Source organism: Caulobacter sp. FW305-C-30-S16 (genome assembly GCF_058783025.1).
The window spans coordinates 1-54,719 of sequence record NZ_JBYSYH010000004.1 but is presented as its reverse complement, the minus strand read 5'-3'; the positions used below and the strand labels follow the sequence as shown (position 1 = coordinate 54,719).

57 protein-coding genes (1 of these 57 running past the window's edge) are annotated in these 54,719 nt (G+C 68.7%); 26 read left to right on the top strand and 31 right to left on the bottom strand.

What is annotated here, in order from left to right; genetic code table 11:
* The 9 genes from AC3WJT_RS14835 to der all read left to right on the top strand — a co-directional run.
* On the top strand, nucleotides 1-426 hold the 3' portion of the coding sequence (locus AC3WJT_RS14835) for an RNA polymerase sigma factor (protein WP_492343908.1). The gene continues 87 nt to the left of window position 1, outside the view; 426 of the gene's 513 nt are visible here — the last part of the coding sequence; its start codon lies beyond the left edge, outside the window; its stop codon occupies nucleotides 424-426.
* Nucleotides 423-722 carry a hypothetical protein gene (locus AC3WJT_RS14830; RefSeq protein ID WP_492343907.1) on the top strand — a complete coding sequence of 100 codons (300 nt, stop codon included), beginning with the start codon at nucleotides 423-425 and terminating at the stop codon, nucleotides 720-722. Before AC3WJT_RS14835 ends, AC3WJT_RS14830 begins: the two co-directional genes overlap by 4 nt.
* Before the next feature lie 115 nt (nucleotides 723-837).
* Nucleotides 838-1,224: a DUF6249 domain-containing protein gene (locus tag AC3WJT_RS14825; RefSeq protein ID WP_492343906.1), complete on the top strand. Its 387-nt coding sequence runs from the start codon at nucleotides 838-840 to the stop codon at nucleotides 1,222-1,224.
* A 32-nt stretch (nucleotides 1,225-1,256) separates the two neighbouring features.
* Complete coding sequence (locus tag AC3WJT_RS14820; protein WP_492343905.1) at nucleotides 1,257-1,835, top strand: RNA polymerase sigma factor; 579 nt, start codon at nucleotides 1,257-1,259, stop codon at nucleotides 1,833-1,835.
* A complete protein-coding gene (locus AC3WJT_RS14815) occupies nucleotides 1,828-2,211 on the top strand; it encodes a hypothetical protein (protein WP_492343904.1) in 384 nt (127 codons plus the stop codon). The genes AC3WJT_RS14820 and AC3WJT_RS14815 overlap by 8 nt, the downstream gene beginning before the upstream one ends.
* A gap of 16 nt (nucleotides 2,212-2,227) precedes the next feature.
* Nucleotides 2,228-3,055, top strand: coding sequence for a 3-methyl-2-oxobutanoate hydroxymethyltransferase (panB, locus tag AC3WJT_RS14810; protein WP_492344186.1), 828 nt, complete (start codon nucleotides 2,228-2,230; stop codon nucleotides 3,053-3,055).
* Nucleotides 3,056-3,144: 89 nt separating this feature from the next.
* On the top strand, nucleotides 3,145-3,906 hold the full coding sequence (locus AC3WJT_RS14805) for a tetratricopeptide repeat protein (protein ID WP_492343903.1): 762 nt from the start codon (nucleotides 3,145-3,147) through the stop codon (nucleotides 3,904-3,906).
* Nucleotides 3,903-5,273: a PQQ-like beta-propeller repeat protein gene (locus AC3WJT_RS14800; protein WP_492343902.1), complete on the top strand. Its 1,371-nt coding sequence runs from the start codon at nucleotides 3,903-3,905 to the stop codon at nucleotides 5,271-5,273. Before AC3WJT_RS14805 ends, AC3WJT_RS14800 begins: the two co-directional genes overlap by 4 nt.
* Nucleotides 5,274-5,386: 113 nt before the next feature.
* Nucleotides 5,387-7,048, top strand: coding sequence for a ribosome biogenesis GTPase Der (der, locus tag AC3WJT_RS14795; protein WP_492343901.1), 1,662 nt, complete (start codon nucleotides 5,387-5,389; stop codon nucleotides 7,046-7,048).
* A gap of 111 nt (nucleotides 7,049-7,159) precedes the next feature.
* On the opposite strand, the gene AC3WJT_RS14790 is transcribed toward der, so the two are convergent.
* From AC3WJT_RS14790 to rpsF, 10 genes are all read right to left on the bottom strand, one after another.
* On the bottom strand, nucleotides 7,160-7,912 hold the full coding sequence (locus AC3WJT_RS14790) for an SDR family NAD(P)-dependent oxidoreductase (protein WP_492343900.1): 753 nt from the start codon (nucleotides 7,910-7,912) through the stop codon (nucleotides 7,160-7,162).
* Nucleotides 7,913-7,921: 9 nt separating this feature from the next.
* Nucleotides 7,922-8,920, bottom strand: coding sequence for a bile acid:sodium symporter family protein (locus AC3WJT_RS14785; protein WP_492343899.1), 999 nt, complete (start codon nucleotides 8,918-8,920; stop codon nucleotides 7,922-7,924).
* Complete coding sequence (purF, locus tag AC3WJT_RS14780; RefSeq protein ID WP_492343898.1) at nucleotides 8,917-10,413, bottom strand: amidophosphoribosyltransferase; 1,497 nt, start codon at nucleotides 10,411-10,413, stop codon at nucleotides 8,917-8,919. Before purF ends, AC3WJT_RS14785 begins: the two co-directional genes overlap by 4 nt.
* Complete coding sequence (locus tag AC3WJT_RS14775) at nucleotides 10,410-11,027, bottom strand: CvpA family protein (RefSeq protein ID WP_492343897.1); 618 nt, start codon at nucleotides 11,025-11,027, stop codon at nucleotides 10,410-10,412. The genes purF and AC3WJT_RS14775 overlap by 4 nt, the downstream gene beginning before the upstream one ends.
* Nucleotides 11,018-12,379, bottom strand: a complete 1,362-nt coding sequence (gene radA, locus AC3WJT_RS14770) for a DNA repair protein RadA (protein ID WP_492343896.1) — start codon at nucleotides 12,377-12,379, stop codon at nucleotides 11,018-11,020. Before radA ends, AC3WJT_RS14775 begins: the two co-directional genes overlap by 10 nt.
* Before the next feature lie 87 nt (nucleotides 12,380-12,466).
* Nucleotides 12,467-13,507 (bottom strand): alanine racemase, encoded by a 1,041-nt coding sequence (gene alr, locus AC3WJT_RS14765; protein WP_492343895.1) that lies wholly within the window; start codon nucleotides 13,505-13,507, stop codon nucleotides 12,467-12,469.
* Nucleotides 13,508-13,565: 58 nt separating this feature from the next.
* The gene (locus AC3WJT_RS14760; RefSeq protein ID WP_492343894.1) at nucleotides 13,566-15,056 is read right to left on the bottom strand and encodes a replicative DNA helicase; all 1,491 of its coding nucleotides are present in this window, start codon (nucleotides 15,054-15,056) and stop codon (nucleotides 13,566-13,568) included.
* Nucleotides 15,057-15,238: 182 nt separating this feature from the next.
* Nucleotides 15,239-15,826, bottom strand: a complete 588-nt coding sequence (gene rplI / locus AC3WJT_RS14755; RefSeq protein ID WP_492343893.1) for a 50S ribosomal protein L9 — start codon at nucleotides 15,824-15,826, stop codon at nucleotides 15,239-15,241.
* A 13-nt stretch (nucleotides 15,827-15,839) separates the two neighbouring features.
* Nucleotides 15,840-16,124: a 30S ribosomal protein S18 gene (rpsR, locus tag AC3WJT_RS14750; protein WP_492343892.1), complete on the bottom strand. Its 285-nt coding sequence runs from the start codon at nucleotides 16,122-16,124 to the stop codon at nucleotides 15,840-15,842.
* Nucleotides 16,125-16,138: 14 nt separating this feature from the next.
* Nucleotides 16,139-16,534 (bottom strand): 30S ribosomal protein S6, encoded by a 396-nt coding sequence (rpsF, locus tag AC3WJT_RS14745; RefSeq protein ID WP_492343891.1) that lies wholly within the window; start codon nucleotides 16,532-16,534, stop codon nucleotides 16,139-16,141.
* A gap of 236 nt (nucleotides 16,535-16,770) precedes the next feature.
* Here rpsF and AC3WJT_RS14740 point away from each other — a divergent pair, with 236 nt between their 5' ends.
* Entirely contained in the window at nucleotides 16,771-17,301 is a 531-nt protein-coding gene (locus AC3WJT_RS14740) for a DUF2059 domain-containing protein (protein ID WP_492343890.1), read from the top strand.
* Between the two features lie 4 nt (nucleotides 17,302-17,305).
* On the opposite strand, the gene AC3WJT_RS14735 is transcribed toward AC3WJT_RS14740, so the two are convergent.
* From AC3WJT_RS14735 to AC3WJT_RS14715, 5 genes are all read right to left on the bottom strand, one after another.
* Nucleotides 17,306-17,848, bottom strand: a complete 543-nt coding sequence (locus AC3WJT_RS14735; protein WP_492343889.1) for a peroxiredoxin — start codon at nucleotides 17,846-17,848, stop codon at nucleotides 17,306-17,308.
* A gap of 52 nt (nucleotides 17,849-17,900) precedes the next feature.
* Nucleotides 17,901-18,848: a hypothetical protein gene (locus AC3WJT_RS14730; protein WP_492343888.1), complete on the bottom strand. Its 948-nt coding sequence runs from the start codon at nucleotides 18,846-18,848 to the stop codon at nucleotides 17,901-17,903.
* 128 nt (nucleotides 18,849-18,976) lie between these two features.
* Nucleotides 18,977-19,933, bottom strand: a complete 957-nt coding sequence (locus AC3WJT_RS14725) for a hypothetical protein (RefSeq protein ID WP_492343887.1) — start codon at nucleotides 19,931-19,933, stop codon at nucleotides 18,977-18,979.
* Nucleotides 19,934-19,952: 19 nt separating this feature from the next.
* A complete protein-coding gene (locus AC3WJT_RS14720) occupies nucleotides 19,953-21,026 on the bottom strand; it encodes a zinc-binding dehydrogenase (RefSeq protein ID WP_492343886.1) in 1,074 nt (357 codons plus the stop codon).
* 68 nt (nucleotides 21,027-21,094) lie between these two features.
* Complete coding sequence (locus AC3WJT_RS14715) at nucleotides 21,095-21,724, bottom strand: HAD hydrolase-like protein (protein ID WP_492343885.1); 630 nt, start codon at nucleotides 21,722-21,724, stop codon at nucleotides 21,095-21,097.
* A gap of 103 nt (nucleotides 21,725-21,827) precedes the next feature.
* On the opposite strand from AC3WJT_RS14715, the gene fabD reads away from it, so the two are divergent.
* The 7 genes from fabD to gmk all read left to right on the top strand — a co-directional run bounded on the left by fabD (nucleotide 21,828) and on the right by gmk (nucleotide 27,947).
* Nucleotides 21,828-22,772 carry an ACP S-malonyltransferase gene (gene fabD, locus AC3WJT_RS14710; protein WP_492343884.1) on the top strand — a complete coding sequence of 315 codons (945 nt, stop codon included), beginning with the start codon at nucleotides 21,828-21,830 and terminating at the stop codon, nucleotides 22,770-22,772.
* A 127-nt stretch (nucleotides 22,773-22,899) separates the two neighbouring features.
* Nucleotides 22,900-23,640, top strand: a complete 741-nt coding sequence (gene fabG, locus AC3WJT_RS14705; RefSeq protein WP_492343883.1) for a 3-oxoacyl-[acyl-carrier-protein] reductase — start codon at nucleotides 22,900-22,902, stop codon at nucleotides 23,638-23,640.
* 123 nt (nucleotides 23,641-23,763) lie between these two features.
* Nucleotides 23,764-24,003, top strand: a complete 240-nt coding sequence (locus AC3WJT_RS14700; RefSeq protein WP_488900381.1) for an acyl carrier protein — start codon at nucleotides 23,764-23,766, stop codon at nucleotides 24,001-24,003.
* A gap of 116 nt (nucleotides 24,004-24,119) precedes the next feature.
* Nucleotides 24,120-25,400, top strand: a complete 1,281-nt coding sequence (gene fabF, locus AC3WJT_RS14695) for a beta-ketoacyl-ACP synthase II (protein WP_492343882.1) — start codon at nucleotides 24,120-24,122, stop codon at nucleotides 25,398-25,400.
* Nucleotides 25,397-26,422 carry an endolytic transglycosylase MltG gene (mltG, locus tag AC3WJT_RS14690; protein WP_492343881.1) on the top strand — a complete coding sequence of 342 codons (1,026 nt, stop codon included), beginning with the start codon at nucleotides 25,397-25,399 and terminating at the stop codon, nucleotides 26,420-26,422. Before fabF ends, mltG begins: the two co-directional genes overlap by 4 nt.
* Nucleotides 26,423-27,304 carry a YicC/YloC family endoribonuclease gene (locus tag AC3WJT_RS14685; RefSeq protein WP_492343880.1) on the top strand — a complete coding sequence of 294 codons (882 nt, stop codon included), beginning with the start codon at nucleotides 26,423-26,425 and terminating at the stop codon, nucleotides 27,302-27,304. It abuts the gene before it with no gap.
* On the top strand, nucleotides 27,294-27,947 hold the full coding sequence (gene gmk / locus AC3WJT_RS14680) for a guanylate kinase (protein WP_492343879.1): 654 nt from the start codon (nucleotides 27,294-27,296) through the stop codon (nucleotides 27,945-27,947). The genes AC3WJT_RS14685 and gmk overlap by 11 nt, the downstream gene beginning before the upstream one ends.
* 2 nt (nucleotides 27,948-27,949) lie before the next feature.
* On the opposite strand, the gene rsmA is transcribed toward gmk, so the two are convergent.
* The 6 genes from rsmA to lptF all read right to left on the bottom strand — a co-directional run bounded on the left by rsmA (nucleotide 27,950) and on the right by lptF (nucleotide 35,702).
* Entirely contained in the window at nucleotides 27,950-28,762 is an 813-nt protein-coding gene (gene rsmA / locus AC3WJT_RS14675) for a 16S rRNA (adenine(1518)-N(6)/adenine(1519)-N(6))-dimethyltransferase RsmA (protein ID WP_492343878.1), read from the bottom strand.
* Nucleotides 28,759-29,760 carry a 4-hydroxythreonine-4-phosphate dehydrogenase PdxA gene (pdxA, locus tag AC3WJT_RS14670; protein ID WP_492343877.1) on the bottom strand — a complete coding sequence of 334 codons (1,002 nt, stop codon included), beginning with the start codon at nucleotides 29,758-29,760 and terminating at the stop codon, nucleotides 28,759-28,761. Before pdxA ends, rsmA begins: the two co-directional genes overlap by 4 nt.
* Nucleotides 29,757-31,073 carry a peptidylprolyl isomerase gene (locus tag AC3WJT_RS14665; RefSeq protein WP_492343876.1) on the bottom strand — a complete coding sequence of 439 codons (1,317 nt, stop codon included), beginning with the start codon at nucleotides 31,071-31,073 and terminating at the stop codon, nucleotides 29,757-29,759. The genes pdxA and AC3WJT_RS14665 overlap by 4 nt, the downstream gene beginning before the upstream one ends.
* A gap of 77 nt (nucleotides 31,074-31,150) precedes the next feature.
* On the bottom strand, nucleotides 31,151-33,415 hold the full coding sequence (locus tag AC3WJT_RS14660; protein ID WP_492343875.1) for an LPS-assembly protein LptD: 2,265 nt from the start codon (nucleotides 33,413-33,415) through the stop codon (nucleotides 31,151-31,153).
* On the bottom strand, nucleotides 33,412-34,560 hold the full coding sequence (gene lptG, locus AC3WJT_RS14655) for an LPS export ABC transporter permease LptG (protein ID WP_492343874.1): 1,149 nt from the start codon (nucleotides 34,558-34,560) through the stop codon (nucleotides 33,412-33,414). Before lptG ends, AC3WJT_RS14660 begins: the two co-directional genes overlap by 4 nt.
* On the bottom strand, nucleotides 34,557-35,702 hold the full coding sequence (gene lptF, locus AC3WJT_RS14650; protein WP_492343873.1) for an LPS export ABC transporter permease LptF: 1,146 nt from the start codon (nucleotides 35,700-35,702) through the stop codon (nucleotides 34,557-34,559). Before lptF ends, lptG begins: the two co-directional genes overlap by 4 nt.
* 164 nt (nucleotides 35,703-35,866) lie before the next feature.
* On the opposite strand from lptF, the gene AC3WJT_RS14645 reads away from it, so the two are divergent.
* The 3 genes from AC3WJT_RS14645 to AC3WJT_RS14635 are packed head-to-tail and all read left to right on the top strand — an operon-like array spanning nucleotide 35,867 to nucleotide 38,138.
* A complete protein-coding gene (locus AC3WJT_RS14645) occupies nucleotides 35,867-37,354 on the top strand; it encodes a leucyl aminopeptidase (RefSeq protein WP_492343872.1) in 1,488 nt (495 codons plus the stop codon).
* Between the two features lie 8 nt (nucleotides 37,355-37,362).
* A complete protein-coding gene (locus AC3WJT_RS14640) occupies nucleotides 37,363-37,824 on the top strand; it encodes a DNA polymerase III subunit chi (RefSeq protein ID WP_492343871.1) in 462 nt (153 codons plus the stop codon).
* Nucleotides 37,821-38,138: an I78 family peptidase inhibitor gene (locus tag AC3WJT_RS14635; RefSeq protein WP_492343870.1), complete on the top strand. Its 318-nt coding sequence runs from the start codon at nucleotides 37,821-37,823 to the stop codon at nucleotides 38,136-38,138. The genes AC3WJT_RS14640 and AC3WJT_RS14635 overlap by 4 nt, the downstream gene beginning before the upstream one ends.
* Nucleotides 38,139-38,228: 90 nt before the next feature.
* Here AC3WJT_RS14635 and AC3WJT_RS14630 read toward each other — a convergent pair whose 3' ends face one another.
* Nucleotides 38,229-40,112, bottom strand: a complete 1,884-nt coding sequence (locus tag AC3WJT_RS14630) for an ABC-F family ATP-binding cassette domain-containing protein (RefSeq protein ID WP_492343869.1) — start codon at nucleotides 40,110-40,112, stop codon at nucleotides 38,229-38,231.
* Nucleotides 40,113-40,221: 109 nt separating this feature from the next.
* Here AC3WJT_RS14630 and ndk point away from each other — a divergent pair, with 109 nt between their 5' ends.
* Together ndk and AC3WJT_RS14620 are read left to right on the top strand one after the other, a co-directional pair.
* The gene (gene ndk, locus AC3WJT_RS14625) at nucleotides 40,222-40,641 is read left to right on the top strand and encodes a nucleoside-diphosphate kinase (protein WP_492343868.1); all 420 of its coding nucleotides are present in this window, start codon (nucleotides 40,222-40,224) and stop codon (nucleotides 40,639-40,641) included.
* Nucleotides 40,642-40,718: 77 nt separating this feature from the next.
* Entirely contained in the window at nucleotides 40,719-41,375 is a 657-nt protein-coding gene (locus AC3WJT_RS14620; RefSeq protein WP_492343867.1) for a YoaK family protein, read from the top strand.
* 89 nt (nucleotides 41,376-41,464) lie between these two features.
* Here AC3WJT_RS14620 and AC3WJT_RS14615 read toward each other — a convergent pair whose 3' ends face one another.
* From AC3WJT_RS14615 to purM, 3 genes are read right to left on the bottom strand one after another with little or no spacing between them, the layout of a single operon-like run.
* Nucleotides 41,465-41,680 carry a hypothetical protein gene (locus tag AC3WJT_RS14615; RefSeq protein ID WP_492343866.1) on the bottom strand — a complete coding sequence of 72 codons (216 nt, stop codon included), beginning with the start codon at nucleotides 41,678-41,680 and terminating at the stop codon, nucleotides 41,465-41,467.
* Nucleotides 41,677-42,252, bottom strand: coding sequence for a phosphoribosylglycinamide formyltransferase (gene purN, locus AC3WJT_RS14610; protein ID WP_492343865.1), 576 nt, complete (start codon nucleotides 42,250-42,252; stop codon nucleotides 41,677-41,679). The genes AC3WJT_RS14615 and purN overlap by 4 nt, the downstream gene beginning before the upstream one ends.
* The gene (gene purM / locus AC3WJT_RS14605) at nucleotides 42,249-43,271 is read right to left on the bottom strand and encodes a phosphoribosylformylglycinamidine cyclo-ligase (protein ID WP_492343864.1); all 1,023 of its coding nucleotides are present in this window, start codon (nucleotides 43,269-43,271) and stop codon (nucleotides 42,249-42,251) included. The genes purN and purM overlap by 4 nt, the downstream gene beginning before the upstream one ends.
* 103 nt (nucleotides 43,272-43,374) lie before the next feature.
* Here purM and rnd point away from each other — a divergent pair, with 103 nt between their 5' ends.
* Entirely contained in the window at nucleotides 43,375-44,553 is a 1,179-nt protein-coding gene (gene rnd / locus AC3WJT_RS14600) for a ribonuclease D (protein ID WP_492343863.1), read from the top strand.
* 10 nt (nucleotides 44,554-44,563) lie between these two features.
* Nucleotides 44,564-45,403: an HAD family hydrolase gene (locus tag AC3WJT_RS14595; protein WP_492343862.1), complete on the top strand. Its 840-nt coding sequence runs from the start codon at nucleotides 44,564-44,566 to the stop codon at nucleotides 45,401-45,403.
* A gap of 33 nt (nucleotides 45,404-45,436) precedes the next feature.
* Here the strand turns inward: AC3WJT_RS14595 and AC3WJT_RS14590 are convergent, their stop codons facing one another.
* From AC3WJT_RS14590 to AC3WJT_RS14570, 5 genes are all read right to left on the bottom strand, one after another.
* Nucleotides 45,437-46,948, bottom strand: a complete 1,512-nt coding sequence (locus AC3WJT_RS14590) for a Ppx/GppA phosphatase family protein (protein WP_492343861.1) — start codon at nucleotides 46,946-46,948, stop codon at nucleotides 45,437-45,439.
* On the bottom strand, nucleotides 46,929-49,133 hold the full coding sequence (locus AC3WJT_RS14585; protein WP_492343860.1) for an RNA degradosome polyphosphate kinase: 2,205 nt from the start codon (nucleotides 49,131-49,133) through the stop codon (nucleotides 46,929-46,931). The genes AC3WJT_RS14590 and AC3WJT_RS14585 overlap by 20 nt, the downstream gene beginning before the upstream one ends.
* A 142-nt stretch (nucleotides 49,134-49,275) precedes the next feature.
* Nucleotides 49,276-49,467 carry a YgaP family membrane protein gene (locus tag AC3WJT_RS14580; protein ID WP_492343859.1) on the bottom strand — a complete coding sequence of 64 codons (192 nt, stop codon included), beginning with the start codon at nucleotides 49,465-49,467 and terminating at the stop codon, nucleotides 49,276-49,278.
* Nucleotides 49,468-49,542: 75 nt separating this feature from the next.
* A complete protein-coding gene (locus tag AC3WJT_RS14575; RefSeq protein WP_492343858.1) occupies nucleotides 49,543-50,157 on the bottom strand; it encodes a Crp/Fnr family transcriptional regulator in 615 nt (204 codons plus the stop codon).
* Between the two features lie 22 nt (nucleotides 50,158-50,179).
* Nucleotides 50,180-51,244 carry an NAD(P)-dependent alcohol dehydrogenase gene (locus tag AC3WJT_RS14570; RefSeq protein WP_492343857.1) on the bottom strand — a complete coding sequence of 355 codons (1,065 nt, stop codon included), beginning with the start codon at nucleotides 51,242-51,244 and terminating at the stop codon, nucleotides 50,180-50,182.
* An 83-nt stretch (nucleotides 51,245-51,327) separates the two neighbouring features.
* Here AC3WJT_RS14570 and AC3WJT_RS14565 point away from each other — a divergent pair, with 83 nt between their 5' ends.
* The gene (locus tag AC3WJT_RS14565; RefSeq protein ID WP_492343856.1) at nucleotides 51,328-51,987 is read left to right on the top strand and encodes a hypothetical protein; all 660 of its coding nucleotides are present in this window, start codon (nucleotides 51,328-51,330) and stop codon (nucleotides 51,985-51,987) included.
* Here AC3WJT_RS14565 and AC3WJT_RS14560 read toward each other — a convergent pair.
* Nucleotides 51,984-52,640 (bottom strand): P-loop NTPase family protein, encoded by a 657-nt coding sequence (locus AC3WJT_RS14560; protein WP_492343855.1) that lies wholly within the window; start codon nucleotides 52,638-52,640, stop codon nucleotides 51,984-51,986. The genes AC3WJT_RS14565 and AC3WJT_RS14560 overlap by 4 nt on opposite strands.
* Nucleotides 52,641-52,842: 202 nt before the next feature.
* Here AC3WJT_RS14560 and aspS point away from each other — a divergent pair, with 202 nt between their 5' ends.
* A complete protein-coding gene (gene aspS / locus AC3WJT_RS14555; RefSeq protein WP_492343854.1) occupies nucleotides 52,843-54,621 on the top strand; it encodes an aspartate--tRNA ligase in 1,779 nt (592 codons plus the stop codon).
* Nucleotides 54,622-54,719 lie beyond the last annotated feature (98 nt).

Below are 54,719 nucleotides of genomic sequence, written 5' to 3'. Positions count from 1 at the left end.
CGGTTCCTGCGCCGCGCAGCGGGCGCCGATGCTGACGACGTCGCGCAGGAAGCGTTCGTCACCGCCTGGGGCAATCTGGGCCGGCTGCGCGATGACGAGGGGTTTCGGCCCTGGCTCTATGGCATCGCCTGGCGAAAGGCCTTGACCCTGAACCGTTCCGCCGCCCGAAGCGCCCGCCGCGACCACGCGTGGTCCGAAGAGCGGGAGGAGCAGACCTCCGGTCTCGCCGCCGAGGACCGCATGGCGCTCGAGGCTGCGATGGCGACCCTTCCGCAGGACCAGCGGGCCGCCGTCACCCTGTGTCTTGCGGACGGCTGGTCGCACGGCGAGGCGGCGGACGCCCTGGGCCTACCGCTGGGCACGATAAAGTCGCATGTCGCGCGCGGTCGGGATAAACTGCTGAGTGTATTGGGAGACAAGCCATGACGGCCGAGCAGCGTCTGTCCGCCTTCCTCCGGGAAGGCCGGGGCCCTGAACAGGATCCGGTCTTCACGGCCGAGGTCGCGCGGAAGGTGGCCCGGCGAGAGCTGCTGGTCGGGCTCGCGAACAGCGCGGTGCTGGCGTTCGCCGCCGCCGTGGCCCTCTGGGCCTGTGCGCCGGCGCTCGGTGCCCTGATCGAACCGGTGTCGCGGATGCTGGCGCCGGTCGCAGCGGTGCTGACGCTGACGGCCGCCTTTGTGGTGATCAGCCGGAACCTCTCGGTCCTCCGCATCCGGCTTTAGTGCGCGTTACGAAGATTTCATCCGGCGACCCGCATCCGTTGGCCCTCGCCGGCGCCTCTTACTAGTCAGAAGGCGGCCCGATCAGGCGTCGTCGAATGATCAACGAGGACATCCAATGGACTTCACCATCCTGATCCCGATCAGCATGTTCGCCATGATCGGCGCCATCGTCATCGTGCCGTCGTGGCTCAAGAGCCGGGAACGCCGCGAACTTCACTCGACGCTCCGCGCCGCCATCGACAAGGGTCTGCCGCTGCCGACCGAAATCATCGACGCCATGACCAAGAACGTGAAGGTCGCCCCGACCGCGCTGAGTGATCTGCGCGCCGGCATCATCTGGCTCGCGGTCGGTCTGGGCATCGGCGCGTTCGGCTTCGTCATCGGCTTCGATGAAGCGGACGCCTTCCACCCGCTGCTCGGCATCGGCGCGATCCCGGCCATCATCGGCCTGGCCTACATCGTCCTCAGCTTCTTCAACCCGAACAAAGCCAAGCAACCCTGACCTGATCGGGATTGGAAGGGGAGCGCAAGCACATGGCCGGGGTCAGAACACCCGCCAGTCTGCACGATGTCGAGCTCGCCGCCCTTGCGGCGGCGGGCGACCGGCCGGCCTTTGGCGAACTGGTTCGCCGACACGGCTCGGCGGTCCGGGGACTGCTGCGGCGCATGGGCGCCGAGCCGTCGCTGGCCGACGATATCGCGCAGGACGCCTTCCTGGCCGCCTTCGAGCGTGTCTCGGAGTTTCGGGGCGAGGGCACCTTCTCGGCCTGGGTCCGCAAGATCGCGGCCCGGCTCTATGTGCGCCGCTGGCGCAAGGAGTCGCGCTTCGATGTGGAGGCCGAGGATCTTGAGGACAGTCACGGTGGGGAGGTTTCCGCAGCCGCCCGCATCGATCTGGACGAGGCGATGAAGTCGCTCTCGCCCGCGGAACGGATGTGCGTCTCGCTCTGTTACGGAGCGGGGGTTTCACACGCCGAAGCAGCCGAGGCCTTGAATGCGCCTCTGGGAACGGTCAAATCCCATGTCAAACGTGGTCTGGATAAGCTCAGGCTCCGACTTGCGCCGCCTGAAGGCGCAACGAGCGAGCCGGCGGGGAGTAAGGGTCATGGCTGAGCTCGATTTCGAGATGAAGCTCGACCGGATGTTCAACGAACCCCCGGTCATGCTGGATTCGGAGGCTTTCGCCCGCCTGGTGGAGATGCGTCTCGACCGGGGCTGGAACCTGCGCCAGGTCGGGATCGGGGCCGCCGGCCTCGTCGCGGGTCTGGTGGGGGTCAGCCAGCTGCTCGGCTCACGCCTGCTGTTCGACGCCGGCGAGGCGACCCAGCGCAACGCTGTCGCCTTCACCAGCAGCGTCAACGGCCTGGTGCAGACGAGCGAGAACATTTCGGCGCTGCCGTTCGGCGGCGAGGTTTTGTGGCTGGCGGCGGCGCTGGGTGTTATGGCGCTGGCGTTCGCCGTCACCCGGGCGGTGGAAGAGTTCCAGTAATCCGCAGGAGGCCTTCCTGTCCGCCCAACGTGAAGAGTCCGTCCGCCGCATCGCCGCGCCCGACATCGCCGCCCGCAAGGGCGGCGAACCGATCGTCTGCCTGACCGCCTATACGGCTCCGGTCGCGGCCATCTTCGATGATGTCTGCGACCTGCTGCTGGTCGGCGACTCGGTCGGGATGGTGGTCCACGGCCTGCCCAACACCGTCGGCGTTACGCTGGAAATGATGATCCTGCACGGCCAGGCGGTGATGCGCGGCGCCCGGCGGGCGATGGTCGTGGTCGATATGCCGTTCGGCTCCTACGAGGGCTCGAAGGAAGAGGCCTACGCCAACGCCGCCCGCGTGATGAAGGAAACCGGCGCCCAGGGAATCAAGGTCGAGAGCGGTCCGACGGTGCCCGACACCATCCACTATCTGGTCCAGCGCGGCATCCCCGTCATGGGCCATGTCGGCCTGCGGCCCCAGGCGGTTCTGGTCGACGGTGGGTTCAAGGCCAAGGGCCGCACCGAGGACGAGCGCACCCGCATCCTCGCCGAGGCGCACGCCACGGCCGACGCCGGCGCCTTCGCGGTGGTGGTCGAGGGGGTGGCCGAACCGCTGGCCCGCGACATCACCGCCGCCATCGCCCAGCCGACGATCGGCATCGGCGCCAGCGCCGGCTGCGACGGCCAGATTCTGGTCAGCGACGACATGCTGGGCCTGTTCGACTGGACGCCGAAGTTCGTCCGCCGTTACGCCGATCTGCGCGGTGAAATCGGCCGCGCGGCCGCCGCCTACGCCACCGACGTCCGCGCTCGCCGCTTCCCTGGCGAGGCCGAGACCTATTTCTCCAAAAAGTCCTGAGGGCCTCGGCGTCACGCCGCGTTGCAGCGGCGCGGCTCACCCTATAGGTTCCGCAGCCTCAATCAGCGGATTTCCCGGAGCGCCCGTTCGTGGTCGATGTTTTTGAAGAGGTCGAGGGCCAGATCCGCACCGAGCGGTACAGAGCCCTGGCGATGAAGGCCCTTCCCTGGGTGCTGGGTGTGGCCGCCGCGGCGCTGCTGGCGGCCCTCGCGTACTGGGGCTGGGACTCCTACAACCGCTCCAGGGCCGACAAGGCCTCCGAAACCTACATGGCCGCCCTTGAGGCGACCGCCGCAGGCGACCAGGCCGGCGGCTACGCCAAGCTCGGTGAAGTCGTGAACTCCGGCGCCCGTGGCTACAAGGGCCTGGCTCTGATGGCCCAGGGCGGCATGCGCATGGAAGCAGGCAAAACCGATGAGGCGGTGAAGCTGTGGGACGAGGCCGCGAAGGCCTCCACCGACCCCGTGCTCGGCGATCTGGCCCGCCTCAAATCCGCCTTGGCGCTTCTGGATACCGCTCCCTACAAGGACCTCGAGGGGAGGCTGACGCCGTTGATGGAAGAGAAGCGACCCTACCGCCTCCCGGCGCGTGAGGCCCTCGCCTTCGCCAAGGTGATGGCGGGCAAGACCGCCGAGGCCAAGGCTGACTTCACCTATCTGTCGCAGGTTCTCGGGGCCAGCGACGGCATGCGCCAGCGCGCGCAGGCCGCGCTCGCCCTGATCGACTCCGGTTCGGCCGGCGCCATTCCGGCCGCGGCCAAGGCCGCCGCCTTGCTGCCGCCGCCTCCGCCGCAAATGCCGGGGGGCCTGATGGGTCCCGGCGGCCCGCAAGCCCAGGGAATTCCGCAATGATCTCGCGTAACGTCGGCGTCGCCGTTCTTGTCGCCGGCGCCATGGCGCTTGGCGGCTGCTCCACCGTCAGCGCGGTCGGCGATGCGGCCGGCAAGCTGGTGCCGTCCTTCGGCAAGAAGGACAAACCCCAGGAAGTGGCCGGCGACGGTCGCCGCATTTCGATCATCGCCTTCGATCAGCGGATCGAGGCGGCCGAAGCGCTCAAGGGCGCTGACTTCTTCCTGCCCCCCGCGCTTCCGCAGACTGAATGGCCGCAACCGGGCGGCCTGGGCGAGCAGAACGTCGAGAACATCGAGGCGGCTCCGGCCTTCGAGATCGCCTGGCGGCGTGGCTTCGGCAAGGGCTCGGCCCGCTCGTTCCACATCACCACGGCTCCGATCGTCGCGGGCGGCCGGGTCTATGTGATGGACGCCGAGACCGATCTGGCCGCGATCGACGCCCAGACCGGCGCGATCATCTGGAAGAAGTCGGTCCGTCCGCGCGTCAAGCGTGACAAGGACGGCTTCGGCGGCGGCATCGCCTTCGCCGACGGCAAGCTCTACATTTCGTCCGGCTTCCGCATGGTCGCCCAGGTCGACGCCGCCACCGGCGAGGCCGGCTGGAAGCGGATGACCGACGCCCCGATCCACGGCGCCCCGGTCGTCACCCACGGCCGCATGTTCGTGGTCAGCACCGACAACGAACTGCTGACCTTCGACACCGCGACGGGCGCGCCCGGCTGGACCTTCCAGGCGCTGGTCGAGCCGGCGCGTATCCTGGCCTCGCCGAGCCCCGCCATCTCCGGCGACACCGTCGTTGCGGCGTTCGCGTCTGGCGAAGTCGTGGCCCTGCGCACGGCCAACGGCAACGACCTGTGGAACAACACCCTCTCCAAGGCCAGCCGCACCACGGCCCTGTCCGAGATCCGCGACGTGGCCGGCCGGCCGGTCATCCACCAGGGCGACGTCTATGCGGCCAGCCACGGCGGCATCTTCGCGGCGACCGATCTGCGCACCGGTCAGGCGCGCTGGTCGCTGCCCGTGGCGTCGATCGGCAGCCCCTGGGCCGCCGGCGACGTGGTCTATGTGATCTCCCAGGCGGGCGAAGTGATCTGCGCCTCGCGTGAGAGCGGTCAGGTCTACTGGATCAAGGACCTCAACGCCGGTCTGAAGAAGAGCAAGGACCGGGCCCTGTTCAGCGGCCCGGTGCTCGCGTCGGATCGTCTGGTCGTGCTGTCCAGCGACGGTCGCGCCATCGCCCTGAACCCCAAAACGGGTGAAGTTCTCAAGACGCTGAAGATCGGTTCCTCGCTGCTGACCGAGCCTGTGGCGGTCAACGGCATGATCTATCTGATCACCGACGACGGTGATCTGGTGGCGATCCGCTAGCAATTCGTGTTATGGGCGCGGCCCCGCAGGCCGCGCCCCTATTCCGCGTCAGGTCTGTTATCCTCTGACCGCGTTCCGTCCCGGAGCGCGGTCAATGTCGTTCAGAAGTCCGTATGCCCCTCAAACTCGCCATCGTCGGCAGGCCGAACGTCGGCAAGTCCACGCTGTTCAACCGGCTGGCGGGCAAGAAGCTCGCCATCGTCGATGACCGTCCCGGCGTCACCCGCGACCGCCGCTTCGCCAGCGGCAGCCTGGGCGACCTGGACCTGACCCTGATCGACACCGCCGGCTTCGAGGATGTCGACGACGACAGCCTGGAGGCGCGCATGCGCGCCCAGACCGAACTGGCGATCCAGGAAGCCGACGTGGTTCTGTTCCTGGTCGACGCCCGCGAGGGCATCACGCCGGGGGACGAAATCTTCGCCGGCATCCTGCGCCGCTATCAGCGGCCGGTGATCCTGGCCGCCAACAAGGCCGAAGGCCGCGCCGGCGACACCGGGATCGCCGAGGCCTGGTCGCTGGGCTTCGGCGAGCCGCTGGCCATCTCCGGCGAGCACGGCGAGGGCATGGCCGACCTCTACGCCCTGCTGGCGGGCTATGACGCCGAGATCGGCTTCCAGGAAGAGGATGACTCCTCCGACAAGCCGATCCTGATCGCCATCGTCGGCCGACCGAATGCCGGCAAGTCGACCCTGGTCAACCGCCTGATCGGCGAGGACCGCATGCTGACCGGCCCCGAAGCCGGCATCACGCGCGACGCCATCTCGGTCGAATGGGAATGGAACGACCGCAAGATCCGGCTGGTCGACACCGCCGGCCTGCGCCGCAAGGCCAAGGTGCAGGAGAAGCTGGAAAAGCTCTCCACCTCGGACTCGATCCGCGCGATCACCTTCGCCGAGGTCGTCCTGCTGGTGATGGACGCCACCCATCCGTTCGAGATCCAGGATCTGCAGATCGCCGACCTGGTCGAGCGGGAAGGGCGGGCCCTGGTCTTCGTGCTGGCCAAGTGGGACCTCGTCGAGGATCCGCAGGCGCGGCTGAAGGCCTTCCAGGAGCACGCCGAGCGCATGCTGCCGCAGGTGCGCGGCACGCCCGTCGTGGCGCTCTCGGCCGAGACCGGTCGCGGGGTCGAGCGGCTGATGCCGGCGCTGGCCAAGGTCTACGAGAACTGGTCGACCAAGGTGAAGACCCGCGACCTCAACGACTGGCTGGCCATGGCCATCCAGCGGCACCCGCCCCCCGCCGTCGGCGGCAAGCGGATCAAGCCGAAGTACATGGCCCAGACCAAGGCCCGTCCGCCGACGTTTGTGCTGTTCTCCAGCCGCGCCGAGCAGATGCCCGAGCAGTACCGCCGCTATCTCGTGAACTCGATGCGCGAGAGCTTCGACCTGCCCGGCGTGCCGATCCGCCTGACGCTGAAGAGCAACAAGAACCCTTATGCGGAAGGCGAGGCCAAGGGCGGCGCGCCGTCCTACCAGTCGGGCGGGCTGATCAAGAAGGAAAAGGCCATGGCGCTCGCCGCCGAGGCCAAGGCCGCCCGCGCCGAGGAGGTCGCCAACGCCGAGGCTGGGGTCGAAAAGCCCAAGCCGGTGAAGAAGACCGTCGTCAAGCTGACCGGGGTCAAGGCCGCCAAGGCCCGCGCCGCGGTGGCCCTGAAATTCACCAAGGCCAAGGGCGCCAAGGGCTCGCGCCCGGGCATCCAGAAGCTGCGCGGCGGCGGCTCCGTGAAGGGTCGTCCGCCGAGGCCGTCGACGCGGACCGGGAAGAAGAGCTGAGTTGAGATCCTCCCCATCGGGGGAGGTGGCCCGAAGGGCCGGAGGGGGTCACCCGAAATCTGAGCGGACCCCCTCAGTCGGCTTCGCCGACAGCTCCTCCGATGGGGAGCATCACCCGTTCGCCGGCAACCTTCCGCCCGCCGCCTTCCAGTCGCTGAACACCACAGAAGCCGTCGGCTGACCGAGGTCCGCCTGCGCCAGCTGCACGATCAGCGGCGCGATCTCGGCCGGGTCCGTGACCGTGGCCGGATCCTCGCCGGGATAGGCCTCGGCGCGCATCCTTGTCCGCATCGAATTGGGGTCGAGCAGGACGGCGCGCACGGAGGTGGACTCGAGCTCGTCGGCCCAGCAGCGCACCAGCGCCTCCATCCCCGCCTTGGTGGCCGCGTAGGCCCCCCAGAAGGCCTTGGGACGCTGCACCCTGCCGGTGGTCAGGAAGATCGCCCGACCGGCGTCAGAGGCCCTCAGCAGCGGCTCGAAGGACCGGATCAGCCGCCAGCTCGCCGTCAGGTTCACCGCGACGGCCTCGTCCCAGCGCTTCAGGTCGATATGGCCGGTCGGGGTGATGCCCCCGAGCACGGCCGCCGAATGGACCAGGATGTCCAGCCGGCCCCAGCGCTCGAAGATGTGCGCGCCCAGCGGGTCGAGCCCTTCGGGAGCCTTCAGGTCGATCGGCACGAGCGTCGCATGCTGGCCGGTCTCGGCGAAAATGGCATCGTCGAGCGCTTCCAGCGCGCCCTGGGTGCGGCCCAGCGCAATGACGTGGGCGCCGGCGCGGGCGAGGCCCAGCGCGGCCTGATAGCCGATGCCGCGGGTCGCGCCCGTGACCAGGGCGACGCGGTCCTTGAGAGGGAGGGAGTCCATGCGGGGCTTCTAGCCGCTCGTCGTCGGTTCTTGAACCCTCGCCGCATACCTTTGCGCGATCACGGCGCAGGCCATCAGCTGGATCTGGTGAAACAGCATCACCGGCAGGACGATGAAGCCGACGCTGGCGGCAGGGAAGAGAATGCTGGCCATGGGCACGCCGGTGGCCAGGCCCTTCTTGGAGCCACAGAAGACGGTCACGATCTCGTCCTCGGTCGAGAACTTCAAGGCCCGGGCCGCCATCAGCGTCGCCGCGAGAACCACCGCCAGCAGCACCACGCAGATCGCCAGAAGCACAGCAAGCTCCAGCCCGCTGACCTGCTTCCAGAGGCCACCCACGACCGCTGCGCTGAACGCGCCGTAGACCACCAGCAGGATCGAGCCGCGGTCAGTGTAGCTGACCAGTTTCGCATGCCGCGCGACCCAGCCGCCGACGAACGGCCGGGCCAGCTGACCGAACGCGAACGGCAGCAGGATCTGCACCGCGACGTCCTGCACGGCCTTCAGCGACAGGCCGCCCGTCTGGGTGTGCAGGAAGACGCCGACCAGCACAGGCGTCAGCACCACGCCGATCAGGTTCGAGGTCGAGGCCGCCACGACGGCCGCGGCGACGTTGCCGCGCGCCTGCGATGTGAAGGCGATCGAGGACTGCACGGTGGAGGGCAGCAGGCAGAGGTACAGCACCCCCGCCGCCAACTGCGCCGGGAGCAGGCTCTCGGGCAACTGCACGAACAGCAATCCCAGCAGCGGAAACAGCACGAAGGTCGAGGCCAGCACCGTCAGGTGCAGTCGCCAGTGGACCAGCCCGGCCACCACCGCCTCGCGCGGCAGACGCGCGCCATGCAGGAAGAACAGCAGCGCGATGGCCGCCTTGGTCAGCCAGCCGAACCAGACGGCCCCCTGGCCATGCACAGGCAGGACGCTGGCGATCACGACCATCAGCAGGATGGCGATGATGTAGGGGTCGGGCTTGAGGCTCTTCAGCCAGCCCGCGCCCGTCTGACTCACGCGCTCACCAGGAACGACAGCTGCCGGCCGCTGTCGTGGCCGCCCTCGGCGATCTCGCGATCCAGCAGGCGGGTCGGGTAGTCGCCGGTGAAATAGTGGTCTGTGAACTGCGGGCAGGCCGGATTGCGCGGCCCTGCCTCCAGCGCCCAGTAGAGCCCCTCGACCGACAGGAAGCCCAGGCTGTCGACTTCGAGGAAGGCAGTCATCTCGGCCAGCGACTTGCGCGCCGCCAGCAACTTGTCCCGGTCGGGCATGTCGATGCCGTAGAAATCCGGCCACATGATTGGCGGGCTGGCCGAGCGCAGGTGGACTTCAGTCGCCCCGGCCTCGCGGACCATGCGCACGATCTTGCGGCTGGTGGTGCCGCGGACGATCGAGTCGTCGATCAGGACCACGCGCTTGCCCTCGAGCACCGCGCGGTTGGGGCTGTGCTTCATGCGCACGCCGAGCTCGCGCACGCCCTGGGTCGGCTGGATGAAGGTGCGGCCGATGAAGTGGCTGCGGATGATGCCCAGTTCGTAGGGGATGCCGCTGGCCTTGGCGTAGCCGAGAGCGGCGGGAACGCCGCTGTCGGGCACCGGGACGACCACATCGGCGGTGCAGGGCGTCTCTTCCGCCAGCCGCATGCCCATGCGCTTGCGCACGTCATAGACCGAGCGGCCGTTCACGACGCTGTCGGGGCGAGCGAAGTAGACGTACTCGAAAACGCAGGGCCGCGCCTCGCCGGTCTGGAACGGCTTGAGGCTTTCCACGCCGGTTTCCGAAATGACCACCATCTCGCCGTGCTCGACGTCACGCACGAAGCGGGCGCCGATCATGTCCAGCGCGCAGGTCTCCGAGGCCAGGATCGGCTTGCCGTCGAGGTCGCCGAGCACCAGCGGCCGGATGCCGAGCGGATCGCGCACGCCGATCAGCTTCTTGTTGGTCAGGGCCACCAGGGCGTAGCCGCCCTCGATCTGGCTGATGGCGTCGATGAAGCGGTCGACGACGCGGGCCTTCCGCGAGCGGGCGATCAGGTGGAGAATCACCTCGCTGTCCGAAGTCGACTGGAAGATGGCTCCGTCAGAGACCAGCTGCTCGCGGAGGGTCAGGAAATTGGTCAGGTTGCCGTTGTGGGCCAGGGCGACGCCGCCGGCCTCGAGATCGGCGAACATCGGCTGGACGTTGCGGATGCCGCTGCCGCCTGCCGTGGCGTAGCGGGTGTGGCCGATGGCGTAGGTGCCCGGCAGGCGGTCCACCAGGTCGGCGCCGGTGAAGGCCTCGCCGACGTGGCCGAGGTGGCGTTCGGTGGTGAAACTCTGGCCGTCGAAGGCGGCGATGCCGCAGGCTTCCTGACCGCGATGCTGCAGGGCGTGCAGGCCCAGGGCCACCACGGCGGCCGCGTCGCTGACGTCAAAGACGCCGAAGACGCCGCACTCGAGCCGCAGCGTGTCGTCGTCCGGATCGCGGGCGGGAGGCTGCACCTGTCGGTCGCTGGTCCGGCTAGCGGTCATCGCGTTTTCTCCACCAGATCGTCCACGGCGTCGCGTTCGTCGGCCTCATACCCTTTTTCTCCGGGCTTGGGCGCCATAACACCGTCACGAACCGCCTTTTCCACACGCGGCGCCACGGTCTGGGCCACCGCGAAGCCGTTCGGGGCGAAGGCCTTGAGCACGCGGCCGGATGCATCGGCCAGCGGATAAAACAGCCCGTTCGTCACCCAGCGCGGCGCGGTCTCCGCGGGCGTGGCCATGTTGAACAGCAGACTGAACCCGCCCAGCAACACAAGCGCGCGGACCAGGCCAAAGCCGGTGCCGACGGCCCGGTCGAGCATGCCCATGGCCTGCGTCTCGCGAACCTGTCGCTCAAGGGTCGAGCCCAGCAGCCTGAGCGCGATGTAGGCGAGCCCGAACACGAACAGCAGGGCAATGGCGACGCCGGCCCAGTCCGGATCGATGAGCGATCTGCCGAGCGGCGCTGTGAACCGCAGGCAGACGATCGCCAGGATCACCGCCAGCAGGAAGGCAAGCACCGTCATCAGTTCCTTGGTCGCGCCGCGCGTGAAGCCGATGATCGCCGAGACCAGCAGCAGCGGTCCGGCGATAAAGTCGAACTGGGTCAGTTCCATCGCTGCTCTCCGATCCGGGTCACCGCGTCGACCAGTCGGGACACGCCCGTGACCGCCAGGCTGTCGCCGGCGCCCATCGGGGCGAGGGCGCGTCTGAAGCCCAGCTTCGCGGCCTCCTTGAGGCGGGTCTCGGCGCGACCAACAGGGCGCACCTCGCCTGACAGGCTGACCTCGCCAAACACCACGCAGTCTTGCGGCAGGGCCTCGTCGAGCGCCGAAGAGGCCAGGGCCGCCGCCGCCGCGAGGTCCGCCGCCGGCTCGGTGATCCGCAGCCCGCCGGCGACGTTCAGGTAGACGTCCTTGTTGCCGAAGGCGAGACCGCAGCGCGACTCCAGCACCGCCAGCACCATGGCCAGACGGCCCGTATCCCAGCCAACGACCGCCCGGCGGGGCGTGCCGTAGGCCGACGGCGCCACCAGCGCCTGAAACTCCACCAGCACCGGGCGCGAGCCCTCGATGCCGGCGAACACCGCCGCGCCGGCGGCGCGCTCTCCGCCCTCGTTGAGGAACAGGGCCGAGGGGTTGATCACCTGGCTGAGGCCCGCGTCGCCCATCTCGAACACGCCGATCTCGTCGGTCGCGCCGAAGCGGTTCTTGGCCCCGCGCAGGATGCGGAACGGATAGCCCCGCTCACCCTCGAAGCTGAGCACCGCATCGACCATGTGTTCCACAACGCGCGGACCGGCGATCTGGCCGTCCTTGGTCACGTGCCCCACGAGGATCACGGCCACGCCGCGCTTCTTGGCCAGCCGCACGAGTTCGGACGCGCAGTTGCGCACCTGGGTGACCGAGCCGGGGCCGGCCTCATGGGCGTCGCTCCACATGGTCTGGATCGAGTCGATCACGACCAGATCGAAGTGCTCCTTCTTCAGCCCGTCCATGATGTCGCGCAGGGCCGTCTCGGCGGCCAGCTTCACCGGGGCGTGGGCCAGGCCCATGCGGGCGGCGCGGCCGCGCACCTGTTCGACGGCCTCTTCGCCAGAGATGTAGGCGCAGGCCACGCCACGCAGGGACGCCTGGGCGACCACCTGCAGCATCAGCGTCGACTTGCCGACGCCGGGGTCGCCGCCGATCAGGATGGCGCTGCCGGGCACCACGCCGCCGCCGCAGACGCGGTCGAACTCGTCGACGCCGGTGGCGATGCGCGGCGGGGCAGGGGTGTCGCTCTGGAGGCCCTCGAACGCCAGGCCGCGCGTCTTGGTCGCCTTGCTTGCCGCCATCGAGCCCGGCGCGCGGGAGGTGACCTCTTCAACCAGGCTGTTCCAGGCGTTGCAGGCCGGGCACTGACCCGCCCACTTGGACTGCGCCGCGCCGCAGGACTGGCAGACATAGACGGCGCCGTCGCGGGCCATGCGGACTCCTGATTCGGGGGCAGGCGTCACAATAGCGACTTCCGCGCAGATCCGCGCGGGCGTTCTTCATTCGTTCGCGGATCGCTGTTACGGTCGGCCGACGAAGCGGCGCTCGGCGCGCGTCGAAAGCCGGGTCAGCAGCTCATAGGCCGTCGTCCCGGCCGCCTTCGCCGCGTCGTCGACCGGCAGGTTCGCGCCGACCAGTTCGACCATCTCGCCCGGCTTGGCCGTTTTGCAGCCGGTCAGGTCGACGGCGATCATGTCCATGGAAATCCGTCCGACCATTCGCCGAAGCGCGCCCTCGAACCAGACCAGGCCGCCCGGATGCGCCGACCATGGCACGCCGTCGGCATAGCCGGCCGCGAGGATGCCGACGGTCAGGTCGCGCTCGGCGGTGAAGGCGCGGGCGTAGCCGATCGACTCTCCGGCCGGGACCTGGCGCATCTGCAGGATGGCGGCCTCCAGGGTGACGACGGTCGAGATCCGCGCGTCGGGCCGGTCGTGCGGCCCCCCGCCGAACAGGCTGATCCCCGGCCGGACCTGATCGAAGGCGTAGTCGCGCCCGAGAAAGATGCCGCCGGAACTGGCGAGGCTGGCCGGCGCCTGCGGGAACAACGCGCGGACGGCGCGGAAGCGCTCCAGTTGCAGGGCGTTCATCGGGTCGGCCGGCTTCCCGGCGCAGGCCAGGTGGCTCATCACCAGCACGACGTCCGGCCGGCTCGTCAGCGTGGCGGCCTCGGCGGCGGAGAGGCCCAGCCGGTTCATGCCGGTATCGATGTGGATCGCCGCGGCGCCGTCCCAGGCCGCGGCCTGGTCCAGGCTGTTGATCACCGGCGTCAGCCGGGCCGCATGCAGGCGGTTCTGCGATCCCGGCGTCGGGCCGTCCAGCACGTAGATCGTCGCCGGCCGCTCGCCCAGCGCCGCGCGCAAGGTCTCGCCCTCGGTCAGCCGCGCGACGTGAAAGCTGCGCGCGCCCTCGTCCCAGAGCCGCAGAGCGGCCTCCGACGCGCCCACGCCGTAGCCGTCCGCCTTGATCGCCGGCGCCGCCTCCACGCCCGCCGTATCGCGCAGGACCGCATAGTTGCGGGCGAGCGCGTCCAGATCGAGGGTCAGGCGGGTGACGGTCATCCGCTGCGGCTAAGCGGCTGATGGTGACGGGTCAAGCGCTACGCGGGGAGGAAGGACGTCAACGCACGTCGAACCGGCCCTCGCGGGCGAGGTTGCCGAACTTGGTGGTGTCGCCGTGGAAGTGCAGCTTCACCGTGCCGATCGGACCGTGACGCTGCTTGCCGATGATCACTTCGGCGACGTTGTTGATCTTCTCGAGGTCTTCCTGCCAGGTCATGTGCTCGGGCGTACCCTCGCGCGGCTCGGCGCGGCTCAGGTAATAGGCTTCGCGATAGACGAACATGACCACGTCGGCGTCCTGCTCGATCGAGCCCGATTCCCGCAGGTCTGACAGCTGCGGCCGCTTGTCCTCGCGGTTCTCGACCTGGCGCGAGAGCTGGGAGAGGGCGATGACCGGCACGCCGAGATCCTTGGCGAGGGCCTTGAGGCCGCCGGTGATGGCCGAAACCTCCTGCACCCGGTTGCCCTCCTTGCCCCCGGCGTCGGTGGTCACCAGCTGCAGGTAGTCGACCACGATCAGGTCGAGGCCGTGCTGGCGCTTCAGGCGACGGGCGCGGGCGGTCAGCTTGGAGATCGACAGGCCGCCGGTGGCGTCGATGAACAGCGGCGCTTCCTGCACCTCGATGGCCCCGTCGCGGACGCGGCCGAACTCGCTGGCGTCGATCTCGCCCTTGCGCAGGCGGTCGGAGGAGACGCCGGACACGTCGGCGAGCAGACGCATGGCCAGCTGCTCGGCGCTCATTTCCAGCGAGAAGAAGGCCACGACCCCGCCGTTGACCGTCTTGCGCGTGCCGTCCGGCTGCGGCTCCCAGGCGTAGGCGCGGGCCACGCTGAACGCGATGTTGGTCGCCAGGGCTGTTTTGCCCATCGACGGACGGCCGGCGAGGATCAGCAGGTCCGACGGGTGCAGGCCGCCCAGTTGCTTGTCGAGGTCGGTCAGGCCGGTCGAGACGCCGGCCAGGCCGCCGTCGCGGCTGTAGGCCTCGGCGGCCATCTGGACGGCCCCGGTCAGGGCGTCGGCGAAGTTGACGAAGCCGGTCGAGGAGGTGCCGCTTTCGGCCAGGGTGTAGAGCTTCTGTTCGGCGGCCTCGATCTGGTCGCGGGCCGAAATCTCGGCGTCGTGGGCCTGGGCCTCGACGGTGATCTCGCCGCCGATGCGGATCAGGTCCCGGCGCAGCGCAAGGTCGTAGATGGCGCGGGCGTAGTCGGGCGCATTCGCCGCCGGCGGCGCGCGGTCGACGAGGTCGGCCAGATAGCGCAGACCGCCCAGCTCCTCGAACGCCGGATCGCGCTTGAACTCGTCGGCCAGCAGGATCGGCTCGGCCAGCTGGCCCTTGCGGATGTGGCTCTCCAGCGCCGCGAACAGGCGCTGGTGGAACGGTTCGTAGAAGTGGCGCGCCGTCAGCCGGTCGCTCAGCCGCTCGTAGGCGGCGTTGTCGTACAGCAGCGCGCCCAGCAGCGCCTGTTCCGCCTCGATGTTCGACGGCGCGACGGCGAGCGGGGCGTCGTGGGAAACCGGACGAAGGTCGAGAGCGGGAACGAGAGCCATGCGCCTAGTTAACGAATGTGATTTGCGCGCGCGCGGACCGATCCGTCGCACCCGCGATTCATCTGTGAGGTTCCATGTATGTTCGCACAGTCGCCGGGACTGAGCGGCTCACATTCGCGGCACGAAAAAGGGCGGCCCGGAAATCCGGACCGCCCTGATTGTCTTCGTGGTGCGGAAGCGACCTAGCGGTCGTCGCCGAAGCCGCCGTCGTGCGAACCGGCGCCGCCCTCGACCATGTCGGCCGCCGACTCGGCCGCCAGGGCCGCGTCTTCGTCGAACTGCGAGGTGATGACGTTTTCGCCCTTGGCCTGACGCTCGGCCTCGTCCGCGGAGCGGGCGATGTTGATGTTCACCGTGACGGTGACTTCAGCGTGCAGCTTCACCTTCACCGGGTGAACGCCCAGGGTCTTGATCGGCTTGTCGAGGATGACCATCGACCGGTCGATCTTGCCGCCGGCCGCATTGACCATGTCGGAGACGTCGCGGCCCGAGACCGAACCGTACAGCTGGCCGGTTTCGCCCGCCTGACGGATCAGGATGTAGGACGTGCCGTCCAGGGCCGTACCGGCTTCACCGGCGGCGTCCTTGGCCTTGGCGTTGCGCACTTCGATCTCGGCGCGCTGGGCGTCGAAGACCTTCATGTTGGCCGAGGTGGCCCGCAGCGCCTTGTGGCGGGGCAGGAGGTAGTTGCGCGCGAAGCCGTCCTTGACGGTGACGATGTCGCCGAGGGCGCCGCGGCCCTCTACGCGTTCGAGCAGGATAACTTTCATCGGTCCGGTTCCCTTACTTCACGACGTAGGGGAGCAGGGCGAGGAAGCGGGCGCGCTTGATGGCGCGGGCCAGCTCACGCTGCTTCTTGGCCGAGACGGCGGTGATGCGCGAGGGGACGATCTTGCCCCGCTCGGAGACGTAACGCTGCAGCAGCTTGACGTCCTTGTAGTCGATCTTCGGCGCGCCGGCGCCCGAGAACGGGCAAACCTTGCGGCGGCGGTAGAACGGGCGGCGGGCGCCGGCGGCGGCCGGCGCGGCGGGGGCTTCAGCGCCCGAGTCGATATCAGTGTCGCTCATGATCTTTTTCTCCCTTACGCTGCGGCGAAGTCGTCACGGGGACGATCGCCACGTTCAGGGCGTTCGGGGCGGTCGCTGCGATCGCGATCGCGGCGGGCGAGAACCGGGGACAGTTCCAGGTCGAGTTCCTCGACGCGGACGGTCATGTAGCGCAGCACGTCTTCGTTGATCGACAACTGGCGTTCCATTTCCTTCACGGCCGGCGCCGGAGCGTCGATGGCCATCAGGGAATAGTGACCCTTGCGGTTCTTCTTGATGCGGTAGGTGAGGTTACGCAGGCCCCAGTACTCGATCTTGGCGATGTGACCGCCGAGACCTTCGATGATGGCCTTCATGTCCTCGTTGAGTTGCTCAGCCTGTTGGGGCGAGATGTCCTGGCGTGCGATAAGCACGTGTTCGTAAAGCGCCATGTTTTCCTTCTTCCTTGTGGAAGGCGGCGCAACCTCGGGCGGAAGATCCCGGGGTCACGATGGGTCTGTTCGCGGCGGCCGGGAGTTTCCCGACCTGAAAGGCTCCGCGAGAGACCGCCTTCCGTGAAAGGGCGCGCTAATAGGTCAGATTGGCCGCAAAGGCAAGCGCGGCGAGGGATTGAAGTCCGCGCGAAGGTTGTGTCAGCCTGCCGGCGTATTCTGGGGGAGTAAGCACCATGATCCGGACCGTCAGCGCGCTGCTGTGCGCCGCCGCCATCCTGCAGCCCGTGTCGTCGAGGGCCGTCGCGGCGGAAAAGGCGCCGCCGTCCGCGCGGGCGCTCGAGTGCGCGCAACGCTACAGCGACGCAATGCACATGAAAGACACCATGGTCGGGATGATCAACGGCATGCTGCCCTCGATGATCGAGCAGGAGCGACGCCGGACCGGCGCCACCCTGACGGCCGAGCAGAAGCGGCTGATGAGCGAAGCGGTCACCGAAGGCATCGCGGCGATGGTTCCGGAGATGATGGAGACGATCACGCCTCTGATGGCCGCGTCCTTCACCGAGAGCGAACTGTGCGGCCTGGCGGACTTCTACGGCAGCAAGGACGGCCAGAGCATCGTCGCCAAGATGCCCGCCTTCTCCGCCGCGTCGGCGGTCGCGATGCAGGGGATGGTCCCGCGCCTGCAGCGCGACATGGAAGCGCGCATCTGCCGCAAGATGGGCTGCGACGCGGCGAAAAAGCCGGCGGCGCAGGCGTCCTGAGGCGCTACTTCGGGTTGGCCTTGCGCCAGGCGGCGACCGCCGCCTTGGCCTTGGCGATGTGCGACAGCGGGTCGGTCAGGGCGGTGTAGGCCAGAATGATCTTTCCGTCGGGCGCGATGACGTAGGTCACCCGGTCCGAGAGATCGGGCTTGAACGCCAGGACGGCGTCATAGGCCTTGATGGTCTCCTTGCTCACCCCGGCCACCGGGAAGGCGTCGCGGCACTCTTCCTTGGAGAACTTGGCCAGATCCTCGACCCGTCCCGCGGTGACGCCGATGACGCTGGCGCCCATGGCGGCGAACTCAGGCGTGGCGACGGCGAACTCATGGGCCTCGACCGTACAGCCCGACGTGTAGGCCGAGGGGAAGAAGTAGAGCACCACGACCTTGCCCGTCCTGAGCGTGCTCGAAAGCTTGAACGGCGCGGGCTGGCCGCCCTTGAAGGCGGTTGTCGTGAAGTCCGGCGCCTGCGCGCCGACCTTGAGGGCGGCGAAGGCGGGCGCGGCGAGGAGGCTCAGGGCGATGACGGCGGCGGCGAGGCGTTTCATGGCGGGTCTCCCGAATGCGCAGACAGTTAGACCGTCCCGCGCCGGCGTCCAGTCACGGCGTGCGCACGAGCCGCTCGCCGTCCCAGCGCCAGACCACGCGAATGCAGCCGGTTCCGTCAAACGAGCAGTCCGGGCCTTCGAACGTGATGACGCGGGCGGCCGCGCCCAGTTCGATCCCCCAACGCGGCTGCAGCTCGTCAAAGGCGACGCTGAAGGTCCCGTCCTGGCGGCTGACCAGAATCGTCAGCGGCAGAGACGGTGTGTCGCGACCGGTCTCGCCCATCGCGCAGGAACTGTAGGCCGTGCCGATCACCCAGTCCCGGACGCCGTCGCCATTGAGATCGGGCAGGTCATTGTAGCTGCCGGCCTCGTCCCGAAGTTCGCCGCCGACTGCCGTGCAGATCGCCTTGAACCGGTTGATCTGCACGAAGGCTTCGGGCGGGGCGGCCGCGGCCGGCGTGACGATGACCGACGCGGGCCCCGCTTCCAGCCAGGTCCCGCCCTTGCGGTTGATCCGCTCGATGAACCGCTGCAGGCGGGGATCCCAGACGTAGCGGCGATCGCATTCCTGGGCGCCGTAACCGCCGCAGGTCGTGCCGTGAAAGTCGACGTCCAGCACGCGCTCGCCCTTGACCCGCCGCAGCGCGAACTCACGCACATTGGTGTCGAACGCCAGGATATAGCCGCCGCCCCGGCGCGAGACCCAGACCTGCTGCTGGCAGCCGCCCGTGCCGCAGAAGAACGAGGCGTTCTCGGCCCGTTCGAAATCGACCCGCCAGTCAGGCGCGCCGTCTCCGTTGACGTCGACCTTCCGGAACATCCGCGCCGGGGCGACGAACACCGGCGCCGGCCCAGGCGCCTCCTCGTCGACCGTGGCCTGCATGGATGCGTTGTAGAGGACGTTGACCGCCTCGCGGACTTCCGCCGGAACGGACGGGGCGGCCGTCGCCGCGCCGGTCAGCAGAAGCGCGACAACCGCGCCGAGGATCACGCGTTTCAAGATCACACCTGTCAGGCAGCCGTTCCGGCCCGGACGCCGGCGTCGATCGCCAGCGTCGGCACCGTCCGACGCCGGGCAGCTCTGCTCAACCCCTGATCGGGGGGCAGGCAGCCGGTCCGCTGTGTCGATCAGGGGAGGTCGGGCGCCTTGCTGACAAGGGCCGCGCCGTCCCAGCGCCAGCGGGTCCGCTGGCAGTCCTTGCCGTTCAGACCGCAGTCTTCGGCGCCCTGGAGCGTCACGAAGGCCGCCGTGCCGCCGGCCAGGTCGAGACCCCAGACCGGGCTGTGATCGTCGAACGCGCGGACGAAGCCGGCGGGCGTGCTGACGAAGACCTCGGTCGTGAAGTCCGGCGCATTGTCCGGCGCCGCTTCGGTGAAGGCGCAGCTGTCGTAGCCGCCGCCGACGACCCAGTCCCGCACGCCGTCACGGTTCAGGTCGGCGACATCGGTCACGTAGGCGTCAGAGAAGGGGTAACCGCCGCCGACGGCCTCACAGGCTTTGGTCTTGGCGGCGACGGCGGCTCTTACCGGCGCCGGCAGCCAGGTTTCGGCCATGATGACCGGGCGGGCGGGTCCGCCGATCAGGAAGGTCTGACCATTCTGCGCCGGTCGTTCGAGGAACCGGGCGGCGGTCCCGTTCCAGCCGTAGCTGCGCGGGCAGGCGTCGACGCCGAAGCCGCTGCAGGTCGAGCCGTGGAAATCCACGTCCAGAACAGTCTGCCCCTTGGTGCGGCGCAGCTTGAACTGGCGCACGGTGTTGTCGAACACCAGATCGTAGCCGCCCTCGGGCGTCGAGACGTAGATGCGCTGGCGGCAGCCGCCCGTGCCGCAGAAGTAGGACGCGTTGGGGGACTTGCTGAAGTCGATGCGCCAGTCCGCCAGTCCGTCGTTGTTGATATCGACGCGGTGAAACATCGCGCCCGACGGCTCGGGCCGCGGCGGATCCCCGGCCTCGACAGGGCCCATGGCCGCGGCGATCTCGGCCTTGACCGCCTCGCGCAGCGCCTCGGGCGGCTGCGCCGCCGCAAAGACGGCGCCGGACGAGACAAGCGCGGCGATCAGGCCAAAGACGATACGACGGGACATAGTGCTCATTTCGGACAGGTCAGCGCCCGGGCTCCACCAGAATCTTCACGTTCGACTCCGGATTGCCCAAATCGCTGAAGGCCTGGGCGACTCCGTCCAGACCAACCTTCGCGGTGATCAAGGGTTCCACATTCAGCCGCCCTTCGGCGATATCATTCAGCGTCTGGGCGAATTCGTCAGGCTGATAGCCCAGCACGAACCGCAAATCGAGTTGCTTGTTGATCGCCAGGGACGGCTCGATCTTGTCGGGCTCCATGCAGACGCCGGCGACGATGATCTGGGCCTTGGGCGGGCAGCCCTCGATCACGCTTTGCAGCACGCCCGGCGCGCCGACGCATTCGAAGACCACGGGGCGGCCGAACGATACGCCGCCGAAGATCGCCGCGCGCATGCCGTCCATCGTCGCGGGAACGCCGAAGTCGCCCCATTTCGTGTGCGGACCGGTCAGCGCCGGATCGACGACGACATCGGCGCCCATCGCCTCCGCGGCAGCCCGGCGACGGGGTGAGAAGTCCGCCGCGATGATCGGGCCGTGCCCGCGCGCCTTGAGAGCGGCGATGACCGCCAGACCGACCGGACCGCAACCGAGCACCAGCGAAACCGAGTTGTTGTCCAGCGCGGCGCTGGCGACGGCGTGAACGCCCACGGCCATCGGCTCGGTCAGGGCGGCATGGTCGGTGGAGAGGCCGTTCGGCACCTCCAGCAGCAGGCCTTCGGTCAGGATCATCCGTTCGGCGAAGCCGCCGACATACTTGTTGGAGTAGCCGATGGCGTCGAACCCGTCCGGGCCCATGTTGATCGGCATCGAGACGACCCGCGTCCCGGCCTTGAACCGGTTCGCGCCGGGTCCGCCTTCAAGCACCTCGGCGCAGAATTCGTGTCCGAAGACGATGTCCTTCTTCGGGTCCATCCCGCCGGTGGCGCCGGCGCGCCGGCCCATTTCGACCATGTGGTCCAGGTAGTGGAGGGCGTGCAGGTCCGATCCACAGATGCCGCAGGCGAGCGTCTTGACCCGCACCTGACCGGGGCCGGGATCACGCTCCTCGACCACGTCGCAGACCAGTGCTCCGTTACGCCTGATGACCGCCCGCATGACCACTCTCCCTGGGTTTTTTGTCAGCCTAGGGGATGCCGCAGCGGCAACGCCAGAGGCGCCGGCGCTCAGACCAGTTGCGCGACGATATCGGCGGGTGTGGCGAACACGTGATCCGGCGACTGGGCCTTGAGGGCTTCGGGCGCGGTATAGCCCCAGCAGACGACGCCGACGCCCAGACCGACGTCGCGCGCCGCGTCGATGTCGCGGATCTCGTCACCGATGCTCAGGGCCTGCGCCGCGGCGACGCCATGGGTCTTCAGCACGCGCCTGAACTTGCTGGCCTTGCCGAACACCGAGGCGCCGCAGGCGAACTGTGAGACCAGGCCGCTCAGCTCCTCGCCGAGCACCACACGGATGTTGGCTTCGGTGTTGGAACTGACCACCGCCAGCTTTACGCCGGCCGCGTGCAGGCCGCGCAGAACCTCGGCCGCGCCGTCGAACATGCGGATCGAGGCGGCGTCCTGCGCCATGAGCTTGTGAAAGTGCGCCGCGATCATCGGCATCTTCAGCGCCGGAAGCTTCTGGACCTTCATCAGCTCGCGCGCGCTCAGGTGGCGCAGGGTGTCGAGCCGGCTCCGGTCGACCTTCAGGTAGCCGAATTTGTCGGCCATGGCGTCGGACGTGTCGAGGAACCACCCCATGGTGTCGCCAAGGGTTCCGTCGAAGTCGAAGATCACGAGTTTATAGGCGGGCACGCGGTGAGTCCTGAACCGATGCCATGAGATAGACCGGGAAGGTTGCCCGCCGCCAGCCTTTCGCCTAACCGTGCCCGCCGTAATCGAACCGACAGGAGCGGCCATGAGCCTCGCCTTTATCTTTCCCGGCCAGGGCAGTCAGGCCGTCGGCATGGGAGCCGAGCTGGCTGAAGCCTTCGCCAGCGCCCGCGAAGTGTTCCAGGAAGTCGACGACGCGCTGTCGCAGAAACTCTCGGTGTTGATGCGTGAAGGTCCGGATACGGACCTGACCCTGACCGAGAACGCCCAGCCCGCCCTGATGGCCGTCAGCATGGCCGTGATGCGCACGCTGGAGAAGGAAATGGGCGTGCCGGTCGAGAAGGCCGCCTTCGTCGCCGGCCATTCGCTGGGCGAATACGCGGCGCTGGCCGCCGCCGGCGCGATCAGCCTGTCGGACACCGCCCGCCTGCTGAAGCTGCGCGGCCAGGCCATGCAGCGAGCGGTGCCGGTGGGGCAGGGCGCGATGGCGTCGCTGATCGGACCGAAGACCGACGTCGCCCTGGCTGAAGCCGCCGCCGCCGCCGGCGCCGAGGTCGGCGTCTGTGTCGTGGCCAACGACAACAACAATGGCAACGTGGTCATCTCCGGCGACCGGGCCGGGGTCGACCGCGCGATCGAAAAGGCCAAGGAACTGGGCGCCCGCGCCATTCCGCTGAACGTCTCCGCGCCGTTCCACTGCCCGCTGATGCAGCCGGCGGCCGACGAGATGGCCGCCGCCCTGGCCGCCGCGACGATCATCGCGCCGCGCGCGCCGCTGGTGGCCAATGTCACCGCCCGCCCGACCCTGGACCCGGAGGCGATCCGCCGGATGCTGGTCGAACAGGTCACCGGCCGGGTGCGCTGGCGCGAAAGCATGGAGTGGATGGCCGGGGAGGGCGGGGTGACCCGCTTCGCCGAGGCCGGCGCCGGCAAGGTCCTGTCCGGCATGGCCAAGCGCATCGCCCCCGACGCCGAAGCCACGCCGCTGAACACGCCGGCCGACCTGGAAGCGTTCGCCAAGTCGCTTTAGCCCTCCTGTCCGCTCATCCCGGCGAAGGCCGGGACCCAGCCTTTTTTCCGAAGGGGCGGGGGAATGCGGTTAGGAGACACAAACAAACCTGGGTCCCGGCCTTCGCCGGGATGAGCGGGAGAAGAAAATGTTCGACCTCACCGGCAAGACCGCCCTCGTCACCGGCGCCACAGGCGGCATCGGCGGCTCCATCGCCCGGGCCCTGCATGCCCAGGGCGCGCACGTGATCCTGTCCGGCACGCGCGAAGCGGCGCTGGAGAGCCTGTCCGCGGAACTGGGCGAGCGCACCAGCGCGGTGACCGCCAACCTCTCCGATTCGGCCAGCGTCGACGGTCTGATCGCCGCGGCAGAGGCGGCCTCGGGCAAGGATCTGGACATTCTGGTCGCCAACGCCGGTATCACCCGCGACGGCCTGATGCTGCGGATGAAGGACGACGACTGGGAACAGGTCATCAAGGTGAACCTCGAATCCTATTTCCGCCTGTCGCGCGCCGCCCTGCGCGGGATGATGAAACGCCGCTGGGGCCGGATCATCGGAATCACCTCGGTCGTCGGCGTCACCGGAAACCCCGGCCAGGCCAACTATGCCGCGTCCAAGGCCGGCATGATCGGCTTCTCCAAGGCTCTGGCCCAGGAAGTGGCCAGTCGTAACGTGACGGTGAACACCGTGGCGCCGGGCTTCATCGCCAGCCCGATGACCGACGAGCTCAATGAGGCGCAACGCGAGGCCATCCTTGGGAAAATCCCCACCGGCCGGCTCGGCTCGGGCGATGATGTCGCCGCCGCCTGCGTCTATCTGGCCAGCCAGGAAGGCGCCTATGTCACCGGTCAGACCTTGCACGTGAACGGCGGCATGGCGATGATCTGACGACCGCCATGGTTCGTCGGCTGGCCGCTGGCCTCACCGAATGGAACATGGTAGCGAAGCCCCCGATTTCCCGTGACCGCTTCGGCGGCGGGACCACTAAAGACCTAAAGAGGACCAGAACGAATGTCCGACATTCTCGAGCGTGTGCGTAAGATCGTCATCGAGCATCTCGACGCCGATCCCGAGAAGGTCACCGAGAAGGCGAGCTTCATCGATGACCTGGGCGCCGACAGCCTCGACAACGTCGAGCTGGTGATGGCTTTCGAGGAAGAATTCGACATCGAAATTCCCGACGACGCCGCTGAGCACATCCAGACGGTCGGCGACGCCGTGAAGTTCATCTCGGAAAAAGTCGGCGGTTGATCCGCAGACCCTTTTCCGGTCGATTCACCGCCGCGCGGTGTCGGGTCCGCCCGACGCGCGCGGCGGCTTCGTTTTGAGCTGACCCCCGGGCCTGAGCGGGGCAAGGAGTTGATCCCATGCGGCGTGTCGTCGTCACTGGCCTTGGCCTCCTGACCCCCCTGGGGAACGGCGTAGAGGTTTCCTGGAAGGCCATTCTGGCCGGAAAGTCCGGCGCCGGCCGGATCACCACGTTCGATCCCGAGGAATACGGCTGCCAGATCGCCTTCGAGGTGCCGCGCGTCGATGGCCGCGGCGGCGGCGGGCCCGACATCGAGGGTTCGTTCAACCCCGACGACACGATGGCCCCCAAGGACCAGCGCAAGGTCGACGACTTCATCCTCTACGCCATGGCGGCGGCCGATGAGGCCGTGAAGGACGCCGGGCTGGACGATACCGACGAAGAGACGAAGCTGCGCACCGGCGTGATCATCGGCTCGGGCATCGGCGGCCTGGCGCGGATCGCCGAGACGTCGCTCGAACTGCGCGACAAGGGCCCCCGCCGGATCAGCCCGTTCTTCATCCCCTCGGCCCTGATCAACCTGGCGTCGGGCCAGGTCTCCATCCGCTATGGCTTCAAGGGCCCGAACCACTCGGTGGTCACCGCCTGCGCCACCGGCGCCCACGCGATCGGCGACGCGGCCCGGATGATCAAGTACGGCGACGCCGACATCATGGTCGCCGGCGGCGCCGAGGCGGCGATCTGCCCGATCGGCATCGCCGGCTTCATCGCCTGCCGCGCCATGGCCACCGACTTCAACGACCGTCCCGAGGCGGCCTCGCGACCCTATGACAAGGATCGCGGCGGTTTCGTCATGGGCGAGGGCGCCGGCATCCTGGTGCTGGAAGAGTACGAGCACGCGAAGGCGCGCGGGGCGAAGATCTACGCCGAAGTGGCGGGCTACGGCCTGTCGGGCGACGCCTACCACATCACCGCGCCGTCCGAGGACGGCGAGGGCGGCTTCCGCGCCATGACCGCGGCGCTGAAGGACTCCGGCCTGACGGCGAGCGACATCGACTACGTCAACGCCCACGGCACCTCGACCATGGCCGACGGCCTTGAGCTCGGCGCGGTCACCCGTCTGCTCGGCGATCATGCGAAGAACGTGGCCATGTCCTCGACCAAGTCGATGACCGGCCACCTGCTCGGCGCGGCCGGCGCGGTGGAGGGGATCTTCTCGATCCTGGCCCTGCGCGACCAGATCGCGCCGCCGACGATCAACCTCGATAACCCCGAGTTCGAGACGCCGATCGACCTTGTCCCGCACAAGGCGAAACCGATGGTCATCAACGCCGCGATGTCCAACAGCTTCGGCTTCGGCGGCACCAACGCCTGTGTGATCTTCAAGAAGGCGTCGTGAGCCGTAAAGCGTCCAGACCTGCCGGCCTGAGCCTGATGCGCCGCCTGCTGATCATGGCGATGAGCGCCTTCGCCACGCTGTCGCTGGCGCTCGTCGTCGTGGCGGTCTGGGCGGTGTGGAGCTATCGCGGTCCCGGACCGGCGACGACGGACGGCCAACCCGCCGTCGTCATGCTCCGCAAGGGCGCCGGGCTCAACGAGATCGCCGCCTCGCTCGAACGGGCGAAGGTGGTTCGCTCCAGCGCCATCTTCATCGCCGCGGCCCAGGTCACCGGCTCGGCGCGGGGTCTCAAGGCCGGCGAATACGAGTTCCCCTCGAAGGCGCCGATGTCGCGCGTCCTCGGCGACATCCGCGCCGGCAGGATCGTCCGCCACCAGGTGACCATCCCCGAGGGGATCACCGTCGAGATGGCGATCGACATCCTCAACAAGGAAGACGCTCTGACCGGCGTCGCCCCGACGCCGCCTGAGGGCTCGATCCTGCCCGAAACATACGACTACCAGCGGGGCGAGGACCGCGCGGCGGTGCTGCAGCGGATGATGGACGCCCGCGACAAGTTGCTGGCGACCCTCTGGGCCAAGCGCAAGGCCGGCCTGCCGATCAGCACGCCGGAAGAGGCCGTGATCCTGGCCTCCATCGTCGAGAAGGAGACCGGGGTCGCCAGCGAGCGCCCGCAGGTCGCCTCGGTGTTCGTCAACCGGCTGATGAAAGGCATGCGGCTGGAGAGCGATCCGACGATCATCTACGGCATCACCAAGGGCCGCCCGCTGGGACGCCGCATCTTCCTGTCCGAGCTGAAGGCGCCGACCCCCTACAACACCTACGCCATCGAGGGGCTGCCGCCGACGCCGATCGCCAATCCGGGCCGAGCCTCGCTGGCGGCCGTCCTCGATCCGCCCGCCACCGACTACATCTTCTTCGTCGCCGACGGCAGCGGCGGCCACGCCTTCGCCGCGACCTACGAAGAGCACCAGCGCAATGTCGAGAAGTGGCGCGCCTGGCGCGCCCGGACGGGCAAGTAGGTGGCGCTGTCGGGTATGACCGGGTTCGCCCGTGTCGAAGGAGCCGAAGGGGCCTGGTCCTGGGCTGTCGAGGCCCGCTCCGTGAACGGCCGCAACCTCGACGTCCGCTTCCGCGGCCCGCCGGGGTTCGATCTGCTGGAAAAGGGCGTGCGCGACGGCGCCCAGGCCCGGTTCCAGCGGGGACAGGTCAATGTCGGCCTGCAGGCCAAACGCGCCGAGTCCACGGTCACTGTGTCGGTCAACGTCGAACAGATGGACCGCTACCTCGCCTTGCTCGAACCGCTGGTGAAGTCCGGCCGGGCCCAGCCGCCTACGGCGGACGGGCTGCTGGCCCTGCGCGGGGTGCTGGAGGCTGTCGACGCCGAGGATGATCCCGCCGTCCGCGAGGCGGTGGAACAGGCCATGGCGACGAGCCTGCTGGCGGCGCTGGACGCGCTGCGCGCCTCGCGCCTGTCGGAAGGCGCGGCCCTGACCCCGGTGCTGACCGGACAGGTCGACCGGATCGCCGAGCTTGTGGCCGCCGCAGAGTCCGTGGCCGCCGGCCAGCCGGCCGTGATCCGTGACCGCTTCGCCCGCCGGCTGAAGGAACTGGCCGGAGAGGCTGCGTCCGAAGAGCGGATCATTCAGGAGGCCGCGGCCCAGGCCGTAAAGGCCGATGTCCGCGAAGAGCTCGACCGGCTCGCCGCCCACGTCGCCTCGGCGCGGGGGCTGCTGGTTGCGGACGCCGCCGCCGGTCGCCGCCTCGACTTCCTGACCCAGGAATTCATGCGCGAGGCCAACACCCTCTGTTCGAAATCGGCGACGCCGGCCTTGACCGCCATCGGCCTCGACCTCAAAGCGGTGATCGAGCAGTTCCGCGAGCAGGTGCAGAATGTCGAGTGAAGAACCCCGCAAGACACGGGGTCTGATGCTGATGATCGTGGCGCCGTCGGGCGTGGGCAAGACCTCGCTGACCCGCCGCCTTGTGGCCGACCATTCGGACCTGCACCTGTCGATCTCGGCGACCACGCGTAAGCCGCGTCCCGGCGAGCACGAGGGCCGCGACTACCACTTCGTCGACCGGCCGGAGTTCGACCGGATGATCGAGGCCGATGACTTCCTCGAGTGGGCCGAGGTCTACGGCAACCGCTACGGCAGCCCGCGCGCGCCGATTATGGATGCGCTGGCGCGCGGCGAAAGCACCCTGTTCGACATCGACTATCACGGTGCGATGAAGATCCACGCCCAGGCGCCGGAAGACTCGGTGCTGGTCTACATCCTGCCGCCCTCGCTGGCGGAGATGAGCCGTCGCCTGCTGGCCCGTTCGCAGGACAGCCAGGAGGTCATCCGCGAGCGGATTTCCCGCGCCAAGGACGAGCTGGTCCAGTGGGAGACGTTCGACTACGTCGTGCTCAACGAGGACTTCGACCGCGCGTATGCGGACCTCGCCCACATCTACCACGCCGAACGCCGCAAGGCCGCGCGCAACCTCTGGATCGCGCCGTTCGTGGACGAGCTGCTGGCCGAGGAACTGCCGAAGCTTTAGGGTTACAAGGCCCGCGCCAGGGCGAGAAACCCTGCCACCGGAACCGTTTCCGCCCGGACGTTCGGATCAATTCCGGCTTTCACGCACAGCGCCTCGCCGCCGAGCACCTTGAGGCTCGAGCGCAGCATCTTGCGGCGCTGGCCGAAGGCTGCCGCGGTGACTTTTTCCAGCGCCGCGATCTCCGCCGTCGACGGCGGCGTCGCCAGCGGGTCCAGCCGCACCACGGCAGAGGACACCTTGGGCGGCGGGGTGAAGGCGCGAGGGGGCAGGTCCATGACGACCTTCGCCTGGCACAACGCCTGGCAGATGACGCCCAGCCGTCCATAAGCGTCGTCGTTCACCGGCGCGGCGATGCGGTCGGCGACTTCCTTCTGGAACATCAGGGTCATGGAGACGGGGCGCCACTTGCCGGTCAGCCATTTGATCAGCAGCGGCGTGCCGACGTTGTAGGGGAGGTTTGAGACGACATGGCCGGCGCCTGCGGCCAGCGCCGCCTCATCGACCTTCAGGGCGTCGGCCTCGACCAGCGTCAGGCGGCCGTCAGCGGCGTCCGCCAGTTCGTTCAGCAGCGGCAGGAAGCGGGCGTCCTTCTCGACGGCGATCACCCGCGCGCCGGCCTCCAGCAGGGCGCGCGTGAGGCCGCCGGGGCCAGGGCCGACCTCGATGACCGTCTCGCCGTCCAGCGGCCCGGCGAGGCGCGCGATCTTGCGGGTGATATTCAGGTCCAGCAGGAAGTGCTGGCCGAAGCTCTTGTCCGCCAGCAAGCCATGTTCGCTGAGGCTGTCGCGCAGGGGGGGCAGGTCTGCGAGGCTCATGCGCGCCGCTCCGCGATCTGCGCGGCCAGGCGGATGGCCGCGATCAGGCTGTCGGCCCGGGCGAGGCCGCGTCCGGCGATGTCGAACCCGGTGCCGTGGTCGGGCGAGGTGCGCACGATCGACAGGCCGAGGGTGACGTTCACCCCGCCCCAGAAGTCGAGCATCTTCACCGGGATCAGCGCCTGGTCATGGTACATGCAGAGGGCGGCGTCATAGCCGGCGCGCGCTTCGGCGTGGAACAGGCTGTCGGCGGGCAGGGGACCCCGGACATCGACGCCGAGGTCCCTCAGCGCCCGGGCGGCGGGTTGCAGGATGTCGATCTCCTCCCGGCCGATCTCGCCCGATTCGCCGGCATGCGGATTGAGGCCGCACAGAACCAGGCGCGGCGCGGCGATACCGAAGTCCCGCTTGAGCGCCCCGAAGGTCACCAGGCCGGTGTTCACAACCCCCTCGACCGTCAGCAGTCCCGGGACGGCCGACAGCGGCGCGTGAATGGTCGCCAGCGCCACCCGCAGGTCCGCGGCGACCAGCATCATCACTGGCCCCTTGGGGCCGTCATGATCGCTGGCGGCCGTCAGGTCGGCGAGGAACTCTGTATGGCCCGGAAAGCGGAACCCGGCGGCGTAGAGCGGAGCCTTGGCGATGGGCGCCGTGACCAGGCCGCTGACCGCGCCGGTCAGGGCCAGGGCGGCGCCGGTTTCGATCCAGCGGATGACGGTCCCGCCGTTGGCTGGATTGGGCTGTCCGGCGACGACCGACGCGGCCAGGGGGATGTCGAGCACCGGGATGGCGGAGGAGAACGCCTTCAGGGCGTCTTCCGGTCCCGTAACGGTTCGGATCGGAGCAGGCGTTCCAGGCGCCGAGGCCAGGGCCTGGGCGTCGCCGACCACCATGAAGGCCGGTCCCTGATCGCGCAGGGCGCGCCACGCCTTGACCGTGATTTCCGGACCGATCCCGGCGGGATCGCCCAGACTCAGGGCCAGAGGCGCCGTCGTCACCGTGTCTCGATGGTCGCGCTGGTGCGCAGGTCGCGCAGGATCCGCTTGGAGATGTTCGACAGCTGAACGCTCATCAGGCGCGCTTCGACCTGTTCGGGCGTGGGCAGTTGCGCGCCGCTGGCGCGACGCCCGCAGACCATCACCAGGTGAAGACCGAGCGGCGTGCGGATCGCTTGCGACAGTTGACCGTCCGGCGTGGAGGCGATCGCTTGCTGGAATCCTTCAGCCAGGCCGGTGACTTCGGCTTCGCCCAGATCGCCGGCCAGAACGGCGGGTTCGGCCCCGGCCTTGGCTTCGAGGTCCGCGCAGCCGGTCACCTGTGACCGCAGGCCTTCGAGCGTATTGGCGGCCGCCTGGACCTGTTCGGGGGAGGCGTCTTCGGGCAGGGGCGCGGCGATCTGCTTCAGCGTGACCATCTGCACGCTTGAGCCGGAGCGCTTCTCACGCAGGAAAATGATGTAGACGCCGTCGCGCGTGGCGATCGGGGGCGAAAGCTGGCCGGGTCCCATCTGCTCCAGCACGCTGTCGACCTCGGTCGGCATCTCGCCGGCGCCGATCCAGCCGGCGTCGCCGCCGTTCGCAGCGGTCGGGGAGGACGAGAACTGACGCGCGACGGCCGGGAACGGGGCGCCCTGCTGCATCTGGTCGATCAGCGTCTGGGCGCCCTGATAGGCGACCTGCATCCCGCCGACGCGGTTGGCGTCGATGTAGACTTCGCTGATCTGGTACTGCGGCTTGCTCGCCTGGGCGGCCAGGCGGTCCAGCGTCGCCTTGATCTGGTCGCGGCCGATCCGCAGGCGGCTGCGGAAGCGGCCGCTGATATAGCCTTGCCAGCTGATCTCGGCGCGCAGCTGAGCGCGCAGCGTTTCGGGACCGATGCCGGCGGCGCGCAGCTGCGCCACGAGCTGCTCGGCGGTCATGTTGTTGGCGCCGCGGGCCATGTCGGCGACCGCTTCGTCGACATCGGCGTCGGAGGCGATGATCTCGATCTTGTTCTCGCGCTCGACGCGGCGCAGCTCCTGGATCTCCAGTCGCTCCTCGATCAGCCCGCGCAGCGCCTCGCGCTGCAGCTGCGGCAGATTCTCCTGGGTCGGCTGCATGCCGGCCGTCAGGACCAGAAGCCGCATGCGCTGGACGAGGTCATAGGTCGAGACAATGTCGTCGTTGACGATGGCCGCGACGCTTTCAGACACCGTCGGAAGGGGTGCGGCCGGCACGGAGGGCGCCACGGGCGCGGGCGCGTCCTGTCCGTGCGCCACGGGAGCGAGGCTCAGGCTGAAAACGGCAGCCGCCGCCATAGCCAAGCCCGTCATGCTGCTCGCCGGCTTCATCAATCTGGTCGTTCCCTTGAGTGTCTGGCCCGCCGAAAACGCAAGGGCCTGGCCGAATTTCATTGCCTGTAGCCTTTATCGCCCAATGTGGCGAGCGTTAGGCGCAGGATCACCGAGTCCGTCGGACCCAGCGTGCGGTTGTAGGTTTCCTCGTGCACCCAGACGACCGCCAGGTCGATACAATCGTCGCGGTAAAGCGCGCCAAATTCCTGCCGCCGCCAGACGTCGTTTTCAACGTCGCGTACGCCGGCGAAGGTCACGCCCCAGTTGCCGGCGATCATCACTTCGCCGGCGAAGTCGACATCCTCGCGCTGGACTCCGGTGATGTCCTGGTTGTCGCGCAGGTAGCGAACAAAGCCCGTCGCCCGGTTGAAGTCGACGTTCACGCCCACTTCCATCCGCCGCAGGTCCCAGTTGTTGGCGTCGAACCGCGCGCGGGTGAAGAAGTTCAGGCCGTCGACCGGGCCGCCGTCAGCGGCCACGATCCAGTCAGAGGACTTCGGCTGCAGGCCGCTGCGCGCCGGGAACTGCGGATCCGGCTCGCGACGGAAACTGCGCCCGACCAGCAGGCTCAGATTGCGTCCGTCGTCATAGAGCAGCGTCGCCCGGGCGCCGACGTTGACCCGCTGGCCGCCCTCGTAGAGGTCGAAGCCCGGAAACTTGTTGGCCGTCAGGAGGTTGGTCTCGTCGAACTCGAGCACCGAGCTGTCTTCGTTGGCGATCAGCGGATTGGGATCGCTGTCCGGGGACAGCGCCACCTGCAGCAGCGGTTCCAGCACGATGGTCCGGTCGCCGTCCCGACGATAGAGCGGGTAGCTGACGTCCACCCCGACGACGCCCACGGCCCGGCTGATACTGGCGTCCTCGCCCAGATTCGGCGGCGGCAGGTCGCTGACGTTGAAGAGATCGCCGCGGGCTTCGGCGAACGGCGACAGCCGCAGCCCGCCCGGCATGGTGATGGTGGCGCGCCAGTCGACTCCGGCCGACGCCCGGGCGCTGTCGGCGCCGGGTTGCGCGGCCACGAACTGCGACTGTTCACGGGTCAGGCCGACGGCCCGTCCCCGGGCGCGCAGGCGGCCGCCGAAGACCGGCCCGACGGGCTCCCAGTACCCTTCGACCAGCGGCGCGATGTTCGGGAAGGTGCGATCGTTGTCGCCCGGTCGCAGGCCCTGGACGCTGACAGCGGCGATGCTGAAGTAGGACCGCTCGTCCTGCCGCACCGCATAGACCTGCGAAGTCAGGCGCCGGTCGCCGGTCTGGACCAGGCCCCGCTGCGCGTAGATGTCGCTGATGTCGTACTTGTCGAAGATCAGGTCTTCGGACGCCCGCTCGGCGGTGAAGCCCCAGCGCCAGTGCTCGGACAGATCGAATGCGCCGTCCGCGAGGACGTAGCTGCGCGAGGTCAGATCGCCGATCCGGTCGCCATCGCCGTCGAGGTCGTTCTCGTAGGTGTAGCCGAAGCGGGCGTTGATCTGCCCCGAGCTGAAGCGCCGGCGCCACTGGAGGTTCAGGAACGGGTTCACCCGGGTGTTCAGCTGCGGGCTGATGACCAGGTCTTCCGACGGCGAGATGATCCAGGCGTAGGGCTGTTCGTAGGAGAGGCCCCGGCGGTCCGAGGCGACGATTTTAGGCGGCAGCAGGCCCGACTTGCGCTCGGCGCTGGGATCCGGATGCCAGAACACCGGCGCATAGAACACCGGCACGCCGAACATCTCGATGACGGCGTTGCGATAGTAGATGATCTGCTTGTCGCGATCCTGGATCACCTTGTCGGCCCGGATCGACCAGGACGGCGGCCGCGCGGGGTCTTCGACGCAGATTTCGCAGGGCGTGTAGATCGCCTTGTCCAGCTCGTTGACCGCATCGCTTCGGCGAACGGCGGTGGCGGCGGCGATCTTCACATTGTTGGCCAGGCGCGCGGAGAAGCCCTGGGCCACGCCGGACCGCAGTTCCTCATCCAGAACCATCATGTCGGCAAAGGTCACAGCGCCGGACGGATCGATCACCACGACCTTCTCACGCGCCGTGATGACGCCGGAGCTGATGTCGTAGAGCAGGTTGCCGGCGCGCAGGGTCCGGCCGCGATAGCGAACCTCGACGTCGCCGGTCGCTGTCACGGTGTTGGCGGCGTCATCCTGCACCAGCAGGTCAGCCTCAAGGTAGAAGCCCTGCTCGCCGAGACCATCGTCCTCGACGGGCGTGGCGGCCGGAATCGTCGTCGCCGCGGCGTCCTGGGCCATCGCCGGCGCCCAGACAGCCAGAGCCATCAGCGCGCCGCCGGCGAACAGGCCGGCGCGTCCCGCATGGCGACGGACAGGGCTCATGTGGCGTTCTTTCTCACGACGGTTCGGCCTCGGACGATTCCCCCGTCCTCCGTATAGCAAAGCAGGGTCAGGCCCGATAACAGCGCCAGCATCGGCGGCGCCCATGCGGCGGCGAAGGCCGGCAGGATGTCCGCCTTGCCGAGCGCGCCGCAGAACTGGTTGAAGAAGAAGAAGATGAACCCGAGCGCCACGCCTGACGCGGCCAGCGCCGCCAGGCCGCCCAGCCGCATAAGGCGCAGGGAGAAGGCCGCCGCCAGCACCGACAGCGCCGCATAGAGCAGTGGCGTGGCCAGCAACTGGTGCAGGCGCAGCCGATAGGGCAGGGCGGAGAAGCCGGCTGCCTCCGAGGCGCGGATCGTCGCCGGGAGCCGCCAGAAGGCAATCGCGTCCGGGGTCGTGAACCGCTCGATCGCCGCCTGCTCGTCGAGCGTCGAGGGAATCGACAGGGTTTCGGACCGCACCGAGCCCGCGCCCGGCGCCGCCTCGCGTACGCCGCTCAGACGCCAGTAGCCGGGCATCAGACGCGCCTCCTCAGCCTCGAGGCGGCGCGAGAATTCCAGGCCGCCATTGGGGGTGACGCGGTAGATGAACATCGAGACGTCTTTGAGGCGCACCGTGCCGTTGACCTCATCGTGCGAGCGGGCGCGGATCACCACCTGCGACGTCGCATCGCCCTGGCGCAGCCAGGTGTTCTTGGCGGTGGACGTCTGGAACTCCGAGGTGATCGCGGTGCGGGACTGCTCGAACGCCGCGCCGAGCATGGCCGCCAGCGGGTTCAGCGCCGAGACGGTCACCGCGCCGACCACGAAGGCCGCAGCCGCCGCGGGAAGGATGAACCGCCAGGCCGACACGCCGGCCGCGCGCATGGCGATCAGCTCGCTGCGCCGGTTTAGGCCGACAAAGGCCGCCAACGTGCCGAACAGGAAGGCGAACGGCAGCAGGGTCAGGATGGTCGACGGCGCCTTCAGCAGGGTCAGCCACAGCAGGCGCGGGAAGCCCGCGTCGCCCCGTCCGCCGACCGTGCGCGATACCTCGACGAAGTCGATCAGCAGGATCACCGCGCCGATGACGGCGAGCGCCCCCGCCACCCCGGCCAGCGTGCGCGTCAGGACATAGCGTTCGAGGCGTCCGATCCCCTGGCTCATGTGGTCGCGCTCCGGGTTCGGGCGCCGACGAAAGGCAGCCATTCCCGCCAGCCCGAGCGGCGCTCGACCCGCCGGAACAGCTGACCGAAGGCCCAGATCGCGGTGAAGGTGGGGATGAGATACTGCGCCACGTTCAGCCAGGGCGTATCCTCGCAGGCCGACTGCACGGCGAAGCCGACGATCCGGATCAGCGCCGCCGCGGCGCCGGCCACGGCGATTCTTCGTCCATAGCCCAGACGGCTGAAACTCGAGCCCAGCACGGCCGCGCAAGCCATGGCCATGAAGGCGATGCTGTAGAGCGGCGAGGCCAGCCTGGCATGGCCCTCGGCCAGCAGCTTGTCCTGGTTCTTGCGCTCGTAGGATCGCGACAGGTCGGGGAACAGGAGTTCGTGGAGGTAGCGGTCGGAGGCCTCGTAGGTGACGCCGCTGCGGGTGTTCAGGAACGGCGTCAGATCGAGGGCGTACTCCTCGAACGACAGGTAGTTCAGCACGCCCGTGCTGGAGAACTCCTGGTTCGAACCGCTGCGCATGATCAGCACCGGGCGGCCTTCACGATAGGTGATCCGGCCTTCCTTCGCCGTGTAGGTGGTCGCGCCGCCCTTTTCCGTCCGGTGGTGGATGAAGAGGTTCTTGATCAGACCGTCGCTCTCGACCGTCTGGCCATAGACCGTCAGGCGCGGCGCGGGCTCGGTGAATTCTCCCTCGCGAACCAGCGTCGCGGCCAGATCGGTCTTGGCGGCGTAGAAGATCTCGCGCATCGCCCGGTAGGCGGCAGGCTGGACCCAGAGGTTGATCGTCAGTCCGACCAGGGTGGCCATCACCGCGAGCCGCAGCCCCGGCGAGACAACGCGCCAGCGGCTCATGCCGGCGGCGTAACAGACCACCAGCTCATGCTCCGCATGCAGGCGGTTCAGCCCGACCAGCGCGGCGACGAACACCGCGATCGGCAGAATCAGGTTCAGCAACTGCGGCATCGCCAGGACGATGACCTTGACGAACACCCAGGCTGTCTGGCGCTGCTCGATGATGATGTCGAGCTGGCCCAGGCTCTGGCTGAGCAGGCCGACAGCGCCCAGCGCCGCCGCTGCGAGCAGCGTCGGGGCCAAAAGCTGGCGGAACAGATAGCGCTCGATAAGACGCATCGCGGGGGAAGCTGAACCCGTTCGGAGGCAGGGAAAACCCCAAAGGAGGGGTTGTTCGTTCTATACGCCCGTCCAAGGTCGATACAACCGCCCAGACCATCCCCCGCGCTTTCCTACGGTCGCGCGTTGGACTATGCCCGCCGGACAGGTTTCAGGAGTGATCCATGCGCATCCAATTCGTCGCCTCCGACAGCACCACCGCGCCCGCCGGCGGCGCGGTCGCCGTGATGGCCTTCGAGGGGGGGAAGCTCTCCACGGCGGCCGAGACAATGGACAAGGCGACGAGCGGGGCGCTGACCCGCGCCATCGCCGCCTCGAGCCGGTTCGGCGGCAAGGCCGGGCAGACCGTCGAGCTGGTCGCGCCGGGCGGCGTCGACATCCAGCGTCTGGTCATCGTGGGCTCCGGCCCCCAGGACGGACTGAGCAGCGAGGTCGCCGAGACCTTCGCGGCCCAGGCCTACGCCGCGGTGAAGACCTCCGGCGTTGAGACGCTGAGCATCCTGCTGCCGGGCGCCGGCGCCGACCTGGCAGCTCATGCTGCGCTCGGCGTCGTGCTCGCCGCCTATCGCTTCGACAAATACCGCACCACCGAGAAGGCCGAAAAGAAGCCCTCGGTCGAGACCGTCGCCATCGCCGTCGACGATGTCGCCGCCGCGGAGGCGGCGTACGCGCCGCTGAAGGCGCTGGGCGAGGCGGTTTACTTCTCCCGCGATCTGGTCTCCGAGCCGCCGAACGTCCTGTATCCGGTCGAGTACGCCCGCCGGGTGAAGGCGCTCGAGTCTCTCGGCCTGGAGGTCGAGATCCTCGGTGAGGCCGAGATGGCCAAACTCGGCATGGGCAGCCTGCTCGGCGTCGGCCAGGGCAGCCGTCGCGACAGCCAGCTGGTCGTGATCCAGTGGAAGGGCGGCGGCGACAGCCAGCCGGTCGCCTTCGTCGGCAAGGGCGTCACCTTCGACACCGGCGGCATCAGCATCAAGCCGGCCGACGGCATGGAAGACATGAAGTGGGACATGGGCGGCTCGGCGGCCGTGGCCGGCCTCATGCACGTGCTGGCCGCCCGCAAGGCCAAGGTGAACGCCGTCGGCGTCCTCGGCCTGGTCGAGAACATGCCTGACGGCAACGCCCAGCGTCCCGGCGACGTGGTCACCTCCATGTCCGGCCAGACCATCGAAGTCATCAACACCGACGCGGAGGGCCGCCTCGTTCTGGCCGACGCCCTCTGGTACACCCAGGACCGCTTCAAGCCGAAGTTCATGGTCGATCTGGCCACCCTGACCGGCGCGATCATCATTTCGCTCGGAAACGACTTTGCCGGCCTGTTCAGCAACAACGACGAGCTGGCCGACAACCTTCTGGCGGCCTCCAGGGCGACCGGTGAGCCGCTGTGGCGGATGCCGGTGCCGGCGATCTACGACAAGCACATCGACAGCGCGATCGCTGACATGAAGAACGTCGGCAACGGCCGGGCCGGGGGCTCGATCACCGCGGCCCTGTTCCTGCAGCGCTTCGTCAACGGCCTGCCCTGGGCGCACCTCGACATCGCCTCGACCGCCTGGAAGAAGCCCTCGACCGTGCCGACCATTCCGGACGGCGCCGTCGGTTTCGGCGTGCGCCTCCTGAACCGGATGGTGGCGGACAAGTACGAGGGCTAGGGTCGGGCATGGCCGCTCCGTCCTGCGACGTCTGGTTCTACCATCTCGAGCGCTCGTCGCTCGACCAGGTGTTGCCTGACCTGCTCGACAAGACCCTGAAGAAGGGCTGGAAGGCCGTCGTCCGCACGGGCGACGCCGGGCGGCTGGAGCATCTCGACGGCTGGCTGTGGAGCTTTCGCGACGAGAGCTTCCTGCCGCACGGTCTGGCCAGCGAGCCGTTCGCCGAGCATCAGCCCGTGCTGCTGACCAGCGACATGGAGGTTCCGAACGGGGCGCAGGCCCTGTTCCTGATCGACGGGGCCGAGGCGGGTGATCTTTCGCCGCATGAGCGGTGCATCGTGCTGTTCGACGGACGGGACGAGGCGGCCCTGGCCGGCGCCCGGACCCGGTGGAAGACGTTCAAGGCCGGCGGTCACCCGGTCAGCTACTGGCGGCAGGGCGAGCAACGAGGCTGGGAGAAAATAGCGTGAAGCGACTGATTGTCCTGGCGGTTCTGACCGTGTCGGCCTGCGCCTCGCCACCCGCGCCGGCGCCGGCGCCACCGCCCGTGGCCGAGCTGCCGACGATCGCGCTGCCGCCGCCTCCCGCGCCTGACAGTTGCGGCGCTGGACAGATGCAGTGGCTGGTCGGGCAGCCGAAGAGCCGGATCCCGATCCCGACCGACCCCGGCAAGCGGCGCGTCGCCTGCACCACCTGCCCGGTGACGATGGACTACAACCCGGCGCGCCTGAACATCTTCTTCGACGCCGACACGGGTCTGGTCAAAGAGGTGAAATGCGGGTGAGCGCCGGGGACATGTACCGAAGGTACGTGTCCCCTAATCAAGCCGCCGCGGAATCCGGATTTGGGGACACGTACCTTCGGTACATGTCCCCTACGCCTCCACCGCCGCCAGTTGCTCGGCGATGCCCATCCATTCGGCTTCGGCCTTGTCGACGGAAGCCTGGGCCTTGATGCGCTTCTGGCCGAGGTCGGCGGCCTGTGCCGGGTTCTTCACATAGATGGCCGGGTCGGCCAGCACGGCGTCGATCTCTTCCAGCGCCTTCGTCGTTCGGGCCAGCACCGCCTCGGCGGCTTCCAGCTTGCGCTTCAGAGGCCCGGCCTGGGCGGCGGACGGGCGCGGCGGCGGGGGGGCGACCTTCACCGGCTCGGGCGCCGGCGCCTTGACCTGCGACGGCGCTCGGGCCGCGACGCGGGCCTTGTCGATGACAAATTTCGCGTAATCGTCCATGTCGCCGTTGAACGGCTTGATCGTGCCGTCCGCCGCCAGCCACAGCCGGTCGGCGACCAGTTCCATCAGTGAGCGGTCGTGGGTGATCAGGATCACAGCGCCCTCATAGTCGTTCAGCGCATCGAGCAGGGCCCGGCGCGAATCGATGTCGAGGTGGTTGGTCGGCTCGTCGAGGATCAGCATGTGCGGCGCTTCCATCGCCACCATGTTGAGCAGCAGCCGGGCGCGTTCGCCGCCGGAGAGGTTGGCGACGGTCGTCTCCTGCTTCTCGAAGCCGAGCCCGAACTGCGCCAGTTTCGATCGGCGCGAGGATTCCGACGCATCGGGCATGGCGCGGCGGATAATCTCCAGCGGGGTATCCACCGGGTCCATCGCCTCGATCTGGTGCTGGTGGAACCAGCCGACCTTCATCTTGCGGTCGCGGTGGAACTCGCCCGTCTGGACACCCAGCGCCCCGGCGATCAGCTTGGCGAAGGTGGACTTGCCCGCGCCGTTGACGCCCAGCAGGCCGATGCGATCGTCCAGGTCCATGCGCAGGTTGAGATTGCGCAGGATCGGCTTGCCGTCCTCGTAGCCGACATTGGCCTTCTCCAGCCGGATCAGCGGCGGCGCCAGCGGGCGCGGTGGCGAGGGCAGGGTGAAGGCGGCGACCCGCTCCTCGATGGTCGTAGCCACCGGCTCCATCTTGGCCAGCCGCTTCATCCGCGACTGGGCCTGGGCGGCCTTGGAGGCCTTGGCCTTGAAGCGGTCGACGAAGGCCTGCAGGTGGGCGCGCTCGGCGTCCTGCTTGGCCTTGGCCGACAGCTGCAGCCGCGACTTCTCGGCCCGGCGCTTCTCGAAGTCGTCGTAGCCGCCGGTGTAGATTTCCAGCTTGGCCGCCGCCAGGTGCAGGATGTGGGTGCAGCTGTTGTTCAGCAGTTCCCGGTCGTGGCTGATGATCAGGGCGGTGTGCGGATACTTCTTCAGCCGCGCCTCGAGCCACAGGGCGCCTTCAAGGTCGAGGTAGTTGGTCGGTTCGTCGAGCAGCAGCAGGTCCGGCTCGCTGAACAGCGCCGCCGCCAGCGCCACGCGCATCCGCCAGCCGCCGGAGAATTCGGCCATCGGCCGTTCGAGGTCCTCCGTGCTGAACCCGAGGCCGGCCAGGATTTCGGCGGCCCGGGACGGGGCTGAGTCGGCGTCGATCTCGATCAGCCGGGTCCAGATGTCGCCCATCTCTTCCGGATCGGCGGTCTCCAGCCGGGTCAGCAGTTCGTGCCGCTCGTCGTCGGCTTCCAGGATGGTGTCGATCAGCGAGACGGGGGTCGCGGGATGCTCCTGCGCCACCTGGCCGATGCGGGTGTTCTTCGGCAGGTTGATCTCGTCGCCGCCTGCGACCAGCTCGCCCATGATCAGCTTGAACAGCGTCGACTTGCCCACCCCGTTCCTGCCAACCAGGCCCACCTTGGCGCCGGGCGGCAGGGTCACGCCGGCCTTGTCGAAAAAGCGCCGCCCCCACGCGTCAAAGGTCAGGTCGTTGATCTGGAGCATGGCGGGGCTGGAAAAGGACTTCGCGACAGGTGTTGGCGGTTCGGGGGTCCGCCGCTATAAGCCCGCGACCTCCCAAACACCACCTCCTGTGTAAGGCTTCGAACTAGCCATGACTGAACGCACCTTCTCCATCATCAAGCCGGACGCGACCCGCCGGAACCTCACGGGCGCCGTGAACGCCGTCATCGAAGGCGCCGGCCTGCGCATCGTGGCGCAGAAGCGCATCAAGCTGACGGACGCCCAGGCGAAGAAATTCTACGAAGTGCACGCCGCCCGCCCGTTCTACGGCGAACTGGTCGGCCAGATGACCGCCGAGCCGGTGGTCGTCCAGGTGCTGGAAGGCGACAACGCCGTGGCCCGCTATCGCGAAGTCATGGGCGCCACCAACCCGGAACAGGCCGCTGAAGGCACGATCCGCAAGCTGTTCGCCCTGTCGATCGGCGAGAACTCGGTCCACGGCTCGGACAGCCTCGAGAACGCGGGCATCGAAATCGCCCAGTTCTTCACCGACGCCGACATCGTCGGCTAAGGCGTCAGGCTTTTTTGCATGACACGGCGCGGCCGGATCGGTGACGATCCGGCCGTTGTCGTTTCCGGAGCCTTGGCATGAAGGACTATCGCCGTCGCGATGTGGCCCTGGCGGCCGTCCTGTCAGGCGTGGCCGGCTATGTTGACGCCATCGGCTTCCTCAAGCTCGGCGGCTTCTTCGTCTCCTTCATGAGCGGCAATTCGACCCGTCTCGGCGTCGGACTGTCGACAGGTCACGGTCAGGCCGCCCTGACCGTCCTGGCGATTGTCGCGCTGTTCGTCACCGGCGTGGTGCTGGGCGCGCTGCTCGCCCGCCGCGTCGGGGAGGGGCGGCGCTCGGCCGTGCTGGCGCTTGAAGCCGCACTTCTGGCCGCCGGAGCGGCCCTGTTCATGGGCGGGTTCGACAAGGCGGGCGTCGCGGCGGTGGTGCTGGCGATGGGCGCCGAGAACGCCGTGTTCCAGCGTAACGGCGATGTCGGCGTCGGCCTGACCTACATGACCGGAACCCTGGTCAAGGCAGGCCAGCGTATCGCCGCGGCCCTGACCGGCGGCGATCGATGGGCCTGGGGACCGTATCTGCTGCTGTGGGCTGGGCTGACAACTGGCGGGGCGATCGGCGCGGCGGCCTATACGCAGGTCGGCACGCTCGCCCTCTGGGCGGCGTCGGCCGTGGTCGCGGTCCTGGCGGTCCTGCGACTGCTTGAGGAACGCGGGCCCGATTGGCGCCCCACTTAATCAAGCCTCTTCAGGCCGGCGTCGCCGCCGACGTTCCGCGAGGGCCGGGCGGCCGACCTGCTGCGCCGTAACGGCGTCCCCAGCACCGTCTACGGCGACGACTGATCCACAAGGCCCGGATAGCTCTCGCGTGCCTCATCATCGGTGATGGCCTGCGTGCCGCGTGGGGTTTCCTCCCACCAGGCCAGGCAGGCGTCGCAGCGGTAGAGCACGGCGCCGCCGGCGTTCGCGCCGCGGCGGTCCTGCAGCCGTCCGTCCACCAGCCACTGACGCCGACAGGTTTCGCAGCCGCGGTTGCGGGTCATCCGGAGACGAGGCGCGCCAGGGCGGCCGGATACAGTCGGTGCTCGGCCTCGAGGACGCGGGCTGACAGCCCCTCGGGCGTGTCACCGGCCAGCACGGGCACGCGAGCCTGGTCGAGGATGGGGCCTTCATCGACGCCCGCGGTCACCAGGTGCGCCGTGCAGCCCGCCTCGGCGTCGCCGGCTTCAATCGCCCGGCGATGGGTGTCGAGCCCGGGATACTTCGGCAGCAGCGAGGGGTGGATGTTGATCATCCGCCCGGCCCAGGCCTCGACCAGGAACGGCGTCAGTACGCGCATGTAGCCGGCGAGCGCGACGTACTCTGCGCCCGCTCCGCGCAGGGCTGTGTCGAGCGCGCGCTCATGAGCCTCGCGGTCTGCGCCGAACGGCCGGTGATCGATGGTGAGCGTCGGCACGCCCGCCGCGGCAGCCAGTTGGAGACCTTCCGCGTCGGGCTTGTTGGAGAGCACCAGCGCGACCTCGAACGGGCAGTCCGGCGCGCGCGCGGCCTCGACCAGCGCGGTCATGTTCGAGCCGCGTCCGGAGATCAGGACGGCGACCCTCGCGCGGCTCATGCGTTGGCGAGCTCGCCGCAGACGAACGCGTCCTCGCCCGCTTCCAGCAGGTCGGCCAGCACGGCGGTCGCTTCGTCGCGCGCGACGATCAGCAGGAAGCCGACGCCGCAATTGAAGGTGCGGCGCATCTCGTGTTCGGCGATGCCGCCGGTCTGCTGAAGCCACTGGAACACCGGGCCCATGCTCCAGGCGTTCCAGTCGAAGCGCGGGACCAGGCCGTCGGCGATGGCGCGCGGCGGGTTCTCGATCAGGCCGCCGCCGGTGATGTGGGCCACACCCTTGATCCGCCCGGCCTTGATCAGCGGCAGGGTCGACTTCACGTAGATCCGCGTCGGCGTCATCAGGCTTTCGGCCAGCGTGCCGTCGCCGAACGGGGAGGGCGCGTCCCAGCCCAGACCCGACCGCTCGACGACCTTGCGGACCATCGAATAGCCGTTCGAGTGCGGACCGCTGGAGGCCAGGCCGATCAGCACGTCGCCGGCCCGCTGCGCGTCCAGTCTGGGCAGCACGCCGTCGCGATTGACCGCGCCGACGGTGAAGCCGGCCAGATCATACTCGCCGTCAGCGTACATGCCGGGCATCTCGGCCGTCTCGCCGCCGACCAGCGCGCAGCCGGCCAGCTTGCAGCCCTCGGCGATGCCGGCGACCACGCGCGTCGCGGTGGCCACATCCAGCTTTCCGGTGGCGAAATAGTCGAGGAACAGCAGCGGCTCGGCGCCCTGGGCCAGCAGGTCGTTGACGCACATCGCCACCAGGTCGATGCCGACGGTGTCGTGCAGGCCGGTCTCGATGGCGATTTTCAGCTTGGTGCCCACGCCGTCCGTGGTCGAGACCAGCAACGGGTCCTCGTAGCCGGCCGCCTTGAGGTCGAACAGGGCGCCAAAGCCCCCTAATCCCCCCTGCATGCCGGGCCGCGCCGTGGCCTTGGCCAGCGGCTTGATCGCCTCGACGAGCGCGTTGCCGGCGTCGATGTCGACTCCGGCCTGGGCGTAGGTAAGGCCGTTGGGCCGATCGGTCATGGGGTGCTCGGGGAGGCTTCGCGGCAACGATGGGAAACGAAATTAGGGCGGATGGGGCCTGATCTCTTGCAGACTCGGCCCCGGGCGGCGCTATAGCTACCCGATGCAGCCTATTACGACCACCGCCCAGCTGGCGGATTTCTGCAAGTCCCTGAAAGGTCAGCCGTTCATCGCCGTGGACACCGAGTTCATGCGCGAAACGACCTACTGGCCCAAGCTGTGCCTGATCCAGGTTGCGGCGCCCAACGGCGCCCAGGCCTGTATCGACCCGCTTGCCGACGGACTTGATCTCGCCCCCCTGCTCGACATTCTCCGCGACGAGACGGTCGACAAGGTTTTCCATGCCGCCCGCCAGGACGTTGAGATCTTCAACAACCTGGGCGCCATGCCCCGGCCCCTGTTCGACACCCAGATCGCCGGCATGGCGGCGGGCTTCGGCGAGCAGATCGCCTACGACGCTCTCGTGCGCCAGATGCTGAAGATCGACCTCGACAAGTCGAGCCGATTCACCGACTGGGCTCGCCGTCCGCTCAGCGACAACCAGCTGACCTACGCGATCGCCGATGTGACCCATCTGGCCGACCTCTATCCGAAGCTGCGCGCGCGGCTGGTGAAGGACGGTCGTCTGGCCTGGGTCGAGGAGGAAATGGCGGCCCTCACCGATCCGGCGCTCTACGACGTCGAGCCGGAGAACGCCTGGAAGCGGCTCAAGCCGCGCAAGCACGTCCCGAAATACCTCGCCGTTTTCAAGGCGGTCGCCGCCTGGCGCGAGCGCACGGCCCAGCAGCGTGACCAGCCGCGCGGCCGCATCCTGAAGGACGACGCGATCGACGAACTGGCCGCCCAGGCGCCGACGGACGCCGCGGCCATGGACCGCCTGCGCGGGGTGCCCAAAGGCTTCTCGGGCAGCAAGTTCGGTCCGGACCTGCTGGAGGCGATCCGCGAAGCGCTCAAGGATCCCGACGCCTACGCGCCGAAGATCGACCGCGAGCGGGCGCCGCAGAACGCCGCCGCCGGCGCGGTCGTCGAACTGCTCAAGGTGCTGCTCAAGGCCCGGGCCGAGGACGCCGGCGTGGCGTCCAAACTGCTGGCCACGGTCTCTGACCTGGAAAAGATCGCCAACGACGACAACGCCGACGTCGGCGCCCTGCAGGGGTGGCGGCTCGACGCGTTCGGGGCCGACGCCCTGAAGCTAAAGCGCGGCGAACTGGCCCTGGTGCTTGACGGCACGCGGGTGCGGGTCGTCGAGGTGCGCCGGGCGCCGAAAGCCGCCTCAGCCTGAAGGGTTTGCCATGTCCGAGCGCCTGACCGCCCTGATCTATGACTTCGACGGCACCCTGGCCCGGGGCAACATGCAGGAGACCAGCTTCATCCCCGCCCTGGGGATGACGCCGGCCGAGTTCTGGAACGACACGGTGCGGCCCAGGACGCTGGCCGCCGATGGCGACGACATCCTGATGTACATGCAGCTGATGCTGCAGACGGCCCGCGAGAAGGGCATCACCGTCACGCGCGGGCTGCTGCAGGACCACGGCAAGGACGTGCCGCTGTTCGAGGGTATTCGCGACGGCAGTTGGTTCGACCGGATCAACGCCTTCGGCGCCAACTACGGCCTGACGATCCAGCACTACATTCTCTCCAGCGGCCTGCAGGAGATGATCGAGGGTTGCCCGATCCACGACCGGTTCCACCACGTGTTCGCCTCGCACTACGTCTTCGACGAGGACGAGGTGGCCGTCTGGCCGGCGGTGGGCATCAACTACACGACCAAGACCCAGTACCTCTTCCGCATCAACAAGGGCGTGCTCAACAACTGGGAGCACGAGAAGATCAACCGGTTCATGCCGGACGAGGATCGCCCGGTGCCGTTCGAGCGGATGATCTTCATCGGCGACGGCGACACCGACGTCCCGACGATGAAGATGATGCACACCAAGGGCGGCCACTCGATCGCCGCCTATGATCCCCGCACCGAACCGCGCGACCAGGACAAGCTGCACCGGCTGATCGCCGACGACCGCGTCAACTTCGTCGCGGCCGCCGACTACCGCGAGGGCACGGCCATGGACCTGATCGTCAAGGGTATCCTCGGCCGGATCGCCGTGCGCGAGCGGACGATGCCGGCGGGGTAGGCCCAGGGGACACGTACCTACGGTACATGTCCTCTAGCGCCGGATATCCAGTTTCACCCCGAGCAATCCCGCCAGTTGCGTTGCACGGCGGGCGGTCTGTTCGCCCAGCAGCATGTCGGACCAGCCTTCGGCGGCGCTGAGGATCAGGCGGTCGTCTTTCAGGCCGAGGCGCGATTGCGTCAGCAGCACCGAACTTCGCCCCGACAGGTCGCAGCCCAGCCGGATCGCCGCGCCGAGCGCCCGGGCCCGTCTGCGTTGTGGCTCGCTGAGCAGGCGGGAGACCGTCGCGCCGTCAGGCGCCGAGGAGGCGGAGGTGTGACGCGAGAAGGCCGCCACCGCCAGGAAGGCTCGTTCGGCATGCGTCTGGCCGGCGACCGGCGCACGCAGCACCTGTTCGAACACCAGGTCGGCGCGATGATCGGGATGCAGCCGGGCGCCGAGGTCGGCCAGCCGGCAGGCGGCGGCGCGCAGCACCGGGTCACGTTCGCCGAACGCCGCCGGCAGGGTGTCGAACACCGGGGCCAGCCAGCGTTCCAGCGTCGGACCGAGCGTCTCGTCGACGCCCTGTCGGCCGGTCAGGGCTGCGCACCCCTCAATCAGGGGGTCGAGGCCCTGGGTCTCGAGCGGCATGCCCTCGAACAGCAGGCCTTCGCGCAGGCCGTAGGCGGAGACCGCGATCGTCTCGATGCCCAGTTGCTCGATCAGCGCCTCCATCACCATGGCGGCGTGCGGCAGCGTCTCCAGGCGCTTCTTCGAGACGCCCTCGATCGCCTCCAGCGACGCCCGGGATTGCCGGCTGAGGAAGCGCGTGGCGTCCAGCGCGTCGGCGCGGCTCATCTCGTACTGATGGACGATCTGCAGCGGGTAGCCGCTCATCCGCATATGCAGCAGGGCCAGGTTGCGCCATGCGCCGCCAACGGCCTGAAAGCTCTTCGCGCGGAAGCGGCCGGCGTACGGCGCCAGTCGGGCCTCGATCTCCGCTCGCACCCTGTCGGGGCGGACGCCGTCGAGCGCGAACGGTCCCAGGGCCAGGGTCGCGCCCTCGACCGGACCTTCGCTCGTCAGACGCACGAGCTCGAGGCTGGCGCCGCCCAGGTCGCCGACCACGCCGTCGCCGCGCGGGGAGCCGGCCAGCACGCCGAGTGCGGCATAGCGGGCCTCTTCCTGGCCGCTCAGCACGCGCAAGGTCAGGCCCGTTTCCGCCTGGACACGCCCGACGAAGTCCCGCCCGTCGGTCGCTTCGCGCACGGCGGCGGTGGCGGCGGTGAGGATGTCGTCGGGCCGCGCCGCGTCGAGCACCGCGCGGAACCGCCTCAGCGCCGACAGGGCCGTCTCGACCCCGCCCGGCGACAGCCGTCCGGTCGAGCCCAGGTCCCGGCCCAGGCCGGCCAGCACCTTCTCGTTGTAGACGGTCCAGATCGCCCGGCCTTCGAGGCGATAGAGCACCAGGCGCACGGAGTTGGAGCCGACGTCGATGACGGCGGCGTCGCGCACCGCGCGGGCGCGGCTTTCCAGCGGCGGCGAACTAGCGACGGGGGCCGACATGATCGAATGCTTGCGGCAGGTCGCGCACCTTGTGCCCTCGGCCGGACAGGCTGGGGTTGGTCATGAAGTACTCGTGGGCCGAGAAGGCGCCGGGACGGTCCCAGGCGGGGTCCCGCCGATAGCCGCCCTGGCTGTCGAGTGTCCAGCTCTGCGCCTCGTCGTTGAGGTTGGCGACCATGATCTGCTGCAGCACCTGCTGGTGGACCGTGGGGTTGTCCACCGGCGTCAGGGCCTCGACGCGGCGGTCGAGGTTGCGCGGCATCCAGTCGGCGGAGCTGATGAACACCTTGGTCTGTTTGCCGGGCATTTCCTTGCCGTTGGCGAAGGCCATGATCCGGCTGTGCTCGAGGTAGCGGCCGACGATGCTCTTGACCCGGATGTTCTCGCTGAGGCCGGGCACGCCCGGACGCAGGCAGCAGATGCCGCGCACGACCATCTCGATGCGCACCCCCGACTGGCTGGCGCGATAGAGGGCGTCGATGATTTCCGGATCGACCAGGGCGTTCAGCTTCACCCAGATGCCTGACGGCTTGCCGGCGAGGGCGTTCTCCGACTCCGTCGCGATCATGCCCATCAGGTCGGCCTTCAGCGTCTCGGGGCTGTAGCTGAGCTTCTCCAGCCGCTGCGGCGGGGCGTAGCCGGTGATGAAGTTGAACAGCCGCGCCGAGTCCCGGCCAAGCGCCGGATCGGTCGTGAACAGGGATAGGTCGGTGTAAACCTTGGCCGTCACGGGGTGGTAGTTGCCGGTGCCGAAATGGCAGTAGGTGCGCAGGGTCTCGCCCTCACGGCGCACCACAAGGCTCAGTTTCGCGTGGGTCTTGTACTCGACGAAGCCGAACACGACGTGCACCCCGGCCCGTTCCAGATCCTTGGCCCAGCGCAGATTGTTCTCTTCATCGAAGCGCGCCTTGATCTCGACCAGGGCGGTGACGTTCTTGCCGTTCTCCGCCGCCTCGATCAGGGCCGCGACGATCGGGCTGTCCTGGCTGGTGCGGTAGAGGGTCTGTTTGATCGCCAGCACGTGCGGGTCGCGCGCCGCCTGGCGCAGGAACTGGACCACCACGTCGAAGCTCTCGAACGGATGGTGGACCAGGATGTCCTTCTCGCGGATGGCGGCGAAGCAGTCGCCGTCATGGTCGCGGATCCGCTCGGGGAAACGCGGCACGAACGGCTTGAACTTCAGGTCCGGGCGGCCGTCGGGGATCAGCTGGGCCATCTGGGCCAGGCCCAGCTTGCCGTCGATCAGCACCACGTCCTCGGGGTCGCAATGCAGGCTTTCGAGGATGAAGGCGCGCAGGTCCGGCGGCATGGCCGTCTGCACCTTGACCCGTACGACCTCGCCGAGCCGGCGGCGCTTCAGCTGCGCCTCGAACTCGCGGACCAGATCCTCTGCCTCTTCCTCGATCTCGACGTCGCTGTCGCGGATCAGCCGGAACAGTCCGCGGCCCTCGACCTCGCAGCCGGGGAACAGGTGGTCGATGAACAGGACCAGCAGGCTTTCCAGCGCGATGAACCGCTGCTCGCCCTTGCGGCCCCGGCCGGCTTCCGGCGGAAGCTGCCAGAACCGGCGCACCGCCGTCGGGATCGGCACCAGGGCGTAGAGCTCCTTGCCGTCCGGCCGACGCAGCTTGAGCGCCAGCGAGAAGCCAAGGTTGGGAATAAACGGAAACGGGTGGGCCGGGTCGATCGCCAGCGGCGTCAGCACCGGGAAGACGTGATTGAGGAAGATGTGCTCGGCTCGGTCACGGTCGGCCTCGCCGACATCGCGCGCTTCCAGCAGCCGGATGCCCTCGCCCTGCAGCGCCGTGCGCAGTTCGCGCCAGATGCGCTGCTGATCGGCCATCAGCACGGCGGCAGAGGCGTCGACCTTGACCAGCTGTTCGGACGGACTGAGCCCGTCCTGGCTGAGCACGCGCACGCGCTCGCGGACCTGGCCCTTCAGCCCGGCAACGCGGACCATGTAGAATTCGTCGAGGTTGTTGGCGCTGATCGACAGGAACCGCAGCCGCTCCAGCAGCGGATGGCGCGGGTTCTCGGCCTCTTCCAGCACACGGCGGTTGAACGCCAGCCAGCTCAGTTCGCGATTGAAGAACCGGTCCGGCGAGGCCAGCAGGGCTTCGTCGATCAGCGGCTTGCGAAGGCCGTCTGCGGTCAGGGCGGGCGTGGTCTTGGCGGCGTCGGTCATGGAGCCTCTGCGTCGCGCGGGTTGTCGCTTGGCAGGCGGGCTGTCGCAAGAGGTCATGACAGGCGTGTTACAGGACGGATGTTACGGTTTCGTCTTTGCCGAGCCCTTTCCCCGATGGGGGAAAGGGTCGGAACCGCCGGTCCTAGCCGCGCTTGCCCAGGGTGTTGAGGCGCAGGAGGGCGTAGAGTGGGCAAAAGCCGACCAGCCCGGTCACCAGCGGCACCAGGCCCAGCCAGGCCCACGGGGTCTTCGGCCCGACAAACACGAGGGCCAGGATGCCCAGGCCGAGGAGGACCCGGAGGATGCGGTCGACGCCGCCTTCGTTCGGTTTCATGAGATGTCTCCTTCTGTCGGAAAGCGCCGACAGGGGATCGATCCCACGGTCAGGCGCCCCGCGTCTGTGACCAAGTCACGCGCCGGCGAGCGCCAGTCGCCCGATGGCCGCGGGATCGAGCAGATGGATCCGGCCCCGGCTCTGGGTGATCAGGCCGTCGCGAGCCATCTGCGACAGCTGGCGACTGACCGCCTCACGGGCCGAGCCGATCTCGGCGGCCAGCATCTCGTGGGTGATGTTCAGAGCGCCGTCGACCGCTCCTGCCACCAGGGCGGAGGCGACCCGCGACGGCAGGCCGGTGAAGGCGAGCGCCTGGACCACGCCCTCCAGGTCGCCGAAGCGGCTGGCCACAGACCCGAGCACCGCGCCGCGGAAGGCGTCGTTGCCGGCCATCAGACGGTCGAACGCCGGCGGGGGCAGCAAGACGGCCTCGATGTCCTGTTCCGCGACGCCCTCCGCGCCGTAGTGGCGCCCCTCGACGAGGCAGGCGAAGGTCTGCAGGCAGATCTGGCCCGGTCGCACCCGGTACAGAACAAGCTCGCGCCCGCCGATCGAGGTCAGGCCGACGCGAATCGCGCCGCGTCGCAGGGCGATAAAGCCGCCGCAGGGGTCATCGGGGCGGAACAGCACCTGGCCCGCCGGCGCGCGCAGGGGCGAGGCGCCCGGGGCGGCGGCGGCGATCGCCGCCATCGCCTCGGGGTCGGGGCGGACGTCAGGCAGCCGCTTTCTCCGCGGCCAGCGACGCCATGTCGATGACGAAGCGGTACTTCACGTCCGACCGCTCCATGCGTTCGTAGGCATGGTTGATGTCCTGCATGGCGATCATCTCGCACTCGGGCAGGACGTTCTTCTCGGCGCAGAAGTCGAGCATTTCCTGGGTCTCGGCGATACCGCCGATCGGCGAGCCGCTCACGCGGCGGCGTCCGCCGAGCAGCAGGCCGGAGTGGAACGGCGGCAGCTCGTCGATGGCCCCGACGATGACCAGCGAGCCGTCGATGTCGAGCAGCGGCAGGTAGGGCTGCAGCTTGTGGGCCACCGGAATGGTGTCGATGATCAGGTCAAAGCCGTTGCGCGCCTCACGCATGGCGTCCCTGTCGCTGGACAGCAGCACCCTGTGCGCGCCGAGCGCGTGAGCGTCCGCCCGCTTGGACTCCGAGCCGGTGATGACCGTCACCTCGCAGCCCATCGCCACGCCGAACTTCACGGCCATGTGGCCGAGGCCGCCCAGGCCTGCCACGCCCAGCCGCGTGCCCTTGCCGGCTTTCCAGGTCTTGAGCGGCGAGTAGGTGGTGATGCCGGCGCAGAGCAGAGGCGCGACGCGGGTCACGTCGAGGCTGTCCGGCACCTTCAGCACGAAAGCCTCGCGCACCACGATGTGGTCGCTGTAGCCGCCGTAGGTGGTCTCGCCCGTATGCCGGTCCTTGCCGTTATAGGTGCCGGTGGAGCGGTTGCGGCACAGCTGCTCCTCGCCCTTGCGGCACTGGTCGCAGTCCATGCAGCTGTCGACGAGGCAGCCGACCGCCGCCAGATCGCCCTCGCGGAACTTGCGGACTTGCGGCCCGACCGCGGTGACCCGCCCGACGATCTCGTGACCGGGGCAGCAGGGATACATCGTCCCGCCCCAGTCGTTGCGCGCCTGGTGCAGGTCGGAATGGCAGACGCCGCAGTAGAGGATGGCGATCTTCACGTCGTCGGGCCGCAGCGCGCGCCGGTCGAAATGGAACAGGCCCATGCCGCTGTCAGGCGCAGTGGCGGCGTAACCGATGGCGTTGGGCATGGGGAGGGTCCTTGTGTGTTCGGTACATTGTGGCGACAACACATCAGGGGCGGCAAGCACCGCATTGCCCGCGGGAGATCGTGATGCGTCCGCTGATCCGTTTTGCGGTCGTCCTTGGGCTGGCGCTCCTCGTCTCGCCGGCAATGGCGCGCGTCGACGAGCCCATCGCCGGCTGTATCAGAGACAGGCTGCTCGGCGGACGGACGGACGGGCTCGATCTGGCGAAAGTGATCAGTCCACGGGCCCGCTTCCAGTGGCTGCCGAAAGCCTGCGCGGTGGCGAACCCTGAATGCATGGCCCGCCAGTACGTAGTGAAGGGCGATCTTGTGGTCACCGGCGGAACCTGGGGAGACTTCACCTGCGCCTACTATCCCAACAAGGCCGGCGGCGGGGCCGGCTGGCTGTCGACAGCCCAGTTGCAGGCCGTGCCGTCCGCGCCCACCGGCGGCGGCTGGATCGGGGTTTGGGGCGAAACCAGATGGTCGAGGCTGACGTTGACCGCGGCCGGCGCGGACATCGTCGTGAAGGGCGAGGCCTACTGGCAAGGTATGCACCCGGGCAACATCCATACCGGGGAGATTGACGGCCGTGGCCGCCCTGTCGGCGACGCCCTGGAGGTCGGAGACTATGACGGCTGCCGCGTTCGCCTGCGCCGGCTCGGACCCTATCTGCTGGTCGCCGACAACAACGGTTGCGGAGGCATGAACGTGCGCTTCGCCGACGTCTATCGCCGCGGGCGCTAGTCCTCGAACAGATCCGCCGTCTCTTCCAGCACTTCGCGGGCCAGCAGGCGGTTGACGGGGCGGCCCTGTTCGGCGGCGGCCTCGTCCAGGCGCGCGACGAGGGCGCGGGCGGCGGTGACGGACCGCTCCATCCGCCGCAGCAGGAACTCATAGAGGTCGGGCGCGGCGCGGATATGCTTCTCGCGGAACAGGGCCTCGAGCACGGCGATCATCAGCGCGTCGTCCGGCTCGCCGATCTCGGCCACGGTCAGGGCGTTCAGCCGCGAGCGCAGGTCGGGCAGGGCGGCGGGCCAGCTCGACGGGCGGGTGCGGGCGGTGAGCAGCAGGCCGCCGTCTGTAGGGGCCCGGTTGATCAGGTGGAACAGGGCCTCGTCGCCGATCTCGTCGGCATTCTCGACCAGCAGCGGACGACCGTCTGTGGACGCGCCGGCCTCATAGTGCGCGGCGCCGGCCTTTCCGGCCCACAGCGTCGCCAGATGGGTCTTGCCCGCGCCCTCCGGGCCGACCAGCGCCAGCGCGCCGCCCGGCCAGGCGGGCCAGGCCTCGATCAGGGCCAGCGCCTGCTCGTTGGCGCGCGAGGTCACGAACGCCGCCCGCGTAAACACAGGCGGGCTGGCGAGGCGCAGGCTGAGCTGTCTGGCGCGGGTGATCACGCAGGCGGTTTACCACGCAGGAACAGGCGCGCGAGGCCGGGGTCCGGCAGGGGCGGGGATAGGGAGGCCGGGGCTGTGGACAGAATCCCTCTCCCGGCGGGAGAGGGTCCATGGGAGCTTCGGAAACCTTGACAATCAGGGGCCTCCATGCGCCCTTCCGCGCCTCCGATTTTCGCCCCGAATGACTGAAAACGACCGACAAATGCACGCCTATCGCACCCATACCTGCGGCCAGCTGCGCGCCGCCGACGCCGGCGCCGCCGTTCGTCTGTCCGGCTGGATCCATCGCAAGCGCGACCATGGCGGCCTGGTCTTCGTCGACCTGCGCGACCACTACGGCCTGACCCAGCTGGTCATCGGCCCGACGACGCCGGGCTTCGACACGATCGAGCGCATCCGCACCGAGAGCGTCATCCGCGTCGACGGCGCGGTCGTGGCCCGTTCGGCCGATACGCAGAACCCCAACCTGCCGACCGGCGAGGTCGAGATCCACGTCTCCGGCGTCGAGGTCCTGTCGGAAGCGGCCGAGCTGCCGCTGCCGGTGTTCGGCGAGCCCGACTATCCCGAGGAGCTGCGCCTCAAGCACCGCTATCTCGATCTGCGCCGCGAGACGCTGCACAGGAACATCGTGCTGCGGTCGAAGGTGATCCACTCGATCCGTCACCGCATGGTCGGCCAGGGCTTCCTCGAGTACCAGACGCCGATCCTGACGGCCTCGTCGCCGGAGGGCGCGCGCGACTTCCTCGTGCCCTCGCGCCTGCATCCGTCGAAGTTCTATGCGCTGCCGCAGGCGCCGCAGCAGTTCAAGCAGCTGTTGATGGTCTCGGGCTTCGACCGCTACTTCCAGATCGCGCCCTGTTTCCGCGATGAGGACCTGCGCGCCGACCGTTCGCTCGAGTTCTACCAGCTCGACGTCGAGATGAGCTTCGTAACCCAGGAAGACGTGTTCGCGGCCATCGAGCCGGTGATGCACGGCGTGTTCGAGGAGTTCGCGGACGGCAAGCCGGTGACGCCGTATCCGTTCCCGCGCATCGCCTATCGCGACTCCATCGCCTGGTACGGCAGCGACAAGCCGGACACCCGCAACCCGATCAAGATGGGCGACGTCTCGGACCACTTCCGCGGCGGCGGCTTCGGCCTGTTCGCGCGCATCCTGGAAGACGCGAAGAACGCGGTCTGGGCCGTGCCGGCGCCGGGCGGCGGCAGTCGCGCCTTCTGCGACCGCATGAACAGCTGGGCGCAGGGCGAAGGCCAGCCGGGCCTTGGCTATGTGTTCTGGAGCGAGGACCAGGGCGGCTGGGGCGGCCCGATCGCCAAGAACCTCGGCGCTGACCAGACCCAGGCGCTGATGACGAGCCTCGGCCTCGGCACGGGCGACGCGGCCTTCTTCGTCGCTGGCGATCCGAAGGTCTTCTACAAGTTCGCCGGCTCGGCCCGCACCCGCGTGGGGACGGAGCTGAAGCTGATCGACGAGAACCGCTTCGAGTTCTGCTGGATCGTCGACTTCCCGATGTTCGAGTGGAGCGAGGAAGAGAAGAAGGTCGACTTCAGCCACAACCCCTTCTCGATGCCCCAGGGCGAACTGGAGGCCCTGGAGACCCAGGACCCGCTGTCGATCCTGGCCTACCAGTACGACATCGTCTGCAACGGCTACGAGCTGTGCTCGGGCGCGATCCGGAACCACAAGCCGGAGATCATGCTCAAGGCGTTCGAGATCGCCGGCTACGGCCAGGACGTGGTCGAGGACCAGTTCGGCGGCATGCTCAACGCCTTCCGCTATGGCGCGCCGCCGCACGGCGGCCTGGCGCCGGGCATCGACCGCATTGTCATGCTGCTGGCCGGCCAGACGGCCATCCGCGAGGTCATCGCCTTCCCGCTGAACCAGCAGGGGCAGGATCTGTTGATGAACGCGCCGTCAGAAGTCGCCGAGAAGCAGCTGAAAGAACTGCACATCCGCCTCGCCCCGCCGATCAAGGGCTAGGGCGGCTCTAGTCGCGTCGGGCGGCGCGGGCATCCCCATGGTGACGATTAGCCGGACCGACTTGCCGGTCAGCACGCTCGACAGGGCGGCCTGTGGCG

Coding starts and splice junctions, on each gene's coding strand:
- AC3WJT_RS14830 (WP_492343907.1), top strand. CDS start 423: ATGACGGCCGAGCAGCGTCTGTCCGCCTTCCTCCGGGAAGGCCGGGGC.
- AC3WJT_RS14825 (WP_492343906.1), top strand. CDS start 838: ATGGACTTCACCATCCTGATCCCGATCAGCATGTTCGCCATGATCGGC.
- AC3WJT_RS14820 (WP_492343905.1), top strand. CDS start 1,257: ATGGCCGGGGTCAGAACACCCGCCAGTCTGCACGATGTCGAGCTCGCC.
- AC3WJT_RS14815 (WP_492343904.1), top strand. CDS start 1,828: ATGGCTGAGCTCGATTTCGAGATGAAGCTCGACCGGATGTTCAACGAA.
- AC3WJT_RS14800 (WP_492343902.1), top strand. CDS start 3,903: ATGATCTCGCGTAACGTCGGCGTCGCCGTTCTTGTCGCCGGCGCCATG.
- der (WP_492343901.1), top strand. CDS start 5,387: ATGCCCCTCAAACTCGCCATCGTCGGCAGGCCGAACGTCGGCAAGTCC.
- AC3WJT_RS14790 (WP_492343900.1), bottom strand. CDS start 7,912: ATGGACTCCCTCCCTCTCAAGGACCGCGTCGCCCTGGTCACGGGCGCG.
- purF (WP_492343898.1), bottom strand. CDS start 10,413: ATGACCGCTAGCCGGACCAGCGACCGACAGGTGCAGCCTCCCGCCCGC.
- AC3WJT_RS14775 (WP_492343897.1), bottom strand. CDS start 11,027: ATGGAACTGACCCAGTTCGACTTTATCGCCGGACCGCTGCTGCTGGTC.
- radA (WP_492343896.1), bottom strand. CDS start 12,379: ATGGCCCGCGACGGCGCCGTCTATGTCTGCCAGTCCTGCGGCGCGGCG.
- alr (WP_492343895.1), bottom strand. CDS start 13,507: ATGACCGTCACCCGCCTGACCCTCGATCTGGACGCGCTCGCCCGCAAC.
- AC3WJT_RS14760 (WP_492343894.1), bottom strand. CDS start 15,056: ATGGCTCTCGTTCCCGCTCTCGACCTTCGTCCGGTTTCCCACGACGCC.
- rplI (WP_492343893.1), bottom strand. CDS start 15,826: ATGAAAGTTATCCTGCTCGAACGCGTAGAGGGCCGCGGCGCCCTCGGC.
- rpsR (WP_492343892.1), bottom strand. CDS start 16,124: ATGAGCGACACTGATATCGACTCGGGCGCTGAAGCCCCCGCCGCGCCG.
- rpsF (WP_492343891.1), bottom strand. CDS start 16,534: ATGGCGCTTTACGAACACGTGCTTATCGCACGCCAGGACATCTCGCCC.
- AC3WJT_RS14740 (WP_492343890.1), top strand. CDS start 16,771: ATGATCCGGACCGTCAGCGCGCTGCTGTGCGCCGCCGCCATCCTGCAG.
- AC3WJT_RS14735 (WP_492343889.1), bottom strand. CDS start 17,848: ATGAAACGCCTCGCCGCCGCCGTCATCGCCCTGAGCCTCCTCGCCGCG.
- AC3WJT_RS14725 (WP_492343887.1), bottom strand. CDS start 19,933: ATGTCCCGTCGTATCGTCTTTGGCCTGATCGCCGCGCTTGTCTCGTCC.
- AC3WJT_RS14720 (WP_492343886.1), bottom strand. CDS start 21,026: ATGCGGGCGGTCATCAGGCGTAACGGAGCACTGGTCTGCGACGTGGTC.
- fabD (WP_492343884.1), top strand. CDS start 21,828: ATGAGCCTCGCCTTTATCTTTCCCGGCCAGGGCAGTCAGGCCGTCGGC.
- fabG (WP_492343883.1), top strand. CDS start 22,900: ATGTTCGACCTCACCGGCAAGACCGCCCTCGTCACCGGCGCCACAGGC.
- AC3WJT_RS14700 (WP_488900381.1), top strand. CDS start 23,764: ATGTCCGACATTCTCGAGCGTGTGCGTAAGATCGTCATCGAGCATCTC.
- fabF (WP_492343882.1), top strand. CDS start 24,120: ATGCGGCGTGTCGTCGTCACTGGCCTTGGCCTCCTGACCCCCCTGGGG.
- gmk (WP_492343879.1), top strand. CDS start 27,294: ATGTCGAGTGAAGAACCCCGCAAGACACGGGGTCTGATGCTGATGATC.
- rsmA (WP_492343878.1), bottom strand. CDS start 28,762: ATGAGCCTCGCAGACCTGCCCCCCCTGCGCGACAGCCTCAGCGAACAT.
- AC3WJT_RS14665 (WP_492343876.1), bottom strand. CDS start 31,073: ATGACGGGCTTGGCTATGGCGGCGGCTGCCGTTTTCAGCCTGAGCCTC.
- AC3WJT_RS14660 (WP_492343875.1), bottom strand. CDS start 33,415: ATGAGCCCTGTCCGTCGCCATGCGGGACGCGCCGGCCTGTTCGCCGGC.
- lptG (WP_492343874.1), bottom strand. CDS start 34,560: ATGAGCCAGGGGATCGGACGCCTCGAACGCTATGTCCTGACGCGCACG.
- lptF (WP_492343873.1), bottom strand. CDS start 35,702: ATGCGTCTTATCGAGCGCTATCTGTTCCGCCAGCTTTTGGCCCCGACG.
- AC3WJT_RS14645 (WP_492343872.1), top strand. CDS start 35,867: ATGCGCATCCAATTCGTCGCCTCCGACAGCACCACCGCGCCCGCCGGC.
- AC3WJT_RS14640 (WP_492343871.1), top strand. CDS start 37,363: ATGGCCGCTCCGTCCTGCGACGTCTGGTTCTACCATCTCGAGCGCTCG.
- AC3WJT_RS14630 (WP_492343869.1), bottom strand. CDS start 40,112: ATGCTCCAGATCAACGACCTGACCTTTGACGCGTGGGGGCGGCGCTTT.
- ndk (WP_492343868.1), top strand. CDS start 40,222: ATGACTGAACGCACCTTCTCCATCATCAAGCCGGACGCGACCCGCCGG.
- AC3WJT_RS14620 (WP_492343867.1), top strand. CDS start 40,719: ATGAAGGACTATCGCCGTCGCGATGTGGCCCTGGCGGCCGTCCTGTCA.
- AC3WJT_RS14615 (WP_492343866.1), bottom strand. CDS start 41,680: ATGACCCGCAACCGCGGCTGCGAAACCTGTCGGCGTCAGTGGCTGGTG.
- purN (WP_492343865.1), bottom strand. CDS start 42,252: ATGAGCCGCGCGAGGGTCGCCGTCCTGATCTCCGGACGCGGCTCGAAC.
- purM (WP_492343864.1), bottom strand. CDS start 43,271: ATGACCGATCGGCCCAACGGCCTTACCTACGCCCAGGCCGGAGTCGAC.
- rnd (WP_492343863.1), top strand. CDS start 43,375: ATGCAGCCTATTACGACCACCGCCCAGCTGGCGGATTTCTGCAAGTCC.
- AC3WJT_RS14595 (WP_492343862.1), top strand. CDS start 44,564: ATGTCCGAGCGCCTGACCGCCCTGATCTATGACTTCGACGGCACCCTG.
- AC3WJT_RS14590 (WP_492343861.1), bottom strand. CDS start 46,948: ATGTCGGCCCCCGTCGCTAGTTCGCCGCCGCTGGAAAGCCGCGCCCGC.
- AC3WJT_RS14585 (WP_492343860.1), bottom strand. CDS start 49,133: ATGACCGACGCCGCCAAGACCACGCCCGCCCTGACCGCAGACGGCCTT.
- AC3WJT_RS14580 (WP_492343859.1), bottom strand. CDS start 49,467: ATGAAACCGAACGAAGGCGGCGTCGACCGCATCCTCCGGGTCCTCCTC.
- AC3WJT_RS14575 (WP_492343858.1), bottom strand. CDS start 50,157: ATGGCGGCGATCGCCGCCGCCGCCCCGGGCGCCTCGCCCCTGCGCGCG.
- AC3WJT_RS14570 (WP_492343857.1), bottom strand. CDS start 51,244: ATGCCCAACGCCATCGGTTACGCCGCCACTGCGCCTGACAGCGGCATG.
- AC3WJT_RS14565 (WP_492343856.1), top strand. CDS start 51,328: ATGCGTCCGCTGATCCGTTTTGCGGTCGTCCTTGGGCTGGCGCTCCTC.
- aspS (WP_492343854.1), top strand. CDS start 52,843: ATGCACGCCTATCGCACCCATACCTGCGGCCAGCTGCGCGCCGCCGAC.